This is a genomic window from Inquilinus sp. Marseille-Q2685, from assembly GCF_916619195.1.
Taxonomy (GTDB): Bacteria; Pseudomonadota; Alphaproteobacteria; order DSM-16000; family Inquilinaceae; genus Inquilinus.
In genome coordinates this window covers 275,808-330,970 of sequence record NZ_CAKAKL010000002.1, presented here as the reverse complement: position 1 = coordinate 330,970, position 55,163 = coordinate 275,808, and the positions used below count along the sequence as shown (strand labels likewise).

Below are 55,163 nucleotides of genomic sequence, written 5' to 3'. Positions count from 1 at the left end.
CCGCCGCCGCGCGGTCGATCAGGTCATTCATCGCCGGGTCGTCGTAGCCGTACTGGTTCGAGAACGGCACGCCGCCCGGCAGGCCGCCGCGGTAGAGGATGGTGGTCGAGATCGCCGGGTCGTTGCGGTAGACCGGCGAGCCGATCGCCAGGTCGAAGGCGTGGTCGGTGTAGACCGCCTTGGTGTGGCCGGCCGCGTCGTTGGTCACCAGCGTCGCGTCGATGCCCACCGCCTGCAGCGCCTGGCGGAGGTAGTCGCCCATCTGGCGCGTCTGCTCGAACCACGGCGCCGGCAGCAGGCGCACGGCGAAGCGGGATCCCCCGTCCTGGCGCGGATAGCCGGCCTCGTCCAGCAGGGCTTCGGCCCGCTTCGGGTCGAAGGGATATGTCGGGACGTCCGGCGTGTAGAAGGGCACGCCCGTCTTCGGCACCGGGCCGGTGGCCGCGTCGGCGTAGCCGCGGAAGATGGTGCCGACGACGTAGGACTGGTCGATCGCATGGGCGATGGCGCGGCGGACGCGGACGTCCTGGAACTCCTTCCGCCGGTGGTTGATCTCGACCGTCAGCTGGTAGGTGATGCCCTCGTAGCCCTTGCGCACCACCGCCAGGTCCGGGATGCCGCGCAGCCGCTCCAGCTCCTCCAGCGGCACGGCGGAGAAGGCGGAGAGCTGGATCTCCCCCGCCTCATGCGCCGCGACCACGGCGCCGCGGTCCGGCAGCACCCGGTAGACGATGCGGTCGAGATAGGGCAGGCCCTGGCCCCAATAGGTCGGGTTCCGCTCCAGCAGGTAGTATTCGCCCGGCTTGTGCTCGCCCCAGCGGAAGGGGCCGGTGCCGACCAGCTGTTCGTTGTGCGGGTTCTGGTCGATGTCCACGCCCTCGTAGAGGTGCTTCGGCACCACGGCGGTCAGGGCGGGCAGCGCGTTCTCGACCAGCTGCAGCGGCGTCGGCGTGCGGAAGCGGAACACGGCGGTGCGGTCGTCCGGCGTGTCCACCCCTTCGAGGTCCTTGAACACCACCCGGCCGAGATTCTGCCGCTTGCTCCACAGCTCGGTCGCCGAGAAGGCGACGTCGGCCGAGGTGAAGGGCCGGCCGTCATGCCAGGTGACGCCGTCGCGCAGGGTGAAGGTGACCGAGCGGCCGTCGGCGCCGCCCTGCCAGGCGGTGGCCAGGACAGGGGTGAGCCTGCCGTCATAGGCCATCTCGGCCAGCGGCTCGACCACCTTGCTGGCGACGTAGAAGACGCCGTTGGAGGCGACCAGCGCCGGGTTGAGGTTGCGCGGCTCGGTGTCCGCCGCCACGGTCAGGGTGCCGCCCTTCACCGGGTCCTGCGCCCGGGCCCGGCGGGCCCCCGCCGCCGCGAGAACCGCCGTGGCGCCGACGCCGGACAGGAGGGCACGACGGGACAGCGGCAGGCGGGCGGGCATGGTCGGCACCTCGAGGGACGGTCGGCGCAGTCTAGCCGAGCGAAAATTCGTCACAAGTACAATCATTTGCGAAGAACGAGGGGCTGCCGTGAATTCCGGGCGGACGGCGGCCGCGCCGGTGCGGACGGGCGGGCGAGGATTGCGCCGGCCGCGGCCGGCGTGCCACAACAGGCTCCACCCCACAGGCCGGCGGTCGAGGCGCTGCCCTCCCGCCCGGGCCGGAACCAGGAGGATCAGCGATGACCCAGGACGCGATGGCGGCGCAGATGTCGGAGAAGCCGGGCTTCATCGCCGCGCTGGACCAGAGCGGCGGATCGACCCCCGGCGCGCTGCGGCTGTACGGCATCCCGGACAGCGCCTATAGCGGCGACGACGAGATGTTCCGCCTGATGCACGAGATGCGGGTGCGGATCATGACCGCGCCGTCCTTCACCGGCGACAAGGTGATCGGCGCCATCCTGTTCGAGAAGACCATGGACGGGCAGGCCCAGGGCATGCCGGTGCCGGAGTTCCTGTGGAAGGAACGCCGCGTCGTGCCGTTCCTGAAGGTCGATAAGGGGCTGCAGCCCGAGGCCGACGGCGTCAGCCTGATGAAGCCGATCCCGGGGCTGGACGAGCTGCTGCCGCGGGCCAAGGCGCTGGGCGTCTACGGCACCAAGATGCGGTCGGTCGCCAACCTGGCGTCGCAGAGCGGCATCGCCGCGCTGGTGGCGCAGCAGTTCGAGGTCGGGGCGCAGATCTCCGCCCACGGGCTGATGCCGATCCTGGAGCCGGAGGTGCTGATCAAGAGCCCCGACAAGGCCGGGGCCGAGCGGATCCTGCGGGCCGAGATCCTGAAGGGGCTGGACCGGCTGCCGGCCGGGCAGCAGGTGATGCTGAAGCTGACCATCCCGGAGGAGCCGGGCTTCTATGCCGAGCTGATCGCGCACAAGGGCGTGGCCCGGGTGGTCGCCCTGTCCGGCGGCTACACCCGCGCCGACGCCTGCCGCCGCCTGGCCGCCAACCCCGGCATGATCGCCAGCTTCTCGCGCGCCCTGGTCGAGGAGCTGAAGCGCGACATGACCGACGCCGAGTTCAACGCCGCGCTGGGCCGGGCGGTGGACGAGATCTACGAGGCGTCCGTCCAGGGTTGAGCCGACGCGTGCCTCTCCCGCTTGCGGGAGAGGTCGGAGACGCGAAGCGGCTCCGGGTGAGGGGACTTCGTCGAGGCCGGGACCAGCCCTCACCCGGTCTCGCTGCGCGAGCCCGACCTCTCCCGCGTCCGGCGGGAGAGGCAACGCACTGGCTCTCCTGATAAGCTGGAACAATTCGTGACCAAAGGGCATCGTCGGGGCTGGTGCCGGCGCGGCGCGCCCCTATAGTGCGCGCATGATCGCGCCGCCTGCCCTCCCCCTCAGCCTGCCCGACGCCGAGCCGCTGGTGCTGGCGCCGGAGGGCGGCGTGCTGCTGACCGCCGACGGCGAGCTGGTGACGCTGGACCCGGCGGCGCTGCGCCGGCGGATCGACGGGCCGCCGCTGCTGCTGTGCCACGCCAAGGCGGTGGGGCGGCGCTGCGGCCTGGAGGTGCTGGGCGCCTTCGACCTGCTGGAGCTGTTCGCCTTCGCCCGCCCCGGCCGGTTCTGCGTGCCGACGCCGCGCGGCCTGGCCACGGCCCTCGGCCTGCCCGAGCCGGCGAGCCTGGAGGATGCGGCGATCGCCCTGCCCCGCCTGGCCGAGGCGCTGCTGCGCGGCCTGTCCGTCCCCGTCGCGGACGAGCGCAGCGATCCGGCGGCGTTGGCGGCGCGGATGGGCGAGGCCGGCTGGCCCTGGGCGCCCTTCGTGGCCCGGGCGCTGGGGCTGCGCGCGCCGGTCGAGGACCACCGCAAGCGCGGCGCCTACCAGGTCGGGGCCCATCTGCCGGAATGGGAGGCCGAGCCGCCGAACCCGCCGCCGTCGCAGCACGGGGTCGAGCCGCGCGAGGCCCGCGCCCGCCTGGCGCAGATGCTGGGCCAGGGCGCCGAGCCGCGGCCGCAGCAGGGCGACTATGCCGGCGCCGTCAGCGCCGCCTTCGCCCCGCGCCCGGCGCCGGACGAGCCGACCGTGGTGCTGGCGCAGGCCGGCACCGGCACCGGCAAGACGCTGGGCTACCTGGCCCCTGCTACGGTCTGGGCCCAGAAGAACGGCGCGCCGGTGTGGGTGTCGACCTACACCCGCAACCTGCAGCACCAGATCGACGGCGAGATGGACCGGCTGTTCCCGGACCCGGTGCTGAAGGCCCGCCAGGTGGTGCTGCGCAAGGGGCGCGAGAACTATCTGTGCCTCTTGAACTACGAGGACGCGGTGCGCGGCCTGGCGCTGAACCCGCGCGACGCGGTGCCGCTGGGGCTGATGGCGCGCTGGGCCGCGGCGACGCGCGACGGCGACCTGACCGGCGGCGACTTCCCTGGCTGGCTGGCCGACATCATCGGCCGGCCGAACAGCCTGGCCCTGGCCGACCGGCGCGGCGAATGCATCCATTCCGGCTGCCCGCATTACAGCCGCTGCTTCATCGAGCGCGGCATCCGCAGGGCGCGCAAGGCGCAGATCGTGATCGCCAACCATGCGCTGGTCATGATCCAGGCGGCGCTGGGCGGGGTGGACGACCGCGACGCGCCCAGCCGCTTCGTCTTCGACGAGGGGCACCACCTGTTCGAGGCGGCGGATTCCGCCTTCGCCGGGCACCTGACCGGGCTGGAGGCCACCGACCTGCGCCGCTGGCTGCTGGGTCATGAGGAGGGCGGGCGCCGGGCCAGCCGCGGCCGCGGCCTGCGGCGGCGGGTGGAGGACCTGCTGCCGGGCGAGGAGGCGCTGGCGGCGCTGGACGACATCGAGCGCGCCGCCCGCGCCCTGCCCGGCCCCGGCTGGGGCAAGCGCATCCATGGCGACGACCCGCGCGGGCCGGCCGAACGCTTCCTGGCGCTGACCCGCACCCAGGTCTATGCCCGCGCCCAGGGCGCCGACGGGCCCTACAGCCTGGAATGCGACACCACCGATCCGGTCGAGGGGCTGGTCGACGCCGCCCAGGCGCTGGACGCGGCGCTGGCCGAGCTGCAGGCGCCGCTGCAGGCGCTGGCCCGCGCGTTCCGCGAGCGGCTGGACGAGGAGGCCGGGTCGCTGGACCCGAACCAGCGGCAGCGGCTGGGCGCCGCCGCCCGGTCGCTGGACCGGCGGGCGAAGATGGAGATCGGCGGCTGGCGCGGCATGCTGTCGTCGCTGGGCGAGCCGACGCCGCCCTGGCTGGTCGACTGGTTCGGGGTCGAGCGGGTGGAGGGGCGCGAGCTCGATTTCGGCTTCTACCGCCATTACGTCGACCCGACCCGGCCCTTCGTCGACGCGCTGGTGCGGCAGGCGCATGGCGTCGTCGTCACCTCGGCCACCCTGACCGACGGCGCCGGCGACGACCCGGACGACTGGCGGGCGGCGGAGGACCGCACCGGCGCCGGCCACCTGCCGCGGCCGGCGATCCGCGCCCAGGTGGCCTCGCCCTTCAACTACCCGTCCCTGACCCGCGTGCTGATCGTGCGCGACGTGCGCAAGGACGATCTGGAGCAGGTGGGCGCCGCCTATCGCGAGCTGTTCCTGGCCGCCGGCGGCGGCGCGCTGGGGCTGTTCACCGCGGTCAGCCGGCTGCGGGCGGTGCACCACGCCCTGGCGCCGGCGCTGCAGGCGGCCGGCCTGCCGCTCTACGCCCAGCATCTCGACGGCATGGATGTCGGCACGCTGGTCGACATCTTCCGCGGCGAGACCGATGCCTGCCTGCTGGGCACGGATGCCGTGCGCGACGGCGTCGACGTGCCGGGCCGGGCCTTGCGGCTGATGGTGTTCGACCGGGTGCCCTGGCCACGGCCCGACATCCTGTCGCGCGCCCGCGGCCAGCATTTCGGCCGCCAGCGCTGGACCGACATGCAGACCCGCTTCCGCCTGAAGCAGGCCTTCGGCCGGCTGGTGCGGAGGGCGGACGACCGCGGCGTCTTCGTCCTCCTGGACCCGATGATGCCGACCCGGCTGTGCACCGCCTTCCCGCCCGGCGTCGAGGTGCAGCGCATCGGCCTGGCCGAGGCGGTGGCGATCACGAAGGAGTTCCTGGCCCTTGAGCCGGCGGCCGCCGTCACTCACCTGCACAGGAGTGTCGAATGAGTTGGCGGTTGCGCGACGCGAGAGACCGGTTCAGCGCACTGGTCGAGAAGGCGCTGACCGAAGGCCCGCAGCATGTGACCCGCCGCGGCCGGCCGACGGTGGTCGTGATCTCCGAAGCCGAGTATCAAAAGCTGGTCAAACCGCGCCGAAGCCTAGCCGAACACCTTCTGTCCGCGCCGAAGGTCGACATCGAGTTCGAGCGAATGAACTTTAAGCTCCGCGACATCGATCTGTGACACGGATCATACGAATTCCGACCCAGGCCCGGATGCCGGGCCTGCCTCACCCCCGGCCGAACAGTCGGCCGAGGAGCGACGGCTTCGGCCCGGCCGGTTCCGGCGGCAGGCCGCCGCCGTCGAGGAAACGGGTCAGGGTCTCGATGCGCTGCACAGCCGGGGCGGCGTAGCCGGCGAGGCGCGCGGCGAAGGGCAGATCGAGATGGGCCAGCGCCCAGCCGGTGACCGCCTCGGCCGAGCCCAGCGCCGCCAGCCGCTCCAGCTCGAAGGACGGGTGGTGCAGCCGGGCGCGGAAGGCATCGTCCCGGCCCAGCGCCAGCAACCGGGCCCGGAACGGCTCCAGCGCCTCCGCCGGCGCCGCCATGTCGGGCTTCTCCAGCGGCGCGACCGCCACCGTCTGCAGCGGCTGTGCCCGGGCGCCGCGCAGGATGCGGCCCACCGCCCCGCCCCGCAGCTTCAGCTTCGCGGCATCGTCTCCCACCCGCTTCAGGCCATGGGCCCGGGCCAGGCAGGCCACCCCGCCGGCCTCGAAGGCGGGCGCCAGGACGAGATGCTCCAGCCTCTCGCGGCCGCCGCCCCGCTCCGGATAGACGGCTGCGACAACGGCGTCGTCGACCGGCAGGTTCACGCCCAGGCCGGGGATCAGCGCCGCCGAGGGTTCGACCGGCAGCACCGGGAACTCCGTCCCCTGCGTCGTCTCGCGAGGCCAGTCGAACGGGGAGGCCTCCTCCGTGCCGCCTGCGAGCCGGGGCGCCGAGTCGCGGTCGGGCACAAGCCGCGGCACGGCGGCGGCGATCGGGATGGCGGCGATGTCGGCCGTCGGCTCGAACACCACCACATAGTCCGGCGGCGCGTCGGGCGAGACCCGGCCGTCGGCGCCGATCGCGCCCGGCGCCTCCCGCCAGGCCAGCGCATGCACCGTGACCCGGTAGGCGCCGCTGGCGAGCTCGAACCACTGGTCCGACAGTTCGGCCGGGTCGGTCATCCGCTCCTCGCCCGGCAGGGCGTCGGTGTTGTCGAGCAGGACACGGCCGTGGCGCACGACCAGCGGGAAGGACCAGGACTGGCAGGCCAGCGGCGCCTCCGCCGCGGCCAGGCCCTCGGTGGTCAGGCGCAGCGCGTAGCCGCCGTCGGCGCCGGTGCCGAAGGCGACCAGCCGGCCGGCCCGCGATTCGCGTTGCCAGGCGAAGCCGTAGCTGTACCAGGCGATCGGGTCGTCGGCGCGATGGGCCAGGTCGTCCGGATGGAACAGCACGAAGGCCGCGACGTCGGTGCCGAGAATGATCCGCTTCGCGCCCATGCCGCCCCTCCCCGGAATGTTCCCCTGTCCTGCCCGAGGATGGTGACAGGAGTGTGATCGGCGGGTGGCTAGACTCGCGATGCGGCTATGACCTCCCCCACCGCCTGGCCCAGCAGCGCCAGGTCCTGCGGGCGGGACAGACGGTGGTCGCCGTCCTTGACCAGGGTCAGGCGGACATCCGGGCCGGACAGCGTTTCGGCCAGCTTCAGGCTCTGGCGCCAGGGCACGTCCGGGTCGGCCAGGCCGTGCAGCAGCCGCACCGGCCCGGCGAAGGGCACCGAGCCGCGCAGCAGGAGGTGCGCGCGCGCCTCCTCGATCAGCCGCCAGGTGATGCGGTAGGGGCCGTCGCCATAGGCGGAGGGGCGGTCGATGAAGCCGTCGCGGCGCATTCCGGCCCGGCCGTCCTCGCCCAGCGCCGGCAGCATCAGGTCCTCGGTGAAGTCCGGCGCGGCGGCCACGCCGACCAGCCCCGCCACCCTGCCTGGCCGGGCGGTCGCGGCGCAGGTCGCGACCCAGGCCCCCATCGAGGAGCCGACCAGGACCTGCGGGCCTTCGGCCAGCCGGTCCAGCACCAGGAGGGCGTCGGCGATCCAGTCGCCCAGGGTCAGGTCGGTGAACACGCCGCCCGAAGCGCCATGGCCGCGATAGTCGAAGCGCAGGAAGGACAGGCCGCGATCGGCGGCGAAGCGGTCGAGGAAGCCCGCCTTCTCCCCCGCCATCGAGGAGCGGAAGCCGCCGCAGAACACCAGGCCGGGCCGGCCATCGCGGGTGCCGGAGCGGCGGCGCCAGGCGACCGGCGCGCCGTCGGCCGCCGGGATGGTGCCGGTCTCCTCGGTCATGGCAGCAGGTCGCGGTAGAGGGCGACGTAGTCGGCGGCGGCGCGGTCCCAGCTGAAATCCTGGGCCATGGCGCGGCGCTGCAGCTGCGCCCACAGCGCCCGGTCGCGCCACAGGCCGCAGACCCAGCTGATGGTGCCGGCCAGCGCCGCGGCGGTCGCGTCGTCGAAGCTGAAGCCGGTGGCGCGGTCCCCGACGATGGCGTCGTGGCTGGCGTTGACCACGGTGTCGGCCAGCCCGCCGGTGCGGCGCACCAGCGGCAGCGTGCCGTAGCGCAGCGCATACATCTGGGTCAGGCCGCAGGGCTCGGTGCGCGACGGCACCAGCAGCACGTCGGCGCCGGCCTGCAGGAGGTGCGACAGGGCCTCGTCATAGCCGATGCGGACGGCGACGCGATCGGGATGCGCGGCTGCCGCCGTCTGGAAGCCGGCCTCGAGCCCGGCGTCGCCGGAGCCGAGCAGGACCAGCCTTCCGCCGCCCGCGACCAGCGCCGGGATGGAATCCAGCAGCAGGTCGCAGCCCTTCTGCCCGGTCAGCCGGCTGACCATGGCGAAGAGCGGCGAGCCGTCATCCTCCGGCAGGCCGAACTCGCGCAGCAGCGCCGCCTTCGACAGCCGCTTGCCGGACAGGTCGTCCGGCCCGTAGGGCGCCGGCAGATGCGGATCGATCGCCGGGTCCCAGACGCCGTAATCGGTGCCGTTGACGATGCCGACGAGGTCGGCGGCGCGGGCGGCCAGCAGGCCGGACAGGGCGTAGCCGTACTCCGGCGTCTGGATCTCCTGCGCATAGGTGCGGCTGACCGTGGTGATGCGGTCGGCATAGAACAGCCCGGCCTTGAGGAAGCCGACGCCGCCGAAATACTCCAGCCCGTCGATCGACAGGCTTTCAGGCGGCAGGCCGAGCTCCGCCGCCGTCGCGGCCGGGAACCAGCCGGGGAAGCCGATGTTGTGGATCGTCGTCACGGTGCGCGGGCGCGCGCCGCCGCCGGCCTGGAAGGCGAGATAGGCCGGGGCGAGGCCGGCCTGCCAGTCATGGCCGTGCACGATGTCGGGCCGCCAGAGCGGGTCGGCGCCGAGGCCGAGCCGGGCGGCGGCCCAGCCGAGCGCGGCGAAGCGGCGGTGGTTGTCCGGCCAGTCCTGCCGGTCGGGGCCGAGATAGGGGTTGCCGGGCCGGGCGAACAGGCCGGGGCAGTCCAGCACATAGGCCGGGACGGCGATGCCTTCGAGCTCCGCCAGCATCACCTGCGCCGGGCCGCCGCCGAACAGGGCCGGGTCCTCCACGATGACTTCCGGCCGGTGCATCGCCTGCAGCACCGCGGGATAGGCCGGGATCAGGACCCTCGCGCCAATCCCGGCCGCCGCCAGCGCCGGCGGCAGCGCCGCGGCGACATCGGCCAGGCCGCCGGTCTTGACCAGCGGATAGATCTCCGACACCGCGTGCAGGACGTTCATCGGTCTCCGATCCTCCGCCGAATGAGGGAGCGTCACCCTCGCGGAAGCGAGGCCTGCGCAAGATATCCGGCCCCGCCTGTCATTGCGAGGAGGCGAAGCCGACGAGGCAATCCAGGGGCCGGCGGGAGCGGCCCCTGGATTGCTTCGCTACGCTCGCAATGACGGTTCTGAGGGTCGGAGATCGCTAGTCCAGCGCGTCGATCATCGGCTGGGTGATCAGGACGATGCCGGCGTCGGTGCGGTGGAAGCGCCTGGCGTCGAGCACCGGGTCCTCGCCCACCACCAGCCCCTCGGGGATCTTCACGCCGTGGTCCAGCACCACCCGGTTCAGCCGGGCGTGGCGGCCGATGTCGCATTCCGGCAGAACCACCGCCTCGTGCAGCCGGGCGAAGGAGTTGACCCGCACCTTCGAGAACAGCACCGATTGCCGGACGGTGGAGCCGGAGACGATGCAGCCGCCGGACACGGTGCTGTTCACCGCCTTGCCGACCCGCGCCCCATCCTCGAACACGAACTTCGCCGGCGGCAGCTGCTCCTGATAGGTGTAGATCGGCCAGTCCTGGTCGTAGAGGTCGAGCGCCGGGGTCACCGTGGTCAGGTCGATATTGGCTTCCCAGTAGGCGTCGATGGTGCCGACGTCGCGCCAATAGGGCTCGGCGTAGCTCGGGTTCGGGATCGCGCTCTCGGAGAAGCGATGGGCGCGGACATGGGCGGTGTCGACCAGGAAGGGCACGATGTTCTTGCCGAAATCATGCTCCGAGGCCGGGTCGGCGGCGTCGCGGCGCAGCTGCTCGGCCAGGAACTTCATGCTGAACACGTAGATGCCCATGCTGGCCAGCGCCGTGTCCGGGCGGCCGGGCATGGCCGGCGGGTCGGCCGGCTTCTCCAGGAAGCTGGTCACCCGCCACTGGTCGTTGACATGCATCACGCCGAAGGCCGTCGCCTCCATCCGCGGCACCTCGACGCAGCCGACCGTGACGTCCGCGCCGGTGCGGACGTGGTCCTCGATCATGGCCGCGTAGTCCATCTTATAGACGTGGTCGCCGGCCAGGATCAGCACATGGTCCGGCCCCTCGGCCTCGAAGATGTCGAGGTTCTGCCAGACCGCGTCGGCGGTGCCGCGATACCACATCGCCTCGTCCACCCGCTGCTGGGCGGGCAGGAGGTCGACGAATTCGTGCATCTCCGCCCGCAGATAGCCCCAGCCGCGCTGCAGGTGGCGCAGGAGGCTGTGCGACTTGTACTGGGTCAGCACATAGATGCGGCGGATGCCGGAGTTGATGCAGTTCGACAGGGCGAAGTCGATGATCCGGAACTTGCCGCCGAAATAGACCGCGGGCTTGGCCCTGCGGTCGGTCAGCTGCTTCAGCCGGCTGCCCCTTCCGCCGGCGAGGACCAGGGCGATCGTGCGCTTCGGAAGCTGGCGGATCGGGCCGTCGTCACGCATCCAGGGGGTCCTCCCGGCTTCGCTGTTTCCGGCAGAGTAACACCAGCTTTCGCGATCCGGCACCGCCCGTTTTCGGCAAATTTTGTTTGTTTTCGCCGGGGCGTCAGCCGGCCGGGAATTGCGGCGCGTAGATCGCCAGCAGCAGCGACAGGGTGAGCACCGAGACCACGGTCGAGACCAGGATCACCGCCGAGGTGCGCTCGACATAGACGCCGTAGCGCTGGGCGACGACGAACGTCAGCGCCCCGGTCGGCAGCGCCGCCAGGATCACCGCGCTGGCGGTCCAGAACGGGTCCATCGGGAAGATGGTCGCGGCCAGGCCCCAGGTGATCAGCGGCTGCCACAGGAGCTTGAGCACCGAGATCCAGCCGACCTCGCCGAGGCCAGTGCGCAGCGTCTGGCTGGCCATGAACAGGCCGATGGCGAAGAGGGCGCAGGGGCTGGCCGCGGCGCCGAGCAGCGACAGCAGCGTCGCCAGCGGCGCCGGCACGGCGAGACCGGCCCCGGACCAGGCGACGCCCAGCACCGGCGCCACCACCAGCGGGTTCTTCACCAGCGCCAGCGCCACGTCGCGGAGCGCGTGGAGGATGCCGCGGCCGCGGCTGCCGGTCAGCTCGAGCACCACCACGGCGAGGCCAACGCAGGCCACGCTCATGATCACGGTCGCCAGCGACGCCGGCGGCAGGCCGCGGGCCGGGCCGAAGGCGGCGGCGAAGAGCGGGATGCCCATGTAGCCGGTGTTGGAGAAGCCGGCGTTCATGCCCTGCATTGTCGCCTCGCCGGCATCGGCGCGGTGGATCAGGGCGCCGAGCACGGTTCCGAGCAGCCACACGCCCAGGACGCCGCCGAGGAAGGCGCCGACGAAGTTGAGGTTGACGATGTCGGCGACCGGGGTGCGGGCCATCGCCAGGAACAGGAGCGCCGGCAGCGCGATCCAGTAGACGAAGCCGTTCAGCGCCTCCGACTGGGCGCGGCCGAGCAGCCGGATACGCCCGGCGAAGACGCCGAGGAAGATGACGCCGAAGACCGGCAACGCCACGTCGATCACTGCCTGCATGGCGCCCCTCATGCCATGCCGGGCCGGGGCGGGGAAGCGCGGCAGGGGAAGGCTGGGTTGCAAAAGAACGTTCCGGGCGGCAGCGTCTGCCGGAGCGGCCCTCGCCTTGACGCCCCGCGGCGTTCCGCGCCATATCCGGGGCGATCCTTCCCGCGACTCGCAGGCCAGCGGAGACTGCCATGACGACCGACGCCCACGGCGCCCTGATCTACACCATGGTGCTCGCCTCCGTGGCCGACAAGAACATGACCGACGCGGAGGTCGAGACGCTGTCGGAGATGGTGCGGTTCCTGCCGGTGTTCCGCGGCTTCGACATCGACCGCATCCCGGACCTGACGCGCGACTGCATCGAGCTGCTGCAGGAGGATGACGGCATCGACCGCGCCCTCGACATCATCGCCGAGACGCTGCCGGACCATCTGCGCGAGACCGCCTATGCCATCGCCTGCGATTCGATCGCGGCGGACGGCCGCGCCAGCCAGCCGGAGCTGCGCCTGCTGGAGCTGATGCGCGACAAGTTCGAGGTCGACCGGCTGGTGGCGTCGGCGATCGAGCGGGGGTCGCGCGCCCGGCACAGGACCTTGTAGCCGCGAGCGGCCGGGGGCCGCCGCCGGCGCAACGACGAAGGGGGAGGCTCATGCGCATGTCCGGCAGGTTGTGGGCCGCCGCGGCCCTGCTAGCCGTCGCGGGCGGCGCGGCAGCCCAGGAGCAGGCCGCCCCCGCTCCTGCCGAAGCCCTGGCCGCGACGATCCAGGTCGGCGGCGTGACCCTGACCGCCTGCCAGCCCGATTTCGGCGGCTTCTGCGGCACGATCAGCCGGCCGCTCGACCCTGCCGGCACGCTGCCCGGCACGGTGACGATCGGCTTCGAATTCTACCCGCACCGCGATGCCGGCCAGCCGGCCGAGGGCGTGATCCTGGCCCAGGAGGGCGGGCCCGGCTATTCCTCCACCGGCACGCGCGAGGGCTATCTGCGCCTGTTCGAGCCGCTGCGCGGCCGGCGCGACGTGCTGCTGGTCGACAAGCGCGGCACCGGCCTGTCCGACCCGATCCAGTGCCAGGCGCTGCAGGAGGCAGGCGAGTTCGTGCCCGCCGCGATCGCCGCCTGCGCCAGGCAGCTGGGCCCCGCCGCCTGGATGTACGGCACCGCGCCGGCCGCCGACGACGTGGCCGCCGTGCTGGACGCGTTGCAGATCGGCAAGGTCGACTATTACGGCGACAGCTACGGCACCTGGTTCGGCCAGGTCTTCGCCCAGCGCCACCCGGACCGGCTGCGCACCATCGTGCTGGACAGCGCCTATCCGACCATCGGCCTGTCGCCCTGGTTCGAGACCGAATGGGCGACGGCCCGCGACGGCTTCGAGCTGGTCTGCCAGCGGTCGCCCAGCTGCCGTGCCCTCGGCGGCCGGTCGCTCGACCGGATCGAGCGGCTTGCGGCGGCGCTGCGGGCCAAGCCGGGCAAGGCCGAGGCGCCGGACGGCGACGGCAACACCGTCGGCATCGCGGTCGACGCCCCGACCCTGTTCCTGACCATGAACAGCGCCGGCGGCAGCCCGACCTTCTACCGCGAGCTGGACGCCGCGGCCCGGGCCTATCTGGAAGCCCAGGACCCGGCGCCGCTGCACCGGCTGATGGCCGAGGCCTCGTCCTGGAACACGCCGGGCAGCGACCCGGTCGCCTTCTCCACCGCCCTCTACGTCGCCGTGGTGTGCAGCGACTATCCGCGGCTGTTCCGCGCCGACGCGTCGCGGGCCGAGCGGCGGCGCCAGCTGATGCGCGCCACGGCGCAGAAGCAGGCGGCCGAGCGCGGGGTCTACGCCCCCTTCACCATCGCCGAGGTCGACGGCTCGCCGCACAAATGGGAGCGGCGCGACCTGTGCCTGGACTGGCCGGCGCCGCCGAAGGGCGTGGTTCCGGGCACCGCCGCCGATCCGAAGGCGCCGTTCCCGAACGTGCCGGTGCTGGTGCTGTCGGGCGACATCGACAGCGTCACCTCGCCGATCGAGGGGCTGGAGACGGCGCGGCTGTTCCCGGACGCGACCTATGTGCCGGTGCGCAACGTCACCCACATCACCGCGATCACCGACCAGGCGATCTTCGTGCCGCCGAAAGGCGCCGACGCCACCGGCTGCGTCGCGCCGATCGTGCTGACCTTCGTGCGGTCGGGCGGCGATGCCGGCGACACCTCCTGCACCCAGCGGATCCGGCCGATCCGCACCGTCCCCGCCTTCGCGGTGAAGGCGGCCGACGTCGCCCCGGCCACGGCCGGGACCGGCAACGCCGGGACCGAGGCCGATCTGCGCCTGGCCTCGGCGGCGGCGGAGACGGCGGGCGACGTGCTGGCGCGCTATTTCGTCAACTCGACCGGCAGCGGCGTCGGACTGCGCGGCGGGACCTTCAGCTTCGAGGCCTTCGACGCCGGCCACGCCTTCACCCTCGACCAGCTGCGCTGGGCCGAGGACCTGGCGGTGTCCGGCACGATCCGCTGGGACCAGTCGACCGGCGACGTCACCGCGGAGCTGACCCTGGCCGGCACGGCGACCGGCACGCTGACCCTGGCCTGGAACGACCGCGACACCGACGCGGTTGCCCGGATCACCGGGACGATCGACGGACGCCAGGTGGCGGCGGAGCGGATTGCTCCCTGACCTCTTTCATCCTCCCCCTCCCCTCGCGGGAGGGGGGGTGTTTCAGCACGATCCGGCCTAAACCGATACGAACGGCAAGTCCTTGCCCATTCGCGCGCGGACGCGCGCAGACCCCTCCCCCTGCCCCCCTCCCGCAAGGGGAAGGGGGAGAGTAGAAGGCATGGCCGGCTTAACTCAGAAGTACTGGGCCAGATTCTCCCGGATCCGCTCCAGCACCGGCCGTTCGCGGTCGGGCATCTCGAAGCGGCGGCCGGTGATGGTCTCGTAGGCGCGGACATAGACCTGGGCGGTGTCGCGGATCACCTGGGCCGGGATCTCTGGGATCGGGTCGCGGTAAGGGTCGCACCGCGCCGCCACCCAGCTGCGCACGAAATCCTTGTCGAAGCTCTCCGGCCGCTCGCCGCGGGCGAAGCGGTCCTCGTAGCTGCCGGCCAGCCAGTAGCGGCTGCTGTCCGGGGTGTGGATCTCGTCGGCGAGGACGATATGGCCCTCGGCGTCAGTGCCGAACTCGTATTTCGTGTCGACCAGGATCAGCCCGTGCTTCGCGGCGATCTGCTGCCCGCGGGCAAACAGGGCGAAGGCATAGTCGCTGAGCTGCTGCCATTGCGCCGCGGTCAGCAGGCCCTGGGAGACGATCTCCTCCGGCGTCAACGGCTCGTCATGGCCGCCGCCGAAGGCCTTGCTGGTCGGGGTGATGATCGGCTGCGGCAGCTTCTGATTGTCGCGCAGCCCGTCGGGCAGACGGACGCCGTACATCTGGCGCTGGCCGGCCTTGTACAGGGTCAGGATCGAGGTGCCGGTGGTGCCGGCGAGATAGTCGCGGACCACGATCTCGACCGGCAGGATGTCGAGCCTGCGGCCGACCACGACGTTCGGGTCCGGGTAGTCCAGCACGTGGTTCGGGCAGATGTCCCGCGTCTCCTCGAACCAGAAGCGCGCGGTCTGGGTCAGCACCTGGCCCTTCAGCGGGATCGAGGCCAGGATCCGGTCGAAGGCGCTGATCCGGTCTGTGGCGACGATGATGCGCCGCCCGTCCGGCAGGTCGTAGTTGTCGCGCACCTTGCCGCGGTAATGGGCCGGCAGCTCCGGGATCGTCGCATCGGCGAGCACCGGATAGGGGCGATCGTCCAGGGCCGTGAAATCCATGGGTCTCGTTCCGTCGGGAGGGTCGGCGAATTCTTAGCGCGGCCGGGTTCCCACGCACACCCGAAATCGGGCAGTCTGGCTTGGTGCCGGCGCGCGACCACGGGCTGCCGCTGCATGTCTTCGCCTTCGACCGGCCGGGCGCCATGCAGCGCATCGCCCGGGGCGAGGCGGTCGGAACGCTGATCGCCCCCGGCGCGGCCACGGTGCTGGCCGACGGCTGAGCCCGGCCCACAATCCGGCGCGCCTGTCACCTCCCATTCGGGAGATTGACGGCCCCCGGCCGGGTCCCGATCCTGATCGCCCGATGACACAGGAGGTTCCGATGACGACATCGGTCAAGGAACTGCTCGCCGCCGCCAACGCCGCGGTGCCGCGCGTCACCCGCGAGGAGGCGGCCGCGCTGATGCAGGGCGGCGCGCTGGTGGTCGACGTGCGCGACGCGGCGGAGCTGAAGGCCGGCGGCAAGGTTGCGGGCGCCGCGCATGTCTCCCGCGGCATGCTGGAGTTCCGCGCCGACCCGGAGTCGTCGTATCACGACCCGGCCTTCCGCCGCGACCGCACGGTGATCCTGTACTGCGCCTCCGGCGGCCGGTCGGCCCTGGCCGGCAAGGCGTTGCAGGATCTCGGCTACACCGACGTCCGCAACCTCGGCGCCTTCAAGGACTGGGCCGAGGCCGGCGGCGCGGTGGAGGCGGTGCCGGAGAAGGGCTGACACCGGCGCCGATGGCCGAGGGGCGTTGGCTCCTGGCAAGCAAGACCCTCCTCTGAATTCCCTGACCTGCCATCCCCGCGAAAGCGGGGATCTCGCGACGCTTTCACCGGCAAGAGATTCCCGCTTTCGCGGGAATGACGATCAAGGGGGTGAGGTGCCGCCTTCACCCCTCCGGCGCGTACTCCTCATCGAGGAAGTCGCCGATGGCGCGGAAGGCCTGCAGGCGGTTCTTTTCCATCAGCACCATATGCGTGCCCTCGCCGATCTCGACCCAGCGGCGGTACGGCGCGCCGGTGAGGCGGGTGAAGTAGTCCTGCGCCACGCCGAGCGGCACGTCGAGGTCCCATTCGGCATGGACCAGCAGCACCGGCACGGCGATGGCGCCCGGATCGTAGAACGGCCGCCCGGCGGACCAGTATTCCCGCGTGTCGAGGATCGGGCCGGTGCCGGCGCGCATGGTCGGCGGCGACTGGACCCGGCCCTCGGGGTCCGTGGCCAGCGCCGCTTCGGCCCAGGTCTCGAACCAGCCGGCGGGGATCAGGCCGTCGCGCTTGTCCGGCGGTGCCCCTTCCAGCCACCGGTCCCGGGTCTGCAGCACCGGGATCCGGCGATAGGCGCCGAGCGTCCCGCCGGGGTCGATCCGGGCCTTTCCCGGGTTCAGCCATTGCGGTGCCACCAGCGCCAGCTTCAGCACCTTGTCGTTGTTGCGGCTGGTGTAGGCGCCGGCGACCGAGCCGCCCCAGGACATGGCGACGATGCTGGTCCGCGCCAGGCCCCGCCGCCGCAGCACGAAGTCCACCGCGGCCGAGAAGTCGCGCACCCCGGTCTCGGTCCGGCCCAGCGGCGGGTTCTCCTCCGGCGGCCGGTCCATCTCCGGCGGCCGGGTCGAGCCGCCGGTGCCGCGGACGTCGACGGCATGGACGTCGTAGCCGCGGCGGGCCAGCCAGTCCATGAAGGAGAAGCCGCCGACCGGCACGTCGAACAAGGTGCCGGAGGAATAGGTGGCGCCGTGCATCAGGACGATGCTGCGCTCCGGCGAGAACTCGCGCATCCCGGCCGGCCGCTTGTTGCGGATGTGCAGGTCGATGCCGGGCGTGCCGCTCGGGATCATCAGGTCCTCGACCGCGATCCCCGCGGCGGGCGTGTCTATGTTCATGGTCTTGGGTCCGGTCAGGCGAAGGTCCAGTCGAAGCGGTCGCCGCGGCGGATGACGCGGCCGGCGGAGCTCTCGGCGAAATGGCCGGGCAGGACGAGGGCGCCGGTCTCCGCCGCCTCTTCCAGCAGCCACCGGCGGGAGGTGCGCGCCGGCTCCGGGAACTCGCAGTAGCGGGAGTTCCAGCCCGGCTCGCAGACCTGCAGCGGATGGTGCATGACGTCGCCGGCGAACAGCGCCTCCTCGCCGCGCGAGCGCAGGCGGATCACCGCGTGGTCGATGCTGTGGCCCGGGGCCGGGTGGAAGGAGATGCCGTCCAGCACCTCGCCGCCGTCGACCGCCACCAGATCGGCCAGCCCGGCCTCGAGCACCGGCCGGACGCTGTCCTGGTAGACGCCGTCGAGCGGCGGGTGCCGCGGCGCGCCGCGCGCCGGGTCGGGGCGGGAATCGCCGGCCGGGGGATCAGCAAGGCTCTCGCCGTAGCGCCGCTCCACCGCCGAGAAATGGGGCCGCGCGTTCGGGAAGGTCGGCACCCAGCGCCCGTCGACGAGGCGGGTGTTCCAGCCGACATGGTCGGCATGGACATGGGTGATCAGGACGTGGTCGACATCCTCGGGCCGCACCCCGGCCGCAGCGAGCCGCTGCAGGTAGGGCACGTCGAGCCGGTGCATCAGCGGCACCGTCGGCCGTTCCTTGCCGTTGCCGGTGGCGGTGTCGATCAGGATGGTGTGATGCGGCGTGCGCACCAGCCAGCTGTGGATGCCGAGGGTGATCGCCCCGGTCTCGGGATCCAGCGAGCCGGGCGACACGCGGCCGCGGTGGCGGTCGGCGGCCTCCGGATCGATATCGGGGTAGAGATCGGTCGGCGAGCCGTGGGTCAGCGGGATCTCGTCGATCCGCGTGACCGTGACGTCGCCGATGCGAAAGCTGGGGGAAGCCATGCGAGCCTTCTCCGCTGTGGGCGCGCCGCTTGACGGCGCCGGCCTCAGAGCTAAGGTCCGCAGGGTCAGCAATCAAATCGATCCGCCTCATGGGCTCCATCGATCATTTCGATCTTCGGTCCTTCGACCTCAACCTGCTGGTCGCCTTCGACGCGCTGATGCAGGAGCGGACCGTCACCCGCGCCGCCACACGGCTGAAGGTGCAGCAGCCGGCGATGAGCCACAGCCTGTCGACTTTGCGCGTGCTGCTGCAGGACGAGCTGTTCGTGCGGGTCGGCCAGGCGATGCAGCCGACCGCCAAGGCCCGCGCCCTGGCGCCGCGCATCCGCCAGGCCCTGCAGCAGATGCAGGAGGTGCTGCGCGCCGAGGACAGCTTCGACCCCGAGACCCAGGACCGGATCTTCCGCCTGGGCTTCTCCAGCGAGCTGGAGCTGCTGCTGATGCCGGACTTGACGGCGGAGCTGCGCCGCTGCGCCCCCGGGATCCGGGTGATCGGCCGCCCGGTGTTCCGGGAGGAGGTGCACCGGCTGCTGGACGACGGCGAGATCGACCTGGCGGTGGGCTGCTTCGACCACAGCGCCACCCGGCACCGCGGCATCGACCTGTACGACCAGGCGCTGGCCTGCTGCTTCAACCGCGAGCTGCTGCCGCTGGACCCGCCGGTCGACCTCGAAGCCTATCTCGCGACCGGCCACGCGCTGGTGACGCTGAACAACCTGCTGCAGGGCTGCCTGGACGAGGCGCTGGGCCGGGTCGGCGCCAGCCTGAACGTGGTGATGGCGTCGGCCGAGTTCATGACCGTGCTGTCGACCGCGGCCGAGGCGCCGGTGCTGGCCACCCTGCCGGCGCGCATGGCCCGGCGCTACGGCCCGCGATTCGGGCTGACGCTGAGCCCGCTGCCCTTGCCGCTCGAGCTGCGGCTGCCGGCGGTGGCGATGGTGTGGTCGGCCCAGACCGACCGCGACCCCGGCGCCGCCTGGCTGCGCGACCGGGTGGCCCCGATCCTGCGCCGCCAGTCGAATTGAGGCAGGTCAGTTCACGCCCTGGACCGAGCGCAGGGCGAAGTCACCGCCGAAATTGACCAGCATCACGCCGTTCCAGCCGTCGCGGAAGCCGTTGTCGCTGGCCTCGATGACGGGCTTGCCGTCGAGCGCCACCACCATCCGGCCGGCGGCGTCGCGGGTCCAGGTGATGCGGGTGCGGTCGCCGCGGCGTAGCGGCGCGGTGTTGGTGGTCTGCGCCACCTGGGTGATGCCCGAGCGGCCGGCGCGGTAGAGGGCGAAGACCGGGCTGTTGGACGGCAGATAGACCAGCCGGTAGCCGGAATCCTTCGACGCGCCCTGATAGACCCGGATCTCGAACTGGCCCTGGTTGGCGACGTCGGTCAGTTCGAATTCGAGCCCGAAATTGTTCTTCAGCCCCTGCTGCAACGCGATCGCCGCGACCCCGCCCTGCTGCCCGTTGGCCGCCTTGGTGTCGCTGTGCAGGCCGCTCTTGTCGACCGACCAGGTGCCCTGCAGCGAGGTCCAGGCCGGGTTGGCGGTGTAGTTGCCGTCGCTGAAATCGTCGCTGAACACGCGGGTGCCGGCGAGCGAGGCGGGCTGCGCCGGCGCGGCGGGGGCCGGAACGGGCGCCGCGGCCGGCGGCTGGGCGGGCGCCGCCGGCGGCTGGGCCGGGACCGGCGGCTCCGCTGGAGCGGTCGAGGCCGAGTAGCGCTGCACCAGCCCCTTCAGGTCGGTGATGAAGTCCGGGCTGGCCGCGCGGTCGCGCTCGGCCTGGCTGACCATCCGCGACAGGTCGTCGAGCAGCGCCTTGGTCTGGTCCTGCTGCGGCGGCTGCCAGGGGGCGTAGCGCGGGGTGGTCTGCGCCATCGCCATGGAGGCCAGGGCGGTGGAGGACAGCAGGATGGCGGCGAGGACGGGGAGAAGGGCTCGGACGGGTTTCATCGACGGGGCTCCGCTTCCAGGTCGCGACGGCAGATGCCGTTCTGACGCGCCGGACCGCCGGGCTCAAGCCCTTCCGATCGGCGCGCCGGAAAAACCCTCGGGCGCCGCCGCGGTTCCGGCCCGGCGCGATCGTCGCAACATTCCGAATGCGATGGCGGCCGGCTGCGATGATTCCCGAAACAACGGTCGTGACAAAGCCACAATCCCGGCTTATATGCAGGACATGAGCTTCGTCCGCGTCCCCTATTTTTGGTACTTTAGCTACCCGCTGCCAGCGGCGGAGCGAGGGTGCGCGTGATCTGAAGATCGATCGACGAGAGACCCGAGAGCCGCCAGACCTCCTGGCGGCTTTTTTGTTGCCGCCGGCGGGGTGAACCCAGGAGCCCAAGCCGTGTTGAAGACCACCGACGACCTGCGCATCCGCGAGATCAAGGAGCTGAGCACCCCCGCCGAGGTGATGCAGGAGCTGCCGCGCGACGCCGTGGCCACCCGCACCGCCACAGCAGCCCGCCGCGCCCTGCACGGCATCCTGCACGGGACCGACGACCGCCTGGCGGTGGTGATCGGCCCCTGCTCGATCCACGACCCCGAGGCGGCGCTGGACTATGCCCGCCGGCTGCAGCCGCTGCGCCAGCGCCTGGGCGGCGAGCTCGAGATCATCATGCGGGTCTATTTCGAGAAGCCGCGCACCACGGTGGGCTGGAAGGGGCTGATCAACGACCCCGACCTGGACGGCAGCTTCCAGATCGACAAGGGGCTGCGGCTGGCGCGCGGCCTGCTACTGGAGGTCAACCGGCTGGGCCTGCCGGCGGCCTGCGAGTTCCTGGACATGACCACGCCGCAATACATCGCCGACCTGGTCGGCTGGGGCGCCATCGGCGCCCGCACCACCGAGAGCCAGATCCATCGCGAGATGGCGTCCGGCCTGTCCTGCCCGGTCGGGTTCAAGAACGGCACCGACGGCAACGTCAAGATCGCGGTCGACGCCGTCGGCTCGGCCTCGCAGCCGCATCATTTCATGGCGGTGACCAAGAGCGGCCGGTCGGCCATCGCCTCGACCGCCGGCAACGACGACGCGCACATCATCCTGCGCGGCGGCAAGGCGCCGAACTACGACGCCGCCAGCGTCGAGGCCGCCTGCGCCGAGCTGGCCAAGGCCGGGCTGCGGCCGGCGGTGATGATCGACGCCAGCCATGCCAACAGCAGCAAGAACCCCGCGAACCAGCCGAAGGTGATCGAGGACGTGGCGCGCCAGGTCGAGGCCGGCGACGGCCGCATCGTCGGCGTCATGGTCGAGAGCCACTTGGTCGCCGGGCGGCAGGACCTGGTCCCCGGCCAGCCGCTGGTCTACGGCCAGAGCATCACCGACGGCTGCATCGGCTGGGACGAGTCGGCGGCGGTGCTGGAGCGGCTGGCCGCTGCGGTCGTGGTGCGGCGGACTGTAACACCTCAGTCGTTGACGGCGACCGCCTGAGGCCGGATCATCCCTCCATGACCCGCTTCTTCCGAGCTACCACCGCCTCCAAACGACGTCGCCGTCCGGCGACGGCGGCGCTGTGGTGCGCCGGGAGAGGCGGGGGAGCCGCCGGGATCCATCCCGGCTGACCCCAACCGGATCCCGACCCACCGCAACCCGCCGTCCCCGACCGGCGGGTTTTTTCTTGCCGGCCGCCCTGCCCCCGAAGGAACTCAGACCATGAGCCAGCCCGCCCTCGACCCGCAGGCCCACCAGGCGACGAGCGAGCCCCGGATCCGCCGGGCCATTGCAGGCGATGCCCCCGCCGTCCGGGCGCTGACCCGCGCCGCCTATGCCAAATGGGTGCCGGTGATCGGCCGCGAGCCGAAGCCGATGACGGCCGATTACGAGCAGGCAGTGCGCGAGCACCGGATCGACCTGCTGTTCGAGGGCGACGATCTGGTCGCGCTGATCGAGATCATCGACCGCGGCGACCACCTGCTGATCAAGAACCTGGCGGTGGCGCCCCACGCCCAGCGCCGCGGCCACGGCAAGCGCCTCCTGGCCCATGCCGAGGCGCTGGCGGCGGAGCTGGGGCGGCCTCTTCTGCGGCTCTACACCAACCCGCGCTTTGCCGGGAACATCGACCTCTACGCCCGCGCCGGCTTCGCCGTGGACCGGGAGGAGCCGTTCCTGGAAGGCACCACCGTGTTCATGAGCAAGCCGGTGCAACTGGACCGGCCCGGACTTTCGGGGTGAGAGACAGCCCCAGCCTGGTCCCCGATAAAAATGCGGAGGACGATGAAATGCCTGAAATGGAACCAGACTGGGACTCAAGTCTTATATCCGATTACCTCCGGGTGCAAGACCAAAGCTCTTCCCCTACCTGAGCGGGCAAATAAATCTCATAAAATTTTCTGCAATTCGAAGAACTGATCGCCCCAGCCCCCCGTGAGGGACGAGCCCCGGAAGGGTGCGGTCAGTCCGGCCGCGCCATGTAGGCGGCGAACGCGTCCTTGTGGTCCGGGTGCCAGCGCGACAGGGCCGGGCGGTTGCGGATGATGTCCTCCGCCGCCCAGCGGATGCGCTTCTCGTCCATCGCCCGGGTGACGTCGTTGTCGGGGCAGAGAATGTAGAAGTCGCCGCGGCCGAGGCCGTCGAGCATGAACTCGACCACCTGCTCCGCGGTCCAGGCCGCCGCCGGCTTCTCGGTGGCGCCGCGGGCGGTGATGCCCGTGAAGGTGTAGCCCGGGATCAGCAGATGGGCGGTGATGCGGCAGCCCTCGGTCTCGCGCAGCGCATGCGCCAGCCCCTCGGTCAGCACCTTCACCCCGGCCTTGGAGACGTTGTAGGCGGTGTCGCCCGGCGGGGTGGTGATGCCCTGCTTCGAGCCGGTGTTGACGATCAGCCCGTCGCCGCCCTGGGCGATCATCGCCGGGGCGAAGATCTGCACGCCGTGGATCACGCCGTAGAGATTGACGTCGAGCACCCGGCGCCAGCGGTCGTAATTCTCCCACGGCCCCCCGCCCTGGCCGATGCCGGCGTTGTTCATCAGCACCGCGACCTCGCCGAAGCGGCCATAGGCCTCGTCGCGCAGCCGCTCGACCTCCTCCGGCTGCGACACGTCGGTCGGCACGGCGCGGATGTCCGGCGCGCCGCCGGCGGCGATCTCCGCCACCTCGCTTGCGGCGCGGTCGAGCGCCTCGCCCGGCAGATCGGCGAGCACGACCTTGAGGCCGATCGAGGCGAAGCGTCTGGCGGCGGCGAGGCCGATGCCGCCGGCGGCGCCGGTGACGACGGCGACGCGGCCGGCCCGGATCGCGGGATGGGGGGGCATGAGGAACTCCTTGGAGACGGCCGGGGGCGATGGCCGGGTCGGATGGCGGCCTTCACTGATCTGGGTCGGCCGGGTCTGGCCGGCAAGCCGGGCCGGACCGATATGATCGGCGATGCGCCGCCGGATCCTGGTCCTCGCCGTCCTGCTCCTCGCCGCCCTCGCCGCCGGCCTGCTGTGGCGCGGCGACATCGCCGTGCCGGCCCCCTGGAATCCCTGGGCGCCGCTAGACCTGCGCGATCCGCCCAATCTGCTGACCGGCCTGAAGCTGGCGCGGGTCAAGGCCGATCCGGATCTGTGCCGGGCGGTGCTGGCGACCTCGGGGCTGAGCACCCGCCCGGTGCCCGACCGGGAGGAGGCGCCCGGCTGCGTCCTCTCGAACGCGGTCGCGGTCTCACGCGCCGGCGTCGCCCTCGACCGCGGCTTCGTCGCCTCCTGCCGCCTCGCCGTCGCCTTCGCCCTGTTCGAGCGGCACGCGCTGCAGCCGGCGGCGCAGGAGGCCTTCGGCCAGAGGGTGGCGGCCATCGACCATCTCGGCACCTATGCCTGCCGCAACGTCAACCATCGGGCGGAGGGCCGGCGCAGCCGGCACGCCACCGCCGACGCCATCGACCTTGCCGCGGTGCGCCTGGCCGACGGGCGGCGGATCACCGTGCGGCAGGGCTGGGCCGGCGATGGACCGGAGGCGCGCTTCCTTCACCGCCTGCGCGACCGGGCCTGCCGGATCTTCGACGTGGTGCTGTCACCCGACTACAACGCCGTCCACCGGGATCATCTGCATCTTGACGTCGGCTGGTTCGGGACGTGCCGTTGATAATGCTACTGGCGCGGCCGTCTGATGGCGGTTTCTCCGCTTCCGGTGCTCACGGACTCAAACGTCCGCTGCGCGCCGGTTCTCGAAACCACCACCAGCCGACTCACGCCAGCGCATTCTCAATCGGCACGTCGTTGCGCAGGGCTCAACCCCGGGCACCGTCGCGGATGGCTTCGTGGTGGCGGATCACCTCGGCGACGATGAAGGCCAGGAACTTTTCGGCGAAGTCGGGGTCGAGATGCGAGTCCTCGGCCAGCCGGCGCAGCCGCGCGATCTGCGCCGCCTCGCGGCCCGGATCGGCCGGCGGCAGCCCGACCGTCGCCTTCAGGCGCCCGACCTTCTGGGTGCATTTGAAGCGCTCGGCCAGGAGATGGACGAGGGCCGCGTCGATGTTGTCGATGCTGCTGCGCAGCTCCGCCAGCTCGGGCGGGATGGCGGGCTCAGCCTGCATTTCCCACCCCCCTTACGTCCTGCGTCGTCTTGCGGTGAGTCGAATGAGGGCGCGGGCCGCGAAGAGCGTATCGGACCATACGGTCGAGCGGCCCGCGCCCGCAGGCGGCCGCCGCAAGACGACCCTCCGGGCCGGTTGAACATGCCGACATGGCGCGTCGAACGGCTTGCGCGATGTACCACATCGCGCTGCGCCGTCCTCCTGCCCTGTCGGCATGTTGAACCGGCGCAGGGCGCAAGGGGGGTGGGAAATGCAGGCTTGCTTGCTGGTCCATCGGGTCACCTGGCTCGGAAAGGCCCGACCATAGAGCAGCCATCCGGCTTCCGCCAAGCCGGCGGATTCCGCTTGCGCCCGAAGCCGCGGTCGCGGAGAGAGGCCAGATGCCCGACACGCCCGCCCCCGTTCCCCTCGATCGCACTGCCTTCGCTGCGGACGCGCCGGGCGTCGCCCGGACCCTGATCGGCGCGACCCTGCTGGTCGACGGCGTCGGCGGCGTGGTGGTCGAGACCGAGGCCTATGACCGGACGGACCCGGCCTCGCACAGCTTCGCCGGGCCGAACCCGCGCAACGCCGCGATGTTCGGGCCGGTCGGCCACGCCTATGTCTACCGCTCCTACGGGCTGCACTGGTGCCTGAACCTGGTGTGCGACGCCGCGCGGCCGGGCAGCGCCGTGCTGATCCGCGCCCTGGCGCCGACCGCCGGGATCGAGGCGATGCGGGCGCGGCGCGGGCTGGACGATCTGCGCCGGCTCTGCGCCGGGCCCGGACGGCTGACCCAGGCGCTGGGCATCACCGGGGCGATGGACGGGCTGGCGCTGGACGCGCCGCCCTTCCGCCTGCTGCCGCGGGCCGACACGGTGCCGGTCGTGGCCGGGCCGCGCATCGGCATCACCCGGGGCGCCGAGACGCCCTGGCGCTTCGGCCTGGCCGGGTCGCCCTTCCTCAGCCGGCCGTTCCGCTGAGAGGCCGGAAGGCCGGGACAGGACCAGCCTGCCCCGGCCCGGGGACTCGGACTCAGAGACCGTCTGGAAATGCTACTGGCGCGGCCGTCTGGCGGCGGTTTCTGCGCTTCCGGTGCTCACGGACCTATGTCCGCTGCGCTCCGGTTCTCGAAACCACCGCCAGCCGACTCACGCCAGCGCATTTCCAAACAGTCTCTCAGAGATTGAAGTCGATGTGCCCGAACAGACCGCCGAGCACGCTGCCCAGCGCGTCGCCGACGCCGTCCGCCACATGGCCGACCGCTTCGCCCACGCCGCCGACCACGTCGCCCACGGCCGACTGGGTGCCCTCGAGCACCGAGCCGACGGCCGAGGTGGCGCCGCCGACCACACCGCCCAGCGCGTCGCCGCCGACCGCGCCGACATCGCCCCCCCCGCCGCCGACGATCTCGCCGGTCTCGCCCACCGCCGTGCCGACCGTACTGCCGACGCCGGCGACCGCGCCGCCGACGACCTCGCCGACATCGTGCAGCAGGCCGCCGAGAAGACCGGTCAGATCAAGAATGCCGCTCATGAACGTCTCCTGTGTGAAGGAAGGATCTGCATTGGGTTGCCGCCGCCATCCGGACCCGACCAAAGGAACCGGACACAGGAGAGATTGTTCTCCTAGGATAGAAAGGACCTATCCAAAGAAACCGCATCCTGACTGACAGCGGATCGGCCGATTTTCAGAAATCGGCCGCCAGACCGCATTCCTATCACTCCGAATGGACAAGTATACCTGCTATGTTATGCAGATTGACTGGGATTCCGAATGTGCCGACCGAGTCCTCGGCGTCCCCGGCCGGCGTCGTGCCGCGACCCGGACGCGATCTGGCAACAGGCCGGGGCCGCGGCGGCTTGCCGCAGGCTGGCGCCCCATACGGCCTTATGCGAATCTTCTTTGCGGCGCCGGCCGAATAGAAATACCATGCGCCCAGCCGCCAAGACTGTAACGAGATGCGGAAAAACTTAGAAATAACCAATAAAATTTTCAAGAAAGGGGGAACCCCCAGGTAAAGTACGATGCGGTGAGGGGCAAATGGATCAAATTTTTCAGAATTTCATCTTACATCTGGCGAGCTGCAGCCGGCAGGCGATCGGGGACCTGCTGGAGCAGACGATCAGGGGCTATGGGCTGAGGCACTTCGCCTATGTCAGCTTCCCGTCGGAGGAAGACGGCATGCCGCTGATGCTGACGACCTATCCCGCGGCGTGGGCCGAGCGCTATGTCGAGAGCCGCCACGACCGGATCGACCCGGTGATCGCGCGGGCGGTCGGAACCATGCTGCCGTTCTCCTGGACGCTCGATTCGTTCAAATCGCTGCGGCAGCCGATCACGCGCAGGCTGAAGTCCTTCCTGGACGAGGCGGCGGAGGCGGGCATCCGGCGCGGCGTCACCATCCCGATCCACGACCGCCAGGGCCGGGCATCCAGCCTGACCCTGGCCGAGTTCGGCACCGAGCCGGACTTCCAGCGCCATGTCGACCGGCACCAGCACGCCCTGCACCTGGTGGCGCTGCATCTGCATGCGCGGCTGCGTCAGGACGAGCGGCCCGAACCGCAGGCGCGGCCGGCGCTGACGCCGCGAGAGATCGACTGCCTGCAATGGGCGGCCAAGGGCAAGAGTGCGTCGGACATCGCCGAGATCATGCGGATCAGCCGGCGCACGGTGGTGTTCCACACGGAGAACGCGAAGCAGAAATTCGGTGTCGCAACACTGTCACAAGCGATCGCCAGAGGAATGATGCATGACATCATCATCTGCGCCTGAGCAAAACCTGTAAACCTATACAGCTCCCGATAGCTTTCGATTCCAACCAAGCTTCGCGCGGTTAGGACTTATTGGGCTGCACTGCCGGTCCCGCGCACGCCAATAGTGCGCCAGACCGGCACGGCGGAGCGAGGCGGCGTGGGGATCGCGATCATGACCGAAGCCGTCGGCCAGACCGCCGGACCTCAGAGGATTTCGATCCGAGTCCTTTCGGCAATTGGCGCCGGCCGCGCCGCCGCATGCCGGCAGAGGGGAGCCTGGATGTGACCAGCGTTTTCGACGATCCGAACGGCCGTTTCCATGTCCTGGTGAACGACGAGGGCCAGCATTCGCTGTGGCCGGCCTTCATCCCGATCCCGGCCGGCTGGACCGCGGTGCTGCGCGACGCCGCCCGCCCGTCCTGCCAGGACCATATCGACACCCATTGGACCGATCTGCGGCCGAGATCGCTGGCCGGCCGGTGACGGCCGCCGGACGGCCCCCATTATCCTGCGAGCGAGTTGAGCCATGGACAGCATCGATTTCGGCAGCGTCTCGCTGCCCCTGACGACCGCCCAGACCGGCATGTGGCTGGCGCAGAAGTTCATGCCCGAGATCGAGTTCAACCTGGCCGAGGCGATCGAGATCCACGGACCGCTCGATGTCGGCCTGATGCAGGCGGCGCTGTGGCAGCTGACCCGGGAGGCCGAGGCGCTGCGCGTCCGCTTCGTCGAGTTCGATGATGGCCCGCGGCAGGTGATCCGGCCCGAATACGGGGGCGACATCCCCTTCATCGATTTCAGCGCCGAGGCGGACCCGCGGGACGCCGCCGGCCGCTGGATGAAGGCGGATTACGACCGGCCGCTGAACCCGCTGAGCGACGAGCTGTGGTTCTCCGCCGTCCTCAAGATCGCGGACGATGCCTTCATCTGGTACCACCGCGTCCACCACCTGCTGATGGACGGCCTGTCCGGCGGGCTGTGCACCCGCCGGGTCGCGGAGCTGTACACCGCGCTGATCGAAGGCCGCGCGCCGACGGACGCCACCGCGTTCGGCAGCCTGGCAGAGATCCTGGAGGAGGAGGCCGGCTATCGCGCCTCCAACCGGTTCCTGCGCGACCGCGAATACTGGATGGAGCGCTTCGCCGACACGCCGTCGCCGATCACGCTGTCCCACCGCCGCCCGGGGGCCGGCAGCCTGCTGCGCGACCGGTCCTTCATGGCGCCCGGGCTGGTGGCGTCGCTGCGCGCCCTGGCGCAGTCCTCGGGCGCGAGCCTGCCGCAGGTCCTGATCGCCCTGACCACCGCCTATCTCTACCGCGTGACCGGGGCCGAGGACCTGATCGTCGGCCTGACCGTCACCGCGCGGGCGAACGCCCGGATGCGGCGCACGCCGTCGATGCTGGCCAATGCCGTGCCGCTGCGGCTGCGGATGGATCCGGGCCTGAGCATGCAGGACGTGATCCGCCAGGTCGGCACCGAGGTCCGCCAGTGCCTGCGGCACCAGCAGTACCGCTACGAGGATCTGCGGCGCGACCTGAACCTGCTGCCGAACAACCAGCAGCTGTTCACCATGCTGGTGAACATCGAGCCCTTCGACTACGACCTGCGCTTCGGCGGCCTGCCGATGACGCCGCAGAACCTGTCGAACGGGTCGACCAACAATCTCGGCGTGTTCATCTACGACCGCGGCGACGACAAGGGCCTGTGCATCGACTTCGACGCCAATTCGGCGCTGTACACGGCCGAGGAGCTGGCCGGCCACCGCGAGCAGCTGCTGCGCCTGGCGCAGGCGATGCTGGCCGATCCCGGCCAGGCCATCGGCGCGATCGACATCCTGGCCCCGGAGGAGCGGCAGCGGATCCTGGTGGACTGGAACCGGACCGACCGGCCGGTCGAGCCGGACACGCTGACCGCGTTGCTCGACGCCCAAGCCGGGAGGTCGCCGGACGCGACCGCGCTGGTGTTCGAGCAGGACCAGCTGAGCTATGCCGAGCTGGACGTCCGGGCCAACCGGCTGGCCCGGCTGCTGGCCGCGCGCGGCGCCGGGCCGGAGCGGATCGTCGCCGTGGCACTGCCGCGGTCGGTCGAGCTGGTCGTCGGGCTGCTCGCCATCCTCAAGACCGGCGCCGCCTATCTGCCGATCGACCCGGACTATCCGCTGGACCGCATCGCCTTCATGCTCGGCGACGCCCGGCCGGTGACGGTGGTGACCAACCGCGACTTCGCCTGGGTGGTGCCGGACGACGCCGACCGCCTGGTGCTCGGCGCGGCGGAGACGGAGGCCGAACTGACCGCGGCCGACCCGACCGGCCTCAAGGCCGGCGGGCTGGAGCCGCTGCACCCCGCCTATGTGATCTACACCTCGGGGTCGACCGGCCGGCCGAAGGGCGTGGCCGTATCGCACGGCGCCATCGTCAACCGGCTGCGCTGGATGCAGGGCGAATACGGCCTGACGGCCGACGACCGCGTGCTGCAGAAGACGCCGTCCAGCTTCGACGTCTCGGTCTGGGAGTTCTTCTGGCCGCTGATTCAGGGCGCCACCCTGGTGGTCGCCCGGCCCGGCGGTCACCGCGACCCGGCCTATCTGGCCCGGCTGATCCGCGACGAGCGGATCACCACCCTCCACTTCGTCCCCTCGATGCTGCGCGCCTTCCTGCAGGAGCCGGAGGCGGCGGGCTGCACCGGGTTGCGGCGCGTCTTCTGCAGCGGCGAGGCCCTGCCCGAGGACCTCCAGACCCAGTTCCACAAGACGCTGCCGGTGCCGCTGCACAACCTGTACGGGCCGACCGAGGCCGCGGTCGACGTGACCTATTGGGAGTGCCGCCGCGATGCCGAGCCCGGTCCGGTGCCGCTGGGCCGGCCGATCTGGAACACCCAGCTCTACGTACTCGACCCCGGGCTGCAGCCCGTCCCGGTCGGCGTCAACGGCGAGCTGTACCTGGCCGGCGCCAACCTCGCCCGCGGCTACATCAACCGGTCGATGCTGACGGCCGAGCGCTTCGTGGCCAACCCCTACGGCCCGCCCGGCAGCCGGATGTACCGGACCGGCGACATCGCGCGCTGGCGGCCGGACGGCACCCTCGACTTCCTCGGCCGGGCCGACCACCAGGTCAAGCTGCGCGGCTTCCGCATCGAGCTCGGCGAGATCGAGGCGGCGCTGATCCGCACCCCTGCCGTCACCCAGGCGGCGGTGATCGCCCGCGAGGACCGGCCGGGCGACCAGTACCTGGCCGCCTATGTGGTGCTGGAGGCCGGCGCGATGCTGGATCCGGCGGCGCTGCGGCAGGAGCTGGGGCGGCATCTGCCCGATTACATGGTGCCGGCCACCTTCACCGCGCTGGACGCCCTGCCGCTGACGCCGAGCGGCAAGCTGGACCGCAAGGCGCTGCCGGCGCCGGAACGGCAGTCCGCCGCCGGCCATGTCGCGCCGCGGACGCCGACCGAGGCGACCCTGGCCGCGATCTGGGCCGAGACCTTCGGCCTCGAGCGGGTCGGCGTCGAGGACAACTTCTTCGAGCTCGGCGGCCATTCCATGCTGGTGGCGCAGCTGATCGGCCGCGTGAAGGCCACCTTCGCCGTCGACCTGCCGCTGGCCATGGTGTTCGAGGTCTCGACCATCGCCGGACTGGCGGAGAAGATCGACCAGGCCCTCGGCGACGGCCTCGCCGCCGCCGCGCTCGACCTCGCCGCCGACGCCCGCCTCGACGACAGCATCCAGCCGCAGGCGGCGCTGCCGCCGGTCGAGTTCCGGCAGGTGTTCCTGACCGGCGCCACCGGCTTCGTCGGCAGCCAGATCCTCGCCGCGCTGCTGCGCGACACCGATGCCCGCATCGTCTGCCTGGTGCGGGCGATGAGCCGGGGCGCGGCCCGGACCCGGCTGCGCCGGACCCTGGCGGAGCGCCAGCTGGCCGAGCTGTGGGACGACCGCCGCATCGAGGTCCTGATGGGCGACATGAGCGAGCCGGATCTCGGCCTCGACGCGGCCGGCATCGCGGTCATCCGCGACGAGTGCGACGCCATCTTCCACTGCGGCGCGATGATCGACTTCATGCAGGGCTATTCCGCCCTCAAGGCGTCCAACGTCGAGTCGGTGCGCACGCTGATCGGCTGGACCGCGAGCGGCCGGCCGAAGGCCCTGCACTACGTCTCGACCCAGTCGGTGATCGACCCGGCCAGCGGCCCGGTCGTGGTGACCGAGGCGTCGGCGCTGGAGAGCTGGCAGGGGCTGGTCGGCGGCTACAGCCAGAGCAAATGGGTCGGCGACACGCTGGTGCGGCAGGCCCAGGCGCGCGGCCTGCCGGTGTCGGTCTATCGCCTGGGCACCGTCACCGGCGACCGCCTCTCGGCGATCTGCAACGACCGCGACATGATCTGGCGGGTGGTGCGGGCCTCGGCCGGCCTCGGCGCCATCCCCGACATCCACCTGCCGATGACCCCGGCCGACGACATCGCCGACGCGATGCTGCGGCTGGCGCGCAGCGACGCGCCCTGGGGCGGCGTCTACCACCTGGTCAGCCAGGGCACCGTCCATCTGCGCGACATGGTGCCGATCCTGCAGCGGCTGGGCCTGCCGATCGAGCTGCTGCCGGTGGGGGCCTGGCTGGAGCGGGCGCAGCTGGGCCGGCTCGACAGCCGCGACCACGACCTCGCCACCGTGCTCTCGATCTTCGGCGAGTACGACACGTCGGTCACCCTGCCGACCCTGTCCTTCGACGCCACCCATGCGCGGCTGGCGGAGCTCGGCGGCACCATCCCGCCGGTCGGGCCGGAGCTGATCGAGCGCTACCTGCGCAACCTGAAGATCGTGGACCCGGTCGAGACGGCCGAGGCCTGGACGCCGGAGCCGACCCCCGTCGCCGCCGAGTGACCTGCAGCAAGGCCGGGCGGCACGAGCGCCGCCCGGCGGAAGGACCGATCCGATATGGCCCGTTTCATCGTCGCCGCGACCGCCCTGCCCGGCCACGTCTCGCCGCTTCTCGCCATCGCGCATCATCTCGTCGGCCTGGGTCACGAGGTCGTCGTGCACACCGCCAGCCTGTTCCGGAAGAAGGCGGAGGCCACCGGGGCGCGCTTCGTCCCGTTCCGCGCCGAGATCGACCTCGACTACCGCAAAGTCGACGAGCATTTCCCGGAGTATCGCGAGGCGAAGCCCGGGCCCGAGAAGATGATGTTCGGCCTGAAGCATTTCGTCTGCGACGCGATGCTGGGCCAGAAGGCCGGGCTGGAGGAGATCCTGGACGGCTTCCCGGCCGACGCCATCCTGGGCGACACCGTCTTCGCCGGCGCCATTCCGATGCTGCTGGGCCCGCGCCATGCCAGGCCGGCGGTGGTCACGCTGGGCATCACCGCGCTGGCCGCGACCAGCGTCGACACCGCCTTCTTCGGCTCCGGCCTGCCGCCTTCCTCGACCGCGGAGGGACGGGCCCGCAACATCGCCATGCACCGGACCATGCAGTCCCTGTGCGCCGGCATGCAGCAGGGGTTCGACGACACGCTGGCGTCGATCGGCTGCCCGCCGCTGCCGGAGTTCATGTTCGACAGCTTCATCATCCTGCCCGACCATTACCTGCAGCTGACCGGCGAATCCTTCGAGTATCCGCGCAGCGACCTGCCCGAGACGGTGCGCTTCGTCGGCCCCCTGCTGGCGCCGCCGACCAAGGCCTTCGCCCCGCCCGGCTGGTGGGGCGAGCTGGACGGCGGCCGGCCGGTGGTGCTGGCCACCCAGGGCACGCTGGCGAACGAGGATTTCAGCCAGCTGATCGGCCCGACCCTGACCGGGCTCGCCGGCGAGGACGCGCTGGTCATCGCCACCACCGGCGGCCCGCCGGTCGAGGCGATCCCGGTGCCGATCCCGGCGAATGCCCGCGCCGAGCGCTTCGTGCCCTATGACCGGCTGTTGCCCAAGGTCGACGTGTTCGTCACCAATGGCGGCTATGGCTCGGTCAATTACGCCCTCAGCCTCGGCGTCCCGATCGTAGTGGCGGGCGACACCGAGGAGAAGCCGGAGATCGCGGCCCGCGTGGCCTGGAGCGGCGCCGGGATCAATCTCGGCACCGGCCAGCCGCGGCCGGAGCAGGTCCGCGACGCGGTCCGCGCCGTGCTGTCCGATCCGCGCTACCGGCGCCGGGCCCAGGCGCTGCAGGCCGATTTCGCCCGCCACGACGCCCGCCGCGAGATCGCCGCAATCCTGGAGGATCTGGTTCCCCGTCAGCAGCGCCGCGCCTCGGCCTGAGGGAGGGATCCGGTGATGAGTGGTGTTCGTCCCCGCTGGCGTTCCCGCCGGCTCGGTCTCCTGGCGCTGGCGGTGGTGGGTCTTTCGGTGGCGGCCGGCGGCTGGCGCATCCTGGCCTCCGACCGCGTCGCGCCGCCGGCCGGCGATCCGACGACCCCGGCCCCGGTCACCTCGATCGCCCGGGCGGAGCTGCACGAGGTGGTCGAGACTCTGGCCGTGACCGGCACGCTGGCGGCCCGCGAGGAGGTGCTGGTCGGGGCCGAAGTCGACGGGCTGCGCATCGTCACCATCGACGCCGATGTCGGCGACCGGGTCGCCGCCGGCCAGGTGCTGGCCCGGCTGGACCACGCCCAGTTGGACACCCAGCTGGCCCAGAGCGAGGCCAGCATCGCCAAGGCCGAGGCCGCGATCCAGCAGGCCCAGGCCTCGGTCGCCGAAGCCCAGGCCTCGGCCATCCAGTCCCAGGCCTCGCTGGAGCGGACGCAGACCCTGCGCGCCAACGGCAACACCTCGGCCGAGCAGCTGCTGGCGCGGCAGACCGAGGTCAAGGTCGCCGAGGCCCGCATCGCCTCGGCCCAGGAGACGGCGCGCTCGGCCATGGCCGACAAGGCCCTGGCCCAGGCGCAGCGGGACGATGTCGCCCTGCGCATCGCCCGGGCCGAGATCAAAGCCCCGGTGGCCGGCGTGGTGTCGGAGCGGCAGGCCCGGATCGGCGCCGTGGTCGGGATGTCGAGCGCGCCGCTGTTCCGGCTGATCCGCGACGGCGAGGTCGAGTTCCTGGCCGAGGTGACCGAGACCGGCATGCCGCGCGTCGCTGTCGGCCAGCCGGCGGAGCTGCAGCTGACCGGCTTCGACCGGCCGGTGCGCGGCACGGTGCGGCTGGTCGACCCGACGGTCGACGCCACCAGCCGCCTCGGCCGCGTCGCCGTCACCCTGCCGGCCGAGCCCGGGCTGCGCCCCGGCGTCTTCGCCCAAGGGACGATCGAGACCGGCCGCCGGCAGGCGCTGACCGTGCCGCTGTCGGCGGTGTTCTTCAGCGCCGAGGGCGCCTATGTCCAGGCGGTGCGCGACGCCGTGGTCGAACGCCGGCCGGTCGAGACCGGCTTCGTCGGCGACGGCCGCGTCGAGATCCGCCGCGGCCTGGCCCAGGGCGAGGCCGTGGTGCTGAAGGCCGGCAGCTTCCTGCGCAGCGGCGACCGCATCGCTCCGGTGCCGCCGCCGGTGGCCAGGGCGGACTGATCCCATGGCGCTGAACATCTCGGCCTGGTCGATCCGCAAGCCGATCCCGCCGCTGGTGCTGTTCGCGGTGCTGATCGTGCTCGGCTTCGTCAGCTTCCGGTCGCTGCCGGTCACCCAGATGCCGAACATCGACGTGCCGGTGGTGACCGTCACCATCGCCCAGGCCGGCGCGGCGCCGAGCGAGCTGGAGACCCAGGTGGCCCGGCCGGTCGAGGACGCCGTGGCCGGGCTGACCGGGGTCAAGCACGTCACCTCCGCCCTGTCCGACGGCGCCGCCGTCACCATGGTCGAGTTCGTGCTGGACACGCCGACCGACCGCGCCGTGAACGACGTCCGCGACGCCATCTCCAAGATCCGCTCCACCCTGCCGCAGAGCATCGAGGAGCCGGTGATCCAGCGCATCGACGTCGCCGGGCTGCCGATTCTGACCTATGCCGCGTCGATCCCCGGCATGAGCGTCGACCAGCTGTCCTGGTTCGTCGACGACACGGTGGTGCGGGCGATGCAGGGCGTGCCGGGCATCGCCCAGGTCAAGCGCATCGGCGGCGTCGACCGCGAGATCCGGGTCGAGCTGAAACCGGACCGGCTGGCGGCCCTCGGCATCACCGCGTCGGAGGTCAACGACCAGCTGCGCGCCAGCAACATCGACCTGGCCGGCGGCCGCGGCACGGTCGGCGTGCAGGAGCAGTCGATCCGCACCCTGGCCGGGGCGGCGACGGTGGAGCAGCTGGCGCAGCGCCGCATCAGCCTGCCCGGCGGCCGCCAGGCGCTGCTGCAGGACCTGGCCACCGTGACCGATGGCGGGGCCGAGCCGCGGACCTTCGCCCGGGTCGACGGCAAGCCCGTGGTCGCCTTCAGCCTGTACCGGGCCAAGGGCTTCTCCGACGTCGTCGTCGCCGACGCCGCCCAGGCGCGGCTGCAGCAACTGGCGGTCGAGCATCCGGAGCTGCAGGTCAGCGAGATCGACAACCTGGTGCGCTACACCCGCGCCGATTACGACATGACCATGGAGACGCTGATCGAAGGCGCCATCCTGGCCGTCATCGTCGTCTTCCTGTTCCTGCGCGACATCCGCGCCACCATCATCTCCGCCCTCGCCATCCCGCTGTCGGTGCTGCCGACCTTCGCGATGATGGAGGCGCTGGGCTTCTCGCTGAACTCGATCAGCCTGCTGGCCATCACCCTGGCCACCGGCATCCTGGTCGACGACGCCATCGTCGAGATCGAGAACATCGTCCGCCACATGCGCATGGGCAAGTCGCCCTACCGCGCCGCGATCCAGGCGGCGGACGAGATCGGCCTGGCCGTGGTCGCCACCACCATGACCATCGTCGCGGTGTTCCTGCCGGTCAGCTTCATGGGCGGCATCGCCGGCCAGTATTTCAAGCAGTTCGGCATCACCGTGGCCGTGGCCGTCACCTTCTCGCTGCTGGTGGCGCGGCTGGTGACGCCGCTGATGGCCGCCTATCTGATGCGCGACCACGGGCAGCATGAGGAGCGCGACGGCGCGGCGATGCGCTTCTACCTGCGGCTGCTGGACTGGTCGATCCGGCATCGCGGCCGCACCATCGCCGCCGGCCTGGCCATCTTCGTCGCCTCCGCCGCCCTGGCCAGCCTGTTCCCGACCGGCCTCTTGCCGAACAACGACATCTCCCGCTCCTCCCTGTCGATCGAGCTGCCGCCGGGATCGACGCTGGAGGACACCCAGGCCGTGGCCGACCGGCTGTCGACCCTGTTCCGCGCCCAGCCGGAGGTGAAGAGCGTCTATGCCGTCCTCGGCGGCGACGGCGTCAACCCGCTCGACATTGTCGGCGGCGAGGTGCGCAAGGCCACCATCGTCGCCACCCTGGTGCCGCGGGCCGAGCGCAGCCTGGACCAGAAGGCGTGGGAAAGCGCGATGCGGCCGAAGATCGCCGCCGAGCCCGATCTGCGCTTCAGCTTCAGCGCCGGCGGCGCGCGGGAATACACCCTGCTGCTGTCCGGCAACGATTCCGAGGAGCTGGTGCGGACGTCGCTCGCCATCGAGCGCGAGATCCGCGAGCGGGTGCCGGTGCTGGCCAATGTCGTGTCCACCGCCGCGATCGACCGGCCGGAGATCCGCATCGTGCCGCGCCTGGCCGAAGCCGCGGCGCTGGGCGTGTCGGTGGCGCAGATCGCCGAGACGGTGCGGATCGCGACGCTGGGCGACATCTCGGCCAATCTGGCCAAGTTCTCCGCCGGCGACCGCCAGGTGCCGATCCGGGTGCAGATCGCCGAGAACGCCCGCGGCAAGCTGGCCACCTTCGAGACGCTGCGGGTGCCGACCGCGACCGGCGGCAAGGTGCCGCTGACCTCGGTCGCCCATATCGCCTTCGGCGAGGGCGCCACCACCATCGACCGCTACGACCGCCAGCGCCGCGTCTCGATCGAGGGCGACCTGGTGGGCAAGACGCCGCTGGGCGAGGCGATGACCGCGGTGCTGGCGCTGCCCTCCGTCCGCAACCTGCCGCCCGGCGTCAGCATCCGGCCCTTCGGCGACGCCGAGATCATGCAGGAGGTGTTCTCGGGCTTCACCCTGGCGATGGGCGCCGGCGTGCTGATGGTGTTCGCCGTGCTGGTGCTGCTGTTCGCCGACATCGCCCAGCCGGTCACCATCCTGGTGTCGCTGCCGCTGTCGATCGGCGGCGCCTTCCTGGCCCTCCTGGCCACCGGCTACCCGATCAGCCTGCCGGTGGTGATCGGCATCCTGATGCTGCTGGGCATCGTCACCAAGAACGCGATCCTCCTGGTCGATTTCGCGATCGAGGCGATCGCCGCCGGCGCCGGCCGCACCGAGGCGCTGATCGAGGCCGGCCGCAAGCGGGCCCGGCCGGTGGTGATGACCACCGTGGCGATGATCGCCGGCATGGTGCCCTCGGCCATCGGCCTGGGCGAGGGCGGCGCCTTCCGCTCGCCCATGGCGTCGGTGGTGATCGGCGGGCTGATCACCTCGACCGTGCTGAGCCTGGTGTTCGTGCCGGCGGTGTTCACCGTGCTGGACGACCTGAACCGGGCGTGCGGCCGCGTCTTCGGCCGCTTCGTCGGCGCCCGCGACGAGCCGGAGCCGGCCGCGCCGCCGGCGGAATAGACGAAATCATCGGAGTCGCAGGACATCTCGGGGCGGTTCACATAGGGGATACGGTGAGGCCAAATGACAGTTCTTGGGGCAGTCGTCGTCCTATTCCACCCGACGGCGGAGCAAATCGCACGAGCTGTCGAGCTGCGCCGACACTGCGATGACCTTGTGGTCGTGGACAACACACCGCAACCTGACAATCGCCTGGCAATACTATTCGAAGAACACGACATCACTTTTATAAACGAAATGAATAAAAACGGCATTGCCGGCGCTCACAATCGTGGATTGACAATTCAGTTCGAACGGGGCGCGGATGCAGTCGCCCTCATCGATCAGGACTCGGTGATGCCGGCGGACTATTTTCCGGTCATGCGCGAGATTTGCACGACGCTGGGCTCGCAGCCCTTCATGGCGGGACCCCGGATTTTCGAAGAAGTCGCTCAACAGTATCTCCCCATACTGGAAAGCAATGGTATTTCCCTACGGCAGATTGACATAGATACCAATGCCACCACGCAGCGTTGTGCATTCCTGATCGCTTCTGGTTGCATGATCTCACGCACGGCCTTTGCGAAGCTCGGTCCGCTCGACGAGAAGCTCTTCATTGATCACGTCGATATCGAATATTGTTTCAGAGCGCGCGCCTGCGATGTTCCGCTATACACGACCCCGGCACTGACACTGTCGCATCGGCTCGCGGATCTGCGTCGCCATAAGCTGGGCCCGTTCAGGATGATGACGGTGAATCATCCTTGGTACCGGCGCTATTACAACGCCCGCAACGCTGTTCATCTTTTATTTCGATATGGCAGGCGATATCCGATTGTGTCCATGCTGAATTTGTTGACCTTGAGGGAGATTTTTTGTGTCGCGCTGCTTGAGGATGCCAAGCTCGCCAAGCTCACCGGCATATTGATGGGAATTGTGGACGGGCTGTCCGGCCGCCTCGGGCCCCTTGAGCATACACGTCCACGATTGGTCGCGCGCTTTGCGCACGGGGCCCCGTCAGCGACGGCTCGAGCCGAGGCCGGGTCGTAGCAGGCGCGGCCAGCCGTTCCGGGAGCGGGAGGTGAGCGGCGCCGTCATGGTGTCGCGGTGCGGAAGATCCAGGGCCGGTCCATGTTTGGAGAGATGCAGATGTCCAGCCCGCCTCCGCGCCGACCGGACCGCGCCGCGGTCGCCTTCGTGTTCGTCACCATCCTGCTCGACACCCTCTCGCTCGGCGTGATCGTGCCGGTCCTGCCCAGGCTGATCGTCGAGTTCGAGGGTGGCGACATGGCGCGGGCGGCGTCGATCACCGGGCTGTTCGGCCTGGCCTGGGCGGCGATGCAGTTCATGGCCTCGCCGGTGCTGGGCGCGCTGTCCGACCGGTTCGGGCGGCGGCCGGTGATCCTCCTGTCCAATCTCGGCCTCGGCCTCGACTATGTGCTGATGGCGCTGGCCCCGAACCTGGCCTGGCTGCTGGTCGGGCGGCTGGTCTCCGGCATCACCTCCGCCAGCGCCTCGACCGCCGTCGCCTATGTCGCCGACGTGACCCCGCCGGAGCAACGCGCCGCCAAGTTCGGGCTGCTCGGCGCCGCCTTCGGCTTCGGCTTCATCGCCGGCCCGGCGCTGGGCGGGCTGCTGGCCGGCATCGATCCCAGGCTGCCGTTCTGGGCCGCGGCGGCGCTCAGCCTGGCCAACGCCGCCTACGGCCTGCTGATCCTGCCGGAATCGCTGCCGCCGGAACGGCGCGCCCGCTTCACCTGGCACGGTGCCAGCCCCTTCGGCGCCATGGCGCTGCTGCGCTCATGCCCGGCGCTGCTCGGCCTCGCCGGCGCGGCTTTCCTGATGTTCCTGGCACAGGAGTCGATACCCCATCTCTACGTGCTCTACGCCATCGAGCGTTACGGCTGGGACGAGGCGGCGATCGGGCTGGCGCTGGCGGCGGCCGGTGCCGGATCGGTGGTGGTGTCGGCGGCCCTGACCGGCCCGGCCGTGGCCCGGCTGGGCGAACGCCGGGCGATGGCCATGGGACTGGTCTTCGGTATTGCCGGCTTCGCCCTGTTCGCCCTGGCCCGGACCGGCTGGCAGTCCCTGGCGGCGATCCCGTTGCTCTCGCTGTCGGCCCTGACCGGGCCGGCGCTGCAGGCACTGATGTCGCGCCGGGCGGGGCGGACGAGCAGGGGCGGCTGCAGGGGGCGCTGGCGGGGCTGCGCGGCATCACCGGCATGATCGGCCCGGTGCTGTTCACCCAGAGCTTCGCGCTCGGCATCGCGCCGGGGGCCGGCCTGGAGTCGCCCGGCCTGCCCTACGGGCTGGCGGCAGCGCTGCTGGCGATGGCCCTGGTGCTGGCCTGGCGGATCACCCGAGGGGAAGGCGTCCGGTCGGATGCGGAGCCGGCCCTGCCGCCGGCGGAATATCGCGGCGGGCCGTAGGTCGGGTTCGCGACTGCGAACCCGACCTACATCCGCAGAATTAGGTCGAGCGGATGCGACGCCGGACGATGCGGCGGCAGCCCGACGTCGCGGCGCTCGTGGTCGGTCAGCCACTCGACCGACAGGGCACGGCTCCGGCGGCGGCGCAGCGTCTCGACCAGGAGGACGAGGCGCAGCCCCAGGCCGAGGCGGACCGGGCGCAGCGGCGCCTCGATTTCGACCGACGGCACAAGCCGGAGATACGGTACCCTGCCGGAAGCGGGCGGGTTCATGACCCAGATCCTTTCGTGAGCGGTGGAGAGGCAACAAAAAACCCGCCGGGAGATCCGCGGCGGGTTCGGGTGAACGCGAGGGGGGAGACGATGCGGGCCTAGGCCCTCGGAGACTCCCTGTCCTGAACGCGCAACACGCCCGCCGCCGGACGGATCCGACGTCGCATATGCTGCGAGATGTTGAGGACAGCGTTCATGCCGGCAGGATCGGGGACGGCACCGTCCCCGTCAATGGCTTCTGGTGCTCCGTGCTCAGTCCCACCGTCCCGGCCGGCGCAGCTCGAACACCAGGGCCTCGGTGATCTGCGTCGCGCTGAAATTGTCGTCGGACATCACCACCAGGGTCGGGTTGCCGTTGCGCAGCCGCGGGCCCCAGCCCATCGCCTCGAAATTGTCGAGGCGGACGCCGCTCAGCGTGTCGAAATCGAGCAGCAGCGTCTTGCGCATCGGCCGCCACCCGCCCCCGGCCAGGGAGTCGATCCGCGAGACGTCGGTCGCGCCGGCCCGGTCGGCGACATAGAGCCGGAGCTTGTTGCCGACCCCGGCAATGAAGGTGCGTTCCAGGACCAGGAGCTCGCGGCCGAAGCCGGGGCCGGACAGGATCTCCGACACCCCGAAGCTGCCGCTGCCGCCCGCCGGCAGCGGGTCGGTCACATAGACATACTCCGGCCCGGCCTTGCCCGTCAGCGTATCGAAGGCGATGATCCTGACCGGGCCGGGCGCGGGCGTCGCCGGGATGTCGGCATCCTGGATCAGCGGCGCTTCCATCGAGGCGAACAGCGTCCGCCCGTCGCGGGAGAGCGCCAGCCCTTCGAACACCAGGTTGTTGCGCGGGCCGCTCTTGCCGTCGCCCGACACCCTGAAGCGCCGCGGCAGATCCATGCTGCGGCGGAGAGTGCCGCCCGGCGAGGCGACGTTGATCGACGGGTCGATGCCGGCGGAGATGTCGCCCTCGCTGCTCCAGTACAGGATGCCGCGCAGCGGGTCGCGCCGGATCGATTCGGGGTCGACCGTGCCCGGGGCGAAGGTCTGCCCGGCCTTGTCGCGCAGCGGCGTCACGCCGGTGACCCGGATGCCGCGCACGGACTGCGCGTCGTAGTCGATCGCGAGGGTGTAGAAGCGGGCCGGGCCGGTGGCCGAGCGATCGTCGCTCAAGGCCGTCCAGCGGGCGTTGACCGGATCCCAGTCCAGCCCGGACAGGCCGCCGACGACGGTACCCTGGAACTCGAGCCCATGCGGCAGCGCCGCCTGGCCGATCAGCCGCAGCTCGCCGATCCTGCCGCCGTGACCCGGCCAGCCATGCTGCCCGGTATCGGACGCCAACGTCTGCGCCTGGCCAGGCTGCGCGCCGAGCAGCGCGGCGGCGGCCCAAAGGGCGGCCACGACGGAACGAATCGTCATTCCCCCACCTCCGTTGGATTCGATCTTCCAGGGGGAAGAAGCACGGTCCGGATTGGCTCACAAAGTTAATTTATTGTGACGAACCTGTTGTTCTATTTGCATAATTCGATGTCGTGATCTTCCCGGACTCCCCCCGCGCCTTGGCCGAGACTGCAACATGACCGTGTTCTTCACCAGCGACACCCATTTCGGCGATCCGCGCGTGCTGCGGATCGACCGGCGGCCCTTTGCCAGCGTGGCGGAGCACGACGAGGCGCTGGTCGCGCTGTGGAACGAGACTGTGGGCCCCGAGGACGAGGTCTGGCATCTCGGCGACTTTGCGCTGGGCCCGAAGCCGGAGGCGGTGGCGGCGCTGCTGGGCCGGCTGAACGGCCGCAAGCACCTGATCAGCGGCAACAATGACGGGCCGGGGACGCTGGCGGCGCCGGGCTGGGAGTCGGTGCAGGCCTATGCCGAGCTGAGGATCGAGGGGCGGCACCTGATCCTGTGCCACTACCCGTTCCGCACCTGGAACCAGATCGGCCGCGGGTCGGTGAACCTGCACGGCCATTCGCATGGCCGGCTGACGCCGGCGACGCGGCAATACGATGTCGGGGTCGATGTGCAGGAGCTGAGGCCGGCGACGCTGGACCGGATCATCGCACGGAAGCGCCGGCGGAAGCCGTTCGCGGGACGGGAGGAACCGAAAGGGGTGTGATCAGACCTCGGGGTCCGGCAGCGGCCGGCGGCAGCGATGCGGGACGCGATTCGCCTTGCGCAGCGCGGCGTGCAGCTCACGCTCATGCCCGTCATCATCGCCCATGGCGGCCGCGAGCAACCGCACCCAGTTCCACACCTTCCGCATCGGCCGGCTCCCCTCAAGGAAGTCTCGATCCCATGTGACCCGGTTACGGGAATTATGTCAAATACAAGACGAGGACAATTTTGTTACAAAGCATTGCCGACCCGGCTCAGCCCAGGCGGCGCAAGGCTTCGGCGGTGGCGGCGTCGGCCGGGAAGAAGGACTCCACCGCCAGCTCCGACAGGGTGACGTCGACCGGCGTGCCGAACACCGTTGTGGTCGACAGGAAGGACAGGATCCCGGAGTCGGTCACGAGGCGGAACGGCACGACGACGTCGGGATGCGCCTCCTCCGCCGGGGCGAGCGCCGCGACCTTGGAGGGCGGGGCCGGGTAGGCCCGCAGCTCCGCCAGCAGTTCGACCAGCACCGGGTCGCCGGCCGAGTCGATCTGGCGCTGCAGCCGCTCCAGCAGATGGCCGCGCCATTCGGCATAGTTCACGATCCGCGGCGCCAGCCCGTCCGGATGCAGGCCGAGCCGCAGCACGTTGACCGGCGGCTGCAGCAGCGTCGCCGATACCCCGTCCAGCAGCAGCGGCACTGCGGCGTTGGCGGCGACCAGCTGCCAGTGGCGGTCGACCGCCCGCGCCGGGGTCGGGGCATGCGCCTCGATCACCCGCTCCACCGCCCGCCGGGCCAGGGCTAGGGCCGGGTCGTCCAGCGGCCGCACCGGATAGGCCGGGGCGAAGCCGGCGGCGACCAGCAGCGTATTGCGCTCGCGCAGCGGCACCTCCAGCCGCTCGGCCAGATGCAGCACCATCTCGCGGCTCGGCCGCGACCGCCCGGTCTCGATGAAGGAGAGATGGCGGGTGGAGATGTCGGCCTCGCAGGCGAGGTCGAGCTGGCTGAGGCGGCGGCGCCGGCGCCAGTCGCGCAGATGGTCGCCGAAGCTGGGAGCGGTCTTGGCCATGCGCCGACGATAGCCGGCGGGCGGCGGCGCATCCATGACCTGGCAGGTAATCGCTTTCGTCCCCGGGGCCGGACAGGATCGGGCCATCGCAACCACCGACGGAGATCCGAGATGACTGCAGCCACCGAGCTGGTCGACCGCTACATCGCGATCTGGAACGAGACCGATGCCAGTCGCCGGCGCGCCCTGATCGATGCGACCTGGACCGAGGATGCGGCCTATGTCGATCCGATGATGCGGGGCGACGGCCGGGCCGCGATCGACGCCATGATCGCAGCGGTGCAGGAGCGCTTTCCCGGCCACCGCTTCCGCCGGGTCGGCCCGGTCGACGAGCACAATGGCCGCATCCGCTTCCGCTGGGAGCTGGGTCCCGAGGGCCAGCCCCCGCTGGTCGCCGGCACCGATTTCGGCGAGATCGCCGACGGCCTGCTGTCCGGCATCACCGGCTTCATCGACCAGGCGCCAGCGATGGCGGCGTGATGATGAGACAGGGGCGGACCGGGAGGCCCGCCCCTCTCCGTTTCACTCGGCCGGCAGACGCAGCGCCAGGCCGGTGACGACCAGTGCCGCCAGGGCGCAGAACCCGGCCAGCGCCAGGCCGGCCGGCAGCACCAGCACCGCCAGCGTGCCCACGGCGCCGACGATCAGCCCCTCCAGGCAGGCATAGAGCGCGGTGGCGGTGCCGGCGACATGGCCGAAGCCCTGCAGGGCGCCGTTGGCGGTGACGGCGCAGGTCACCGAGATCCCGGCCGAGATCACCCAGACCGGCACCAGGAAAGCCCAGAGCGATGGACCCACCGCGAGTTTCCCCAACACCAGCAGCACCGCCCCGGCCAGCAGCAGCGCCATGCCGCGGATCAGGCAGCCGCGCCGGCCCCAGCGCGCGGTGAAGCGGCCGGCGAAGCGCGATGTGGCGATCATCACCAGGGCTGCGGTGCCGAAGGCCAGGCTGAAGCCGATCGGGGTCAGGCCCAGCCCGCCGATCAGTACCGCGGGCGCGGTCGAGAAATAGACGAAGAACGCGCCCATCGCCGCGCTGAAGCCGAGGGTGTAGGTCCAGAACGGCCCGCTGCCGAGGATCGCGCCGACATGGCACAGCCGCACCCCGTCGCCGCCCTCGGGCCGCGTCTCCGGCCAGCGCCGGAGCGCCTGCAGCCCGGCCAGGGCGCCGAGCCCGGCCAGCAGCCAGAAGATGCCGCGCCAGCCGAAGCCGTGATCGACCCCGGCGCCGAGCAGCGGCCCGAAGGCCGGCACGAAGGCCAGCATGGAGCCGAGCAGGCTGTAGATCACCGCGCCCTCGCGCCGCGCGGCGTAGACGTCGCGCACCGTGGCGAAGGTGGCGACCAGCATGGCCGCGGCGCCGGCGGCCTGCACCAGGCGCAGCGCCAGGAACGGCACGGCCGAGGACGTCAGCGCCAGCCCGGCCGAGGCCAGGGTGAACAGGAGGGCGCCGCCGAGCAGCACCGGCCGCCGGCCGACGCGGTCGGACAGCGGCCCGAACAGCAGCTGGCCGCAGCCGAGCAGCAGCAGATAGAGGCTGAGGGTGAGCTGGACCAGCGCCGGCGTTGCCGCCAGGGCCGCCGGCATCAGCGGCACCACCGGCAGGTAGACGTCCATGCCGAGCGAGGCCAGAAGGTCGAAGGGGGACATCAGCAGCAGGGTGGCCGCCAGGGAATAGGGCCATGGCCTGGGTGCAGGCATGGGAAGACCTCCGCGGAAAGGGGATTTCGGCGGCGGTCCGCATCGGATCGGCAGGAATGGCCGTGATCGGGAACGCCGCAACAACCGGACGGGCTGCTGCGGCTCAGCGGGTTGCGGTGGAGTCGGTCCTCATCGCGGGTCTCCGGTTCCGGCGGGATGGCTGTAGCATGCGCCTCACCGCGGTGAAAGCGTGATCCGCGGCGCGATCCGGGCTAGGCTGGCCTCTTCATTCCAGCGCAAACGGTCGGCACGATGGTCTCCTTCCTCAAATCCCTGTTCGGCGGTGGCAAGCGCGAGGAGGCCTCGTCCGGCGAGGCCCAGACCGGGCCGGCGGTCGAGTACAAGGGCTTCCGCATCCGCCCCGCCCCCTTCCAGGCCGGCGGCCAGTACCAGACCGCGGGCCTGATCGAGAAGGACTTCCCGGACGGCACCAAGACCCACCGCTTCATCCGCGCCGACAAGCACGCCAGCAAGGACGACGCCACCGCCTTCTCGGTGACCAAGGCGCAGCAGATCATCGACGAGCAGGGCGACCGGGTGTTCGGGGCCTGACTCAGCGGGCCTGGCGGCGGTATTCGCCGGGCGACAGGCCGGTGCGGCGGGAGAACAGGCGGCTGAACGACGCCGGATCCTGGTAGCCGACCCGCCAGCAGATCTCGGCGATACCGAGGTCGCCGCGCTCGAGCAGGTCGCGCGCGGCGTCGAGGCGCCGGTCCTGGATCCAGCGGCCCGGCGTGGTCTGCAGCTCCTCGGTGAAGCGCCGGGCCAGAGTGCGAGGCGACAGGCCCAGCGCCGCCGCGAGCCCGTCGGGGCTCAGCGCCGGCAGGTCGGCCTGCGCGACCTCCAGGAGACGATCGCGGAACGGCTGCGGCGCCGCCTGATCGAGCGGGAACTCGTAGGGTGTCTGCGACCGGCGCGCCGGCGGCAGCACCAGCAGCTTGCGCACGATCCGCTCCTCCCTGGCGAAGCCGAGGTCGCGCAGCAGGGCGGTGGCCAGCTCCAGCCCGGAGAAGCCGCCGCCGCAGCTGTAGATCCGGTCGTGGCGCAGCAGCAGGCGGGACGGGTCCCAGCGCACCTTCGGGAAGCGCCGCAGCGCATCCTCCTTCAGCCACCAGGAGATGGTGGCGCGGCGGCCGTCCAGCAGCCCGGCATCGGCCAGGAAATAGGCCGCGCCGCAATGGGCGGCGATGATCGCGCCCTGCTGCCGCGCCTGCTCGATCAGCGGCCGGGCGTGGCCGCTCTCCTCCGCCAGCGCCCGTAGCATTTCCGGCACGTCCAGCCCCGGCATCGCCAGCAGCACCAGCACGTCGACCGGCGCCGTCGGCTGCGGCCGGGCCGGGAAGGCGATGCCGGAGGTGGCGGCCGCGGCCGGCGCCCGGGCCAGGAATTCGAAGGAGAAGGCCGGCTCGCGCCGCAGCTTGTTCACCAGCTCCAGCATCTCGACCAGCGTCGCCGCCACCGCCGAGTAGAAGCTCGCGGGCAGCCAGATCGCGACATGGATGGGTTTGATCGTCATGCGGCAGATTTAGCATAGAGATTGTCAATCCTGCCAATTCAGCCAGATCCCCGCTGCTCCTACGGTCTGACGTCCCGGCTGCAAGCGATGGAGCGGCGAATGAAAGCGGTGGTGTTCGACCGGATCGGCCTGCCGGCCGAGGTGCTGTACCTGGCCGATGTGCCGGTGCCGGAGATCGGACCGGGCGAGGCGCTGGTGCGGATGGTCGCGGCCTCGATCAACCCGGGCGACTTCCTGTTCGTCCAGAACCTGTACCCCGAGCCGAAGAAGCCGAAGTTCCCGCGGCAGATCGCCGGCAATCACGGCGCCGGGGTGATCGAACGGGCGGGGCCGGGCGTGGCGCTGCCGCCGGGCACGCTGGTGGCCTTCAGCCACGAGAAGACCTGGGCGGAATACGCAGCGGTCCCGGCCGAATACCTGATCCCGCTGCCGCCCGACATGCCGGCCGAGAAGGCCGGGCAGCTGATGAACCCGATCACCGCCTGGGACCTGGTGGCGGACTCCGGTGTCGAGTCGGGCCAATGGCTGGCGGTGACGGCGGGCTACTCCACGATCTCGACACTGGTGCTGCAATTCGCCCGGCGGCGCGGCATCCGCACGCTCGCGGTCGTCCGCCGCACGCATGCCGATCTCGACCTGCGCGAGCTCGGCGCCGAGGCGGTGATCGACCTGTCCCGCCAGGACCTGCGGGCCGAGGTGATGGCGGTCACCGGCGGCGCCCGGCTGCACGGGGTGGTCGACAATGTCGGCGGGCCGGCCACCGGGACGCTGATTCGCAGCTTGGCCTTCGGCGGCCGCGTCATGATCAACGGCGGCATGAGCGAGGACAGCTTCACGCTGCACAATTTCGACCTGCTGCTGAACGGCGTGACCCTGCGGCCCAGCGTCTACCGCTATTTCTTCGGACCGCCGGCACCGGAGGATGCGGCGATGCTCCGCGAGATGATCGGGGTGTTCGCCCGGCCAGAGATCCGGGTGCCGCTCGGCGGCATCCATCCGCTGGAAGATGCCGGGCGGGCCATCGCCGAGAGCTGGGCCAGTCCGGGCGACGGCAAGCGGATCTTCCGGATGTGACGATCCATGACCTCCGAGGTCATGGACCGCAGGCCGGGCAGGCCCGCATCCTGCCGGCCGCTGCCCAAAGGAGGCCTCGATGCTGCAGTCCACCGTCACCCGGCCGGGCGACAAGACCGTCGCCTTCACCGTCACCCTGCATGTGAAGCCGGGCCGCGAGGCCGAGTTCCTGGCGCTGCTGACGCCGGTGCTGGACGCGATGCGGCACGAGCCGAGCTTCATCAATGCCGTGCTGCACCGGTCGCCGGACGACCCGGCCCTGTTCATGATCTACGAGACCTGGGCCGATCTCGACGAGCTGGTGCAGGTGCAGGTCCCCCGCGACTACCGCCGGGCCTATATGGCGGCGCTGCCCGATATCCTGCGGCAGGAGCGCGGCGTCACCGTCTGGCGGCCGATGCGTGGGGATTTCGCCATGGCTTCATGATCAGACGGCCTGTCCTGCGCACCAGCCGGAGGACCACGCCCACTGGAAGTTGTAGCCGCCGAGCCAGCCGGTGACGTCCACCACCTCGCCGATGAAGTAGAGGCCCGGCACCGCCTTCGCCTCCATGGTCCGCGAATCCAGGCCGGCGGTGTCGACGCCGCCCAGCGTCACCTCGGCGGTGCGGTAGCCCTCGGACCCGGCCGGCCGCACCCGCCAGCCATTCACCGAATCTGCCACCCGGCGCAGCACCTTGTCGGACAGGTCGGCGAGGTTGCCCGCCGCGCCTTCGGCCTCGGCGATCGTCTGCGCCAGCCGCTTCGGCAGCGCCTCGGCCAGCACGGTGTGCAGGGCCCGGCGGCCGTTTTCGGCGCGGGCGCCGCGCAGCCGGTCGAACACGTCCGTGCCGGGCAGCATCGACACCTCGATCTCCTGCCCGTCGCGCCAGTAGGAAGAGATCTGCAGGATCGACGGACCGCTGAGGCCGCGATGTGTGAACAGCATCGCCTCGCGGAACCGGGTGCGGCCGCAGCCGACCACGGCGTCGACGGCGATGCCGGCCAGCGGCTTCAGCCGCTCCAGCAATGCCGGCTCGAAGGTCAGAGGCACCAGGGCGGGCCGGGTCTCGGTGACCTTCAAGCCGAAGCGGGCGGCCAGATCGTAGCCGAAGCCGGTGGCACCCATCTTGGGGATCGACCGGCCGCCGGTGGCGACCACCAGGGACCGGCAGCGCAACGGCCCCGACGCCAGACCCAGGACGAAGCCGTCGGCGTCGCGTTCGACCGAGTCGACCTTGCTCGACAGGCGCAGCGTGACGCCGGCCCGGCCCATCTCGGCCAGCAGCAGGTCGATGATCTGGCGCGAAGAGCCGTCGCAGAACAGCTGGCCCAGCGTCTTCTCGTGCCAGGCGATGCCATGGCGGTCGACCAGGCCGATGAAGTCGCGCTGGGTGTAGCGGCGCAGCGCCGAGATGCAGAAATGCGGGTTGGCGGAAATGAAGTTGGCCGGCGCCGCGTGCAGGTTGGTGAAGTTGCAGCGCCCGCCGCCGGAGATGCGGATCTTCTCGCCCGGCGCCGCGGCGTGGTCGAGCACGAGCACCGACCGGCCGCGCTTGCCGGCCTCGGCCGCGCACATCATCCCGGCCGCCCCGGCGCCGATCACCACCACGTCGAAGGACTGCACCCCGTCTCCGTTCCGGCCGGCCGCCGGGCCGATCAGGCCACCAGCGGCGACACCTTGGCCTTCAAGGCCGCCTGCAGGTCCCGCGGCTTCAGGCGGATCTGCAGGCCGCGCTGGCCACCATTGACGAAGACCTCCGCCTCGGCCATCGCCGCCTCCTCGATCGCGGTCGGCACCGCCCGCTTCTGGCCGAGCGGGCTGATGCCGCCGACATGGTAGCCTGTGACCCGCTCGGCATCGGCCGGGCGCATCATCTGCGCCGATTTCGCGCCGAAGGCGGCGGCCAGCTTCTTCATGCCGACCTCGCGGTCGGACGGCACCACGACGCAGACCGGCTTGCCGTCGGCCTCCGCCATCAGCGTCTTCAGCACGATGCGCGGCGGCACGCCCATGGCCTCGGCCGCCTGCATGCCGATGCGGTCCGCCCCCGGATCATAGTCATAGGTCGCGACGGCGAAGCCGATGCCCGCCCGTTCCAGCGCCTGGGTGGCGCGCGTGGTCTTCGACATTCCGCCCGACCCGTGCCGGTCCGGTCAGCGCTTGACGCGCGCCTTGCGGGCGGCGTAGCGGGCGTCGCGCTCGGCCTTCTGCTCGGCCAGCAACGCCACCATCCGCTCGGCCTCCTCGCGCCGGGCCCGGGCCTCGGCCTCGGCGGCCTCGGCCTTGCGCCGCGCCTCTTCCTGCGCCCGTGCCTCGGCCTCGGCCTTCAGCCGCGCCTCCTCGGCCTCCTTGGCCGCCCGGCGCTCGGCCTCGCGCTGCGCCCGCGCCTCGGCGATGGCCTGCCGCTCCGCCCGCTGCCGGGCCAGCTCCGGATTGTCCGGCGCGGTCTTCGCCCGGAACTTCTCCAGCGCGGCCTTCTTCGCATTCTGAGCGCTGCTCAGCCGGTCCCCGAACCCCTTTTCCCTGTACCCGCTCATCGTCTCGTCGACTCGTTGCATGTATCCCCGATTCACCGGCAGGAAGGCGAGCGCCGCCCGCGCGGACGCACTAGATATGCTCCCTCGGCCACGGTGCCAACAGCCGTTCCGGCATGCCGGTCACGCGGTCGGATTGGCCTGCCGTGCCGAGACGCGGCCGGGCTATGCTTTCGCCGTTCTCGCGGAGGCCGCCATGACCATCGAGATCCGGCCGGCGACCGCGGCGGATGCCGCGGCGATCGCCGATCTGCACCAGCGCAGCTGGCGCAGCGCCTATCGCGGGCTGCTGCCCGATTCCTATCTCGACGGGCCGGCCGGAGATCAGCTGGCGGCGCATTGGAGCGGAGCGTTCGCCAAGGATGAGCCGTGCCGGATGATGATCCTGATCGCCATGGCGCCGGACGGAATCGCCGGATTCGTCGCGGCCTGGCCGAAAGGGCCGGACAGGGCGCTGATCGACAACCTGCATGTCGCGCCCGGGCTGCGCGGCGGCGGGCTCGGCCGGCGCCTGATGGGCCGGGCCGCGGCCGAACTGCGGCGCCTGGGCTTCCGATCGGCGTTCCTCGAGGTGATCGAGGGCAATCACGACGCCCGCGGCTTCTATCGGCGGCTCGGCGGGGTCGAGGGCGCGCCGTTCGTCGAGCCGATCGGCGGCCATCCGACCCGGGTGATCCCGGTCGCCTGGGACGACCTGGCCGTGCTGGAGGCGGCCGGCGGGCCGTGAGCGCGCTTCAGCGCCGCTGGAACAGCTTCTCGATATCGGCCAGCTTCAGTTCGACATAGGTCGGCCGGCCGTGGTTGCACTGGCCGGCATTGGGGGTCGCCTCCATGCTGCGCAGCAGGGCGTCCATCTCCGCCGCGTTCAGGCGGCGGCCGGCGCGGACGCTGCCGTGGCAGGCCATGGTGGCGCAGACATGGGCCAGTCGCTCGGTCAGCGGCCTCGCGTCGTCCCATTCCGCCAGCGCGTCGGCCAGATCCTGCACCAGGCCGGGCACGTCGGACTGGCCCAGCAGGGCCGGCACGCCGCGCACCACCACGGCGCCGGGACCGAAGGGCTCGAGCTCCAGCCCCAGCCCGGCCAGCTCCGCCTGGCGCGCGGCGAGGCGGTCGACCGAGGCCTCGTTCAGCTCCACCACCTCGGGCAGCAGCAGGCCCTGGCTCCTGACCGTGCCGGACAGCAGCTCGGCCTTCATCCGCTCATAGACGATCCGCTCATGCGCCGCGTGCTGGTCGACGATGACGAGCCCGTCGCCGGTCTGGGCGACGATGTAGGTGGCGTGGACCTGCGCGCGGGCGGCGCCCAGAGGATGCTCCGGCGCCGGCTCCTGCACCGCAGCCTCGGCCCTCGCCGAAGGCCGGGCCAGATCGGCGGCGATCGGCGCCTGCCAGGCGGCCGCCGATTCGGCGAGGCCGGAGGGCGGGCGCACCGGACCGCGGGTCTGGAACCAGGAGGTCTGGCCGCTGAACCGGGACAGCGGGGCCTGCATCGGTGCCGGCCCGTCCGGCGCCCCGCCGCCCTGGGTCACGAAGGCGGCCAGGGTGTCGGCGCCGACGCTGGTCGAGGCGCGGTGGCCGGCTGCGGCGATGGCGTGGCGCAGGGCGCTGACGATCAGGCCGCGCACCAGCGCCGGATCGCGGAACCGCACCTCGGCCTTCGTCGGGTGGACGTTGACGTCGACCTCCTCCGGCGGCAGCTCGAGATAGAGCGCCAGCACCGGGTGGCGGTCGCGCGGCAGCACGTCGGCATAGGCGCCGCGGATGGCGCCGAGCAGCAGCCGGTCGCGCACCGGCCTGCCGTTGACGAACAGGTACTGCGCCTGGGCGGTGGCGCGGTTCAGGGTCGGCAGCGCGGCGTGGCCGGTCAGCCTCACCGCCTCGCGCACCGCCTCGATCGGCAGGGCGTTCTCGGCGAAATCGCCGCCCAGCACGGCGCCGACGCGGGCGAGGCGGGCGTCGAACAGCTCGCCCCGCGCCGCCTCCAGCCGCAGCAGGGGGCGGGCGGCGTCCGCCACGGTGAAGCTGAGGGTCGGATGCGCCATGGCCAGGCGCTCGACCACGTCCACCGCCGCCTGGGTCTCGGCCCGCTCGCCCTTCAGGAACTTCAGCCGCGCCGGGGTGGCATAGAACAGGTCGCGCACCTCGACCCGGGTGCCATGGTTCAGCGCCGCCGGCACCGGCGCCGTCACCGCCCCACCTTCGACAGACAGGCTCCAGCCCTCCGCCGCCCCCCCTCCTGACTTGGGCCGGGGGCGGCTGGCGATGGAGAGGCGCGACACGGCGCCGATCGAGGGCAGCGCCTCGCCCCGGAACCCGAGCGTCGAGATCCGCACCAGGTCGTCGTCCGGCAGCTTGGAGGTGGCGTGGCGCTCGATCGCCAGCAGCAGCTCCTCCGGGTCCATGCCGGCGCCGTCGTCGACCACCGAAATCAGGCTGCGGCCGCCGTCGCGCAGCGCCACGTCGATGCGGCGGGCGCCGGCGTCGATCGCATTCTCCACCAGCTCCTTCACCGCCGCGGCCGGGCGTTCGATCACCTCGCCGGCGGCGATCTGGTTCACCAGGGTCGGCGGCAGGCGGCGGATGGTGCGGAGGGACTCGATGGTCATGCCGTCGATTCTAGAGGATGCGACCAAGTCGTGCCACCCGACCGCAGAAAACGGCGCCAGAGCCGAAGCCATATTCAAGGGGTGTCACACCCCAGGGGCCGAAGGCAAGATGTCCTGCTTCACGCAGACAGTCCTGCCGGGTGCCGGTGGCTCGCATCCGCGCAAGATCAGCCCGGGAGACAAGATGCAGCACATCGTCGCCAACAGCTTCGAAATCGACATCGATGACGCGTTCCCCCGGGTCGTGAACTGGCACGAGGTGGTCACGGCCAAGCCCTTCACCCAGACAGCGACTTCGCCGGAATTCTCGATCTGCTCAACCGAATCCAAGGTGGAAGGCGATGCAGCCGCGAGGATCGAAGGCGAGGCGGCACGGCTGGTCGAAGGGCAAGAGATCGTCGAGCGCCGTGCCATCGACGCCGACGGGCTGCCCGGAACCTATATCGTGGTGCGCAGCCAGCCGGACGGGGAAGACAGAAATCCCTCATATCGCCATGTCGTTCTCCTCGTGCCGCCCGACCCGGCCTATCTGTACCGGGCTCAGGCCATGTTCGGCGACGCGGAGTCGGAGACAACGATCAAGGCGTTCACGGCCGCACTCGCCTCGTTCCGACGCCGGCCGCCGGAACGGAGCTTCGCAGAGATCGAGGCCGCGCGCGAGAGCGAGTTCCGACGGGCAATGGAAAGCGCGGCTGCATCGGGGCAAGCCGCGCAGAAGGCGGCGCCCGCGCTTGTGCCCACCGTCACAAAGAACAGCCTCATCGTGCACTCCGCCCTGTTTGGTCGCGACGTGACCGTCGAGATCTTTCTCAATGACGGGCAGACGGCGGTCGACGCCAAGCAGATCGAGACGCTGCTCGAGTTCGTCCGGTTGCCGCCGGAGCTGCTGCCGCGGATCAAGGAACTGCTCTACGCCGACTACCGCAAGGCGGCCGCGGAGATCGACTACGGCGCCGACGATCCCAACGACCCGTTCGATCTGCCCGATGCGGACGCAGCCTTCGCCGCCACCAACATCCGCTTTCTGAGCATCTCCGACACCGATCGGTGGCAGAGTCGCTTCTCGAGCCTCGTGCTCTATCCGCCCTGGGAACAGGAGCACGGCGTCACCCTCATCTTCCGGAACGGCGAGTTCCTGGCCCTGTCGACGCAGGAGGCGGGCTACTACCACCCCTATGAGGCGCCGCTCCGATCGTGAGCGTCGCTTCGGACGGTCAGGACGGATCGTCGATCAACGCGCCAGAATAGACGACCGGCCCGGCCGGGGCGCCGGTGGGCGAGCCGCCGGCCGGCTCGACACTGACCGCCAGCGTGCCCCGGCCAGAGCGGAGCCGCGCAGCGCCTCGGGAATGGCCAGGCGCTGCCGGTCGGTGGCGTCGATCAGGCCGAGCGACCGCGGCGGCGTGCCGGCGGCGACGAACCACAGCTCGAGACTGCGGTCCGCCGGCACTTCGGCCCGCACCGGCCGGACCTGGACCGCGCCGGCGCGGGTGTCGACCCGGACGATCAGTGCCGGCCGGCGCCGTTCAGGGTGTCGACCAGCCCGGCCGCCTTGACCGCCGCGACCAGCGTGGTGTGGTCCTTCGAGTTGACCGCGTTC

General features: G+C 71.3%; 53 protein-coding genes (2 of these 53 cut by a window edge). 28 read left to right on the top strand and 25 right to left on the bottom strand.

Going from position 1 to position 55,163, the window contains the following annotated elements:
• On the bottom strand, window positions 1–1,426 hold the 5' portion of the coding sequence (locus LG391_RS10550; protein WP_225767974.1) for an ABC transporter substrate-binding protein. 185 nt of this gene lie to the left of the window's left edge; the window shows 1,426 of its 1,611 coding nt (coding positions 1–1,426); its start codon is at window positions 1,424–1,426; its stop codon lies beyond the left edge, outside the window.
• 239 nt (window positions 1,427–1,665) lie between these two features.
• Here LG391_RS10550 and LG391_RS10545 point away from each other — a divergent pair, with 239 nt between their 5' ends.
• The 3 genes from LG391_RS10545 (at window position 1,666) to LG391_RS10535 (ending at window position 5,817) form a co-directional block, all read left to right on the top strand.
• Window positions 1,666–2,559, top strand: coding sequence for a fructose bisphosphate aldolase (locus tag LG391_RS10545; RefSeq protein ID WP_225767973.1), 894 nt, complete (start codon window positions 1,666–1,668; stop codon window positions 2,557–2,559).
• A gap of 235 nt (window positions 2,560–2,794) precedes the next feature.
• Window positions 2,795–5,581 (top strand): ATP-dependent DNA helicase, encoded by a 2,787-nt coding sequence (locus LG391_RS10540; protein ID WP_225767972.1) that lies wholly within the window; start codon window positions 2,795–2,797, stop codon window positions 5,579–5,581.
• A complete protein-coding gene (locus LG391_RS10535; protein ID WP_225767971.1) occupies window positions 5,578–5,817 on the top strand; it encodes a type II toxin-antitoxin system Phd/YefM family antitoxin in 240 nt (79 codons plus the stop codon). Before LG391_RS10540 ends, LG391_RS10535 begins: the two co-directional genes overlap by 4 nt.
• A 46-nt stretch (window positions 5,818–5,863) precedes the next feature.
• Here LG391_RS10535 and LG391_RS10530 read toward each other — a convergent pair whose 3' ends face one another.
• The 5 genes from LG391_RS10530 to LG391_RS10510 all read right to left on the bottom strand — a co-directional run bounded on the left by LG391_RS10530 (window position 5,864) and on the right by LG391_RS10510 (window position 11,908).
• A complete protein-coding gene (locus tag LG391_RS10530) occupies window positions 5,864–7,117 on the bottom strand; it encodes a DUF6386 family protein (RefSeq protein WP_225767970.1) in 1,254 nt (417 codons plus the stop codon).
• 68 nt (window positions 7,118–7,185) lie between these two features.
• A complete protein-coding gene (locus tag LG391_RS10525) occupies window positions 7,186–7,956 on the bottom strand; it encodes an alpha/beta hydrolase (RefSeq protein WP_225767969.1) in 771 nt (256 codons plus the stop codon).
• Entirely contained in the window at window positions 7,953–9,404 is a 1,452-nt protein-coding gene (gene glgA, locus LG391_RS10520; protein WP_225767968.1) for a glycogen synthase GlgA, read from the bottom strand. The genes LG391_RS10525 and glgA overlap by 4 nt, the downstream gene beginning before the upstream one ends.
• Window positions 9,405–9,588: 184 nt before the next feature.
• Window positions 9,589–10,851 (bottom strand): glucose-1-phosphate adenylyltransferase, encoded by a 1,263-nt coding sequence (glgC, locus tag LG391_RS10515; RefSeq protein WP_225767967.1) that lies wholly within the window; start codon window positions 10,849–10,851, stop codon window positions 9,589–9,591.
• 103 nt (window positions 10,852–10,954) lie between these two features.
• Entirely contained in the window at window positions 10,955–11,908 is a 954-nt protein-coding gene (locus LG391_RS10510; protein WP_225767966.1) for an AEC family transporter, read from the bottom strand.
• A gap of 179 nt (window positions 11,909–12,087) precedes the next feature.
• Here LG391_RS10510 and LG391_RS10505 point away from each other — a divergent pair, with 179 nt between their 5' ends.
• Entirely contained in the window at window positions 12,088–12,495 is a 408-nt protein-coding gene (locus tag LG391_RS10505; protein ID WP_225767965.1) for a tellurite resistance TerB family protein, read from the top strand.
• A 56-nt stretch (window positions 12,496–12,551) separates the two neighbouring features.
• On the top strand, window positions 12,552–14,555 hold the full coding sequence (locus LG391_RS10500) for an alpha/beta hydrolase (RefSeq protein ID WP_225767964.1): 2,004 nt from the start codon (window positions 12,552–12,554) through the stop codon (window positions 14,553–14,555).
• 174 nt (window positions 14,556–14,729) lie between these two features.
• Here the strand turns inward: LG391_RS10500 and LG391_RS10495 are convergent, their stop codons facing one another.
• Complete coding sequence (locus tag LG391_RS10495) at window positions 14,730–15,701, bottom strand: phosphoribosylaminoimidazolesuccinocarboxamide synthase (protein WP_225767963.1); 972 nt, start codon at window positions 15,699–15,701, stop codon at window positions 14,730–14,732.
• 83 nt (window positions 15,702–15,784) lie between these two features.
• Between LG391_RS10495 and LG391_RS10490 the strand changes: the two genes are divergently transcribed.
• Window positions 15,785–15,922: a hypothetical protein gene (locus LG391_RS10490; protein WP_225767962.1), complete on the top strand. Its 138-nt coding sequence runs from the start codon at window positions 15,785–15,787 to the stop codon at window positions 15,920–15,922.
• 101 nt (window positions 15,923–16,023) lie between these two features.
• A complete protein-coding gene (locus LG391_RS10485) occupies window positions 16,024–16,413 on the top strand; it encodes a rhodanese-like domain-containing protein (protein ID WP_225767961.1) in 390 nt (129 codons plus the stop codon).
• Window positions 16,414–16,576: 163 nt separating this feature from the next.
• Here the strand turns inward: LG391_RS10485 and LG391_RS10480 are convergent, their stop codons facing one another.
• Window positions 16,577–17,569, bottom strand: coding sequence for an alpha/beta hydrolase (locus LG391_RS10480; RefSeq protein WP_225767960.1), 993 nt, complete (start codon window positions 17,567–17,569; stop codon window positions 16,577–16,579).
• A gap of 14 nt (window positions 17,570–17,583) precedes the next feature.
• Window positions 17,584–18,507 (bottom strand): MBL fold metallo-hydrolase, encoded by a 924-nt coding sequence (locus tag LG391_RS10475; RefSeq protein WP_225767959.1) that lies wholly within the window; start codon window positions 18,505–18,507, stop codon window positions 17,584–17,586.
• Window positions 18,508–18,596: 89 nt separating this feature from the next.
• Between LG391_RS10475 and LG391_RS10470 the strand changes: the two genes are divergently transcribed.
• Complete coding sequence (locus LG391_RS10470; protein WP_225767958.1) at window positions 18,597–19,532, top strand: LysR family transcriptional regulator; 936 nt, start codon at window positions 18,597–18,599, stop codon at window positions 19,530–19,532.
• A 6-nt stretch (window positions 19,533–19,538) separates the two neighbouring features.
• Here the strand turns inward: LG391_RS10470 and LG391_RS10465 are convergent, their stop codons facing one another.
• Window positions 19,539–20,453 (bottom strand): hypothetical protein, encoded by a 915-nt coding sequence (locus LG391_RS10465; protein WP_225767957.1) that lies wholly within the window; start codon window positions 20,451–20,453, stop codon window positions 19,539–19,541.
• A 391-nt stretch (window positions 20,454–20,844) separates the two neighbouring features.
• Here LG391_RS10465 and LG391_RS10460 point away from each other — a divergent pair, with 391 nt between their 5' ends.
• Entirely contained in the window at window positions 20,845–21,927 is a 1,083-nt protein-coding gene (locus LG391_RS10460) for a 3-deoxy-7-phosphoheptulonate synthase (RefSeq protein WP_304608442.1), read from the top strand.
• Between the two features lie 222 nt (window positions 21,928–22,149).
• The gene (locus LG391_RS10455; protein ID WP_225767956.1) at window positions 22,150–22,668 is read left to right on the top strand and encodes a GNAT family N-acetyltransferase; all 519 of its coding nucleotides are present in this window, start codon (window positions 22,150–22,152) and stop codon (window positions 22,666–22,668) included.
• 220 nt (window positions 22,669–22,888) lie between these two features.
• Here LG391_RS10455 and LG391_RS10450 read toward each other — a convergent pair whose 3' ends face one another.
• Window positions 22,889–23,746 carry an SDR family NAD(P)-dependent oxidoreductase gene (locus tag LG391_RS10450; RefSeq protein ID WP_225767955.1) on the bottom strand — a complete coding sequence of 286 codons (858 nt, stop codon included), beginning with the start codon at window positions 23,744–23,746 and terminating at the stop codon, window positions 22,889–22,891.
• A 112-nt stretch (window positions 23,747–23,858) separates the two neighbouring features.
• On the opposite strand from LG391_RS10450, the gene LG391_RS10445 reads away from it, so the two are divergent.
• Window positions 23,859–24,557, top strand: coding sequence for an extensin family protein (locus LG391_RS10445; protein WP_225767954.1), 699 nt, complete (start codon window positions 23,859–23,861; stop codon window positions 24,555–24,557).
• A gap of 145 nt (window positions 24,558–24,702) precedes the next feature.
• Here the strand turns inward: LG391_RS10445 and LG391_RS10440 are convergent, their stop codons facing one another.
• Window positions 24,703–25,008 carry a chorismate mutase gene (locus LG391_RS10440; RefSeq protein WP_225767953.1) on the bottom strand — a complete coding sequence of 102 codons (306 nt, stop codon included), beginning with the start codon at window positions 25,006–25,008 and terminating at the stop codon, window positions 24,703–24,705.
• A gap of 380 nt (window positions 25,009–25,388) precedes the next feature.
• Here LG391_RS10440 and LG391_RS10435 point away from each other — a divergent pair, with 380 nt between their 5' ends.
• Window positions 25,389–25,970, top strand: coding sequence for a DNA-3-methyladenine glycosylase (locus tag LG391_RS10435; protein WP_225767952.1), 582 nt, complete (start codon window positions 25,389–25,391; stop codon window positions 25,968–25,970).
• Between the two features lie 196 nt (window positions 25,971–26,166).
• Here LG391_RS10435 and LG391_RS10430 read toward each other — a convergent pair whose 3' ends face one another.
• A complete protein-coding gene (locus tag LG391_RS10430) occupies window positions 26,167–26,523 on the bottom strand; it encodes a hypothetical protein (protein ID WP_225767951.1) in 357 nt (118 codons plus the stop codon).
• A gap of 507 nt (window positions 26,524–27,030) precedes the next feature.
• Between LG391_RS10430 and LG391_RS10425 the strand changes: the two genes are divergently transcribed.
• From LG391_RS10425 to LG391_RS10385, 9 genes are all read left to right on the top strand, one after another.
• Complete coding sequence (locus LG391_RS10425) at window positions 27,031–27,762, top strand: LuxR family transcriptional regulator (protein WP_225767950.1); 732 nt, start codon at window positions 27,031–27,033, stop codon at window positions 27,760–27,762.
• A gap of 263 nt (window positions 27,763–28,025) precedes the next feature.
• On the top strand, window positions 28,026–28,226 hold the full coding sequence (locus tag LG391_RS10420; protein ID WP_225767949.1) for an MbtH family protein: 201 nt from the start codon (window positions 28,026–28,028) through the stop codon (window positions 28,224–28,226).
• A 43-nt stretch (window positions 28,227–28,269) separates the two neighbouring features.
• Window positions 28,270–32,610 carry a non-ribosomal peptide synthetase gene (locus LG391_RS10415; RefSeq protein WP_225767948.1) on the top strand — a complete coding sequence of 1,447 codons (4,341 nt, stop codon included), beginning with the start codon at window positions 28,270–28,272 and terminating at the stop codon, window positions 32,608–32,610.
• 54 nt (window positions 32,611–32,664) lie between these two features.
• Entirely contained in the window at window positions 32,665–33,975 is a 1,311-nt protein-coding gene (locus LG391_RS10410; RefSeq protein ID WP_225767947.1) for a glycosyltransferase, read from the top strand.
• Window positions 33,976–33,990: 15 nt separating this feature from the next.
• The gene (locus LG391_RS10405) at window positions 33,991–35,214 is read left to right on the top strand and encodes an efflux RND transporter periplasmic adaptor subunit (protein WP_225767946.1); all 1,224 of its coding nucleotides are present in this window, start codon (window positions 33,991–33,993) and stop codon (window positions 35,212–35,214) included.
• Between the two features lie 4 nt (window positions 35,215–35,218).
• On the top strand, window positions 35,219–38,320 hold the full coding sequence (locus LG391_RS10400; RefSeq protein ID WP_225767945.1) for an efflux RND transporter permease subunit: 3,102 nt from the start codon (window positions 35,219–35,221) through the stop codon (window positions 38,318–38,320).
• Between the two features lie 63 nt (window positions 38,321–38,383).
• Window positions 38,384–39,349: a glycosyltransferase family 2 protein gene (locus tag LG391_RS10395; RefSeq protein WP_225767944.1), complete on the top strand. Its 966-nt coding sequence runs from the start codon at window positions 38,384–38,386 to the stop codon at window positions 39,347–39,349.
• 99 nt (window positions 39,350–39,448) lie between these two features.
• Window positions 39,449–40,525 (top strand): MFS transporter, encoded by a 1,077-nt coding sequence (locus tag LG391_RS10390; RefSeq protein ID WP_225767943.1) that lies wholly within the window; start codon window positions 39,449–39,451, stop codon window positions 40,523–40,525.
• Complete coding sequence (locus LG391_RS10385) at window positions 40,522–40,728, top strand: hypothetical protein (RefSeq protein ID WP_225767942.1); 207 nt, start codon at window positions 40,522–40,524, stop codon at window positions 40,726–40,728. The genes LG391_RS10390 and LG391_RS10385 overlap by 4 nt, the downstream gene beginning before the upstream one ends.
• A 26-nt stretch (window positions 40,729–40,754) precedes the next feature.
• Here LG391_RS10385 and LG391_RS10380 read toward each other — a convergent pair whose 3' ends face one another.
• Both LG391_RS10380 and LG391_RS10375 read right to left on the bottom strand, forming a co-directional pair.
• Entirely contained in the window at window positions 40,755–41,000 is a 246-nt protein-coding gene (locus LG391_RS10380; RefSeq protein ID WP_225767941.1) for a hypothetical protein, read from the bottom strand.
• Window positions 41,001–41,252: 252 nt separating this feature from the next.
• Window positions 41,253–42,401: an esterase-like activity of phytase family protein gene (locus LG391_RS10375; protein ID WP_225767940.1), complete on the bottom strand. Its 1,149-nt coding sequence runs from the start codon at window positions 42,399–42,401 to the stop codon at window positions 41,253–41,255.
• 157 nt (window positions 42,402–42,558) lie between these two features.
• Between LG391_RS10375 and LG391_RS10370 the strand changes: the two genes are divergently transcribed.
• Window positions 42,559–43,098: a metallophosphoesterase family protein gene (locus tag LG391_RS10370; RefSeq protein WP_225767939.1), complete on the top strand. Its 540-nt coding sequence runs from the start codon at window positions 42,559–42,561 to the stop codon at window positions 43,096–43,098.
• Here LG391_RS10370 and LG391_RS10365 read toward each other — a convergent pair whose 3' ends face one another.
• Together LG391_RS10365 and LG391_RS10360 are read right to left on the bottom strand one after the other, a co-directional pair.
• Complete coding sequence (locus tag LG391_RS10365; RefSeq protein WP_225767938.1) at window positions 43,099–43,245, bottom strand: hypothetical protein; 147 nt, start codon at window positions 43,243–43,245, stop codon at window positions 43,099–43,101.
• A 106-nt stretch (window positions 43,246–43,351) separates the two neighbouring features.
• Entirely contained in the window at window positions 43,352–44,149 is a 798-nt protein-coding gene (locus tag LG391_RS10360) for a helix-turn-helix domain-containing protein (RefSeq protein WP_225767937.1), read from the bottom strand.
• Between the two features lie 111 nt (window positions 44,150–44,260).
• Here LG391_RS10360 and LG391_RS10355 point away from each other — a divergent pair, with 111 nt between their 5' ends.
• Window positions 44,261–44,629, top strand: a complete 369-nt coding sequence (locus LG391_RS10355; protein ID WP_225767936.1) for a nuclear transport factor 2 family protein — start codon at window positions 44,261–44,263, stop codon at window positions 44,627–44,629.
• 42 nt (window positions 44,630–44,671) lie between these two features.
• On the opposite strand, the gene cml is transcribed toward LG391_RS10355, so the two are convergent.
• Entirely contained in the window at window positions 44,672–45,850 is a 1,179-nt protein-coding gene (gene cml, locus LG391_RS10350) for a CmlA/FloR family chloramphenicol efflux MFS transporter (RefSeq protein WP_225767935.1), read from the bottom strand.
• 252 nt (window positions 45,851–46,102) lie between these two features.
• Here cml and LG391_RS10345 point away from each other — a divergent pair, with 252 nt between their 5' ends.
• Window positions 46,103–46,402: an HlyU family transcriptional regulator gene (locus tag LG391_RS10345; RefSeq protein WP_225767934.1), complete on the top strand. Its 300-nt coding sequence runs from the start codon at window positions 46,103–46,105 to the stop codon at window positions 46,400–46,402.
• A 1-nt stretch (window position 46,403) separates the two neighbouring features.
• Here the strand turns inward: LG391_RS10345 and LG391_RS10340 are convergent, their stop codons facing one another.
• Window positions 46,404–47,366, bottom strand: a complete 963-nt coding sequence (locus LG391_RS10340; RefSeq protein ID WP_225767933.1) for a GlxA family transcriptional regulator — start codon at window positions 47,364–47,366, stop codon at window positions 46,404–46,406.
• Between the two features lie 99 nt (window positions 47,367–47,465).
• Here LG391_RS10340 and LG391_RS10335 point away from each other — a divergent pair, with 99 nt between their 5' ends.
• Together LG391_RS10335 and LG391_RS10330 are read left to right on the top strand one after the other, a co-directional pair.
• On the top strand, window positions 47,466–48,440 hold the full coding sequence (locus LG391_RS10335; protein ID WP_225767932.1) for a zinc-binding dehydrogenase: 975 nt from the start codon (window positions 47,466–47,468) through the stop codon (window positions 48,438–48,440).
• Window positions 48,441–48,519: 79 nt separating this feature from the next.
• Window positions 48,520–48,867: a putative quinol monooxygenase gene (locus tag LG391_RS10330; protein WP_225767931.1), complete on the top strand. Its 348-nt coding sequence runs from the start codon at window positions 48,520–48,522 to the stop codon at window positions 48,865–48,867.
• On the opposite strand, the gene LG391_RS10325 is transcribed toward LG391_RS10330, so the two are convergent.
• From LG391_RS10325 to LG391_RS10315, 3 genes are read right to left on the bottom strand one after another with little or no spacing between them, the layout of a single operon-like run.
• The gene (locus LG391_RS10325; RefSeq protein ID WP_225767930.1) at window positions 48,868–50,046 is read right to left on the bottom strand and encodes an NAD(P)/FAD-dependent oxidoreductase; all 1,179 of its coding nucleotides are present in this window, start codon (window positions 50,044–50,046) and stop codon (window positions 48,868–48,870) included. It lies immediately after the preceding gene.
• Window positions 50,047–50,078: 32 nt separating this feature from the next.
• Window positions 50,079–50,552, bottom strand: a complete 474-nt coding sequence (ybaK, locus tag LG391_RS10320) for a Cys-tRNA(Pro) deacylase (protein WP_225767929.1) — start codon at window positions 50,550–50,552, stop codon at window positions 50,079–50,081.
• Window positions 50,553–50,576: 24 nt separating this feature from the next.
• Window positions 50,577–50,960 (bottom strand): DUF6481 family protein, encoded by a 384-nt coding sequence (locus LG391_RS10315; RefSeq protein WP_225767928.1) that lies wholly within the window; start codon window positions 50,958–50,960, stop codon window positions 50,577–50,579.
• Window positions 50,961–51,153: 193 nt separating this feature from the next.
• Here LG391_RS10315 and LG391_RS10310 point away from each other — a divergent pair, with 193 nt between their 5' ends.
• Window positions 51,154–51,684: a GNAT family N-acetyltransferase gene (locus LG391_RS10310; RefSeq protein WP_225767927.1), complete on the top strand. Its 531-nt coding sequence runs from the start codon at window positions 51,154–51,156 to the stop codon at window positions 51,682–51,684.
• A 7-nt stretch (window positions 51,685–51,691) separates the two neighbouring features.
• Here LG391_RS10310 and mutL read toward each other — a convergent pair whose 3' ends face one another.
• A complete protein-coding gene (mutL, locus tag LG391_RS10305) occupies window positions 51,692–53,563 on the bottom strand; it encodes a DNA mismatch repair endonuclease MutL (RefSeq protein ID WP_225767926.1) in 1,872 nt (623 codons plus the stop codon).
• Between mutL and LG391_RS10300 the strand changes: the two genes are divergently transcribed.
• Window positions 53,556–54,761: a hypothetical protein gene (locus LG391_RS10300; protein WP_225767925.1), complete on the top strand. Its 1,206-nt coding sequence runs from the start codon at window positions 53,556–53,558 to the stop codon at window positions 54,759–54,761. The genes mutL and LG391_RS10300 overlap by 8 nt on opposite strands.
• A 33-nt stretch (window positions 54,762–54,794) precedes the next feature.
• Here the strand turns inward: LG391_RS10300 and LG391_RS10295 are convergent, their stop codons facing one another.
• Together LG391_RS10295 and LG391_RS10290 are read right to left on the bottom strand one after the other, a co-directional pair.
• Complete coding sequence (locus LG391_RS10295; RefSeq protein WP_225767924.1) at window positions 54,795–55,025, bottom strand: hypothetical protein; 231 nt, start codon at window positions 55,023–55,025, stop codon at window positions 54,795–54,797.
• Between the two features lie 44 nt (window positions 55,026–55,069).
• Window positions 55,070–55,163 carry the 3' portion of a hypothetical protein gene (locus tag LG391_RS10290; protein WP_225767923.1) on the bottom strand. The gene runs 143 nt beyond the window's last position, so the window shows 94 of its 237 coding nt (coding positions 144–237); its start codon lies off the right edge, out of view — the gene reads right to left on this strand; the stop codon is at window positions 55,070–55,072.

Excerpts from the sequence above, each read along its gene's own strand:
- LG391_RS10335 (WP_225767932.1), top strand. The coding sequence starts at position 47,466 with ATGAAAGCGGTGGTGTTCGACCGGATCGGCCTGCCGGCCGAGGTGCTG.
- mutL (WP_225767926.1), bottom strand. The coding sequence starts at position 53,563 with ATGACCATCGAGTCCCTCCGCACCATCCGCCGCCTGCCGCCGACCCTG.
- LG391_RS10365 (WP_225767938.1), bottom strand. The coding sequence starts at position 43,245 with ATGCGGAAGGTGTGGAACTGGGTGCGGTTGCTCGCGGCCGCCATGGGC.
- LG391_RS10300 (WP_225767925.1), top strand. The coding sequence starts at position 53,556 with ATGGTCATGCCGTCGATTCTAGAGGATGCGACCAAGTCGTGCCACCCG.
- LG391_RS10390 (WP_225767943.1), top strand. The coding sequence starts at position 39,449 with ATGTCCAGCCCGCCTCCGCGCCGACCGGACCGCGCCGCGGTCGCCTTC.
- LG391_RS10355 (WP_225767936.1), top strand. The coding sequence starts at position 44,261 with ATGACTGCAGCCACCGAGCTGGTCGACCGCTACATCGCGATCTGGAAC.
- glgC (WP_225767967.1), bottom strand. The coding sequence starts at position 10,851 with ATGCGTGACGACGGCCCGATCCGCCAGCTTCCGAAGCGCACGATCGCC.
- LG391_RS10430 (WP_225767951.1), bottom strand. The coding sequence starts at position 26,523 with ATGAGCGGCATTCTTGATCTGACCGGTCTTCTCGGCGGCCTGCTGCAC.
- LG391_RS10445 (WP_225767954.1), top strand. The coding sequence starts at position 23,859 with ATGCGCCGCCGGATCCTGGTCCTCGCCGTCCTGCTCCTCGCCGCCCTC.
- LG391_RS10310 (WP_225767927.1), top strand. The coding sequence starts at position 51,154 with ATGACCATCGAGATCCGGCCGGCGACCGCGGCGGATGCCGCGGCGATC.
- LG391_RS10330 (WP_225767931.1), top strand. The coding sequence starts at position 48,520 with ATGCTGCAGTCCACCGTCACCCGGCCGGGCGACAAGACCGTCGCCTTC.
- LG391_RS10485 (WP_225767961.1), top strand. The coding sequence starts at position 16,024 with ATGACGACATCGGTCAAGGAACTGCTCGCCGCCGCCAACGCCGCGGTG.
- LG391_RS10360 (WP_225767937.1), bottom strand. The coding sequence starts at position 44,149 with ATGGCCAAGACCGCTCCCAGCTTCGGCGACCATCTGCGCGACTGGCGC.
- LG391_RS10395 (WP_225767944.1), top strand. The coding sequence starts at position 38,384 with ATGACAGTTCTTGGGGCAGTCGTCGTCCTATTCCACCCGACGGCGGAG.
- LG391_RS10480 (WP_225767960.1), bottom strand. The coding sequence starts at position 17,569 with ATGAACATAGACACGCCCGCCGCGGGGATCGCGGTCGAGGACCTGATG.
- LG391_RS10410 (WP_225767947.1), top strand. The coding sequence starts at position 32,665 with ATGGCCCGTTTCATCGTCGCCGCGACCGCCCTGCCCGGCCACGTCTCG.
- cml (WP_225767935.1), bottom strand. The coding sequence starts at position 45,850 with ATGCCTGCACCCAGGCCATGGCCCTATTCCCTGGCGGCCACCCTGCTG.
- LG391_RS10370 (WP_225767939.1), top strand. The coding sequence starts at position 42,559 with ATGACCGTGTTCTTCACCAGCGACACCCATTTCGGCGATCCGCGCGTG.
- LG391_RS10405 (WP_225767946.1), top strand. The coding sequence starts at position 33,991 with ATGAGTGGTGTTCGTCCCCGCTGGCGTTCCCGCCGGCTCGGTCTCCTG.
- LG391_RS10340 (WP_225767933.1), bottom strand. The coding sequence starts at position 47,366 with ATGACGATCAAACCCATCCATGTCGCGATCTGGCTGCCCGCGAGCTTC.
- LG391_RS10380 (WP_225767941.1), bottom strand. The coding sequence starts at position 41,000 with ATGAACCCGCCCGCTTCCGGCAGGGTACCGTATCTCCGGCTTGTGCCG.
- LG391_RS10535 (WP_225767971.1), top strand. The coding sequence starts at position 5,578 with ATGAGTTGGCGGTTGCGCGACGCGAGAGACCGGTTCAGCGCACTGGTC.
- LG391_RS10375 (WP_225767940.1), bottom strand. The coding sequence starts at position 42,401 with ATGACGATTCGTTCCGTCGTGGCCGCCCTTTGGGCCGCCGCCGCGCTG.
- LG391_RS10385 (WP_225767942.1), top strand. The coding sequence starts at position 40,522 with ATGATCGGCCCGGTGCTGTTCACCCAGAGCTTCGCGCTCGGCATCGCG.
- LG391_RS10345 (WP_225767934.1), top strand. The coding sequence starts at position 46,103 with ATGGTCTCCTTCCTCAAATCCCTGTTCGGCGGTGGCAAGCGCGAGGAG.
- LG391_RS10540 (WP_225767972.1), top strand. The coding sequence starts at position 2,795 with ATGATCGCGCCGCCTGCCCTCCCCCTCAGCCTGCCCGACGCCGAGCCG.
- LG391_RS10510 (WP_225767966.1), bottom strand. The coding sequence starts at position 11,908 with ATGCAGGCAGTGATCGACGTGGCGTTGCCGGTCTTCGGCGTCATCTTC.
- LG391_RS10435 (WP_225767952.1), top strand. The coding sequence starts at position 25,389 with ATGCCCGACACGCCCGCCCCCGTTCCCCTCGATCGCACTGCCTTCGCT.
- ybaK (WP_225767929.1), bottom strand. The coding sequence starts at position 50,552 with ATGTCGAAGACCACGCGCGCCACCCAGGCGCTGGAACGGGCGGGCATC.
- LG391_RS10455 (WP_225767956.1), top strand. The coding sequence starts at position 22,150 with ATGAGCCAGCCCGCCCTCGACCCGCAGGCCCACCAGGCGACGAGCGAG.
- LG391_RS10440 (WP_225767953.1), bottom strand. The coding sequence starts at position 25,008 with ATGCAGGCTGAGCCCGCCATCCCGCCCGAGCTGGCGGAGCTGCGCAGC.
- LG391_RS10465 (WP_225767957.1), bottom strand. The coding sequence starts at position 20,453 with ATGAAACCCGTCCGAGCCCTTCTCCCCGTCCTCGCCGCCATCCTGCTG.
- LG391_RS10475 (WP_225767959.1), bottom strand. The coding sequence starts at position 18,507 with ATGGCTTCCCCCAGCTTTCGCATCGGCGACGTCACGGTCACGCGGATC.
- LG391_RS10470 (WP_225767958.1), top strand. The coding sequence starts at position 18,597 with ATGGGCTCCATCGATCATTTCGATCTTCGGTCCTTCGACCTCAACCTG.
- LG391_RS10525 (WP_225767969.1), bottom strand. The coding sequence starts at position 7,956 with ATGACCGAGGAGACCGGCACCATCCCGGCGGCCGACGGCGCGCCGGTC.
- LG391_RS10545 (WP_225767973.1), top strand. The coding sequence starts at position 1,666 with ATGACCCAGGACGCGATGGCGGCGCAGATGTCGGAGAAGCCGGGCTTC.
- LG391_RS10315 (WP_225767928.1), bottom strand. The coding sequence starts at position 50,960 with ATGAGCGGGTACAGGGAAAAGGGGTTCGGGGACCGGCTGAGCAGCGCT.
- LG391_RS10425 (WP_225767950.1), top strand. The coding sequence starts at position 27,031 with ATGGATCAAATTTTTCAGAATTTCATCTTACATCTGGCGAGCTGCAGC.
- LG391_RS10415 (WP_225767948.1), top strand. The coding sequence starts at position 28,270 with ATGGACAGCATCGATTTCGGCAGCGTCTCGCTGCCCCTGACGACCGCC.
- LG391_RS10450 (WP_225767955.1), bottom strand. The coding sequence starts at position 23,746 with ATGCCCCCCCATCCCGCGATCCGGGCCGGCCGCGTCGCCGTCGTCACC.
- LG391_RS10495 (WP_225767963.1), bottom strand. The coding sequence starts at position 15,701 with ATGGATTTCACGGCCCTGGACGATCGCCCCTATCCGGTGCTCGCCGAT.
- LG391_RS10400 (WP_225767945.1), top strand. The coding sequence starts at position 35,219 with ATGGCGCTGAACATCTCGGCCTGGTCGATCCGCAAGCCGATCCCGCCG.
- LG391_RS10530 (WP_225767970.1), bottom strand. The coding sequence starts at position 7,117 with ATGGGCGCGAAGCGGATCATTCTCGGCACCGACGTCGCGGCCTTCGTG.
- LG391_RS10505 (WP_225767965.1), top strand. The coding sequence starts at position 12,088 with ATGACGACCGACGCCCACGGCGCCCTGATCTACACCATGGTGCTCGCC.
- LG391_RS10500 (WP_225767964.1), top strand. The coding sequence starts at position 12,552 with ATGTCCGGCAGGTTGTGGGCCGCCGCGGCCCTGCTAGCCGTCGCGGGC.
- glgA (WP_225767968.1), bottom strand. The coding sequence starts at position 9,404 with ATGAACGTCCTGCACGCGGTGTCGGAGATCTATCCGCTGGTCAAGACC.